Genomic DNA, 48,543 nt, shown 5'->3' with positions numbered 1-48,543 from the left:
GAATAAAGCCCCTCCCGCCGCAGAATGGCTGAAACCGTGCCTGTATCAGCAGCATGGTCCGTCTCATCCAGAATGCGTAGTTTGTATTTTGCAGTGAACGTGCGCCGCTTCGGGGTCGTCGTCAGCTCGGCCGTAGGGACACGCGGCGCAGCTACGACGCGAGCGGGTGGGATCGTAGGCGAAATCTCAGATCCGGTATCCTGTGGAGGCGGCATCTGTGAAGGCATTACCATGGGTTCGGTCTCCTTCGCCCTCAAGTCTAAACTTTAGCCAGTCAAATGTCTCACTCTTATTGGCACGGAGGGCTGCGCTGAGCCTTACGGATCTGCGGGGGGGGGGCGAGGTCAGGCCGCACCCTGATCGAACCGCACGATGCAGCGGAACTCAATGCCTCAACGCGGGCAGCGTCTGTGCATGAGCGCGTCGGCTTTATGCCAAGATGCCTTGGGACGCTGACCTTCTGACGAATACCCGGTTCTGTTGCCAGTCTGGCGGCGCAGTCAGTCGCGCACCTGTTCGAGGTTGGATGTCAGCATTGCCGTGCCCTTGCGCTGTTCATGTCAGATAGGTGCGCGTCTGCAGCGCGGTCAGGCTGCCGGGGCGGCCCAGCAAAAAGCCCTGGCCATGGCTGACGCCCAGGTCGCGCAGGCAGCGCGCCTCTTGCGCGTGTTCGATGCCTTCGGCGACGACGGTCGCGCCGATGGCCTGCGCGAAGTGCACCAGACCTGCCGCAAGCGCCTGACTGGCCGGGTCCAGATGGATGCTGCGCACCAGCGTGCGGTCGATCTTGATGATGTCTGGCTTGATCTGCAGGACCGTGCTGAGGCTGGCATAGCTGGCCGAGAGGTCGTCCACGGCGACACGCGCACCCAACTGACGCAGCCGCTTGATGCGGTCGCGCAGGGTGGACGGGTTCTGCACCCCGGCGTGGTCGGTCAGCTCGAACACCACGCGGTCGCTGAACGGCCCGTCGATCAGCGCTGGCAGATCGTCGGATGCGAGCATGTCGAGCGAGACGTTGATCGACAGCGTCAGCGCGCGGGGCAGGTCCGGCAAGACCTCCATCGCCTTGGCCACGACGCTGCGTTCCAGCGCCCGACCCAGTCCCACGCCGTGCGCATCGGCGAACCAGCGGTCCGGGCTGCGGTAGGGGGTGGGGCGGAACCGGCACAGCGCCTCTGCCCCGGTCACGGTGCCGGAGGCCAGTGCTGCGATGGGTTGCAGCAACAGCTGGAAATCGCGGTCGGCGATCACGTCGTCGATCCGTTGCCGTAGCGACCGCCCCATCGGATCGGCCGTGGGATCGCGCCCGGCGACCCGGCCCACCAGCCCCGCAAAGGACAGCACGACCGCATGGTCCTGACCCGCCAGCATCGGGCGGGCGGTATCCGACAGGCAGCAGAACAGCGCCGCAGCGCCGGACCCATGCAACCGCAGCGGGACCGCGATGGCGGCCCTGAATGCCACGGGGCAGGCCGCGGCCAGCGCCATCGCCTGCGGGTCGTGGGCCGTGTCGGGCATGACCTGTGGCACGATGTCGTCGCGCACCGCCTGCCAGTAGCTGCCCGGGGCCGGGCAGCGGTGGCCGGTAGGCGGCGCCGTGTCCGCAATGTGGGACGAGACGTGGTCGAGGACGACATCGGCACCGTCGAACCGAATCAGGACCGCCAGCGGCATGTCGAGCAATTGCCGCACGGCCGTCAGGGCACCGTCGATCAGCGTGACGTCAGGGTGCGCGAGGATCGCCGCGGGCGGGGGGGCATGGTGTATCATGCCGACCATGTGGCACGAGCTTCGTTAAGACGCGGTGAAGGGTCGCGGCGCGCGCACCGGATCCATCTGCGGTCCGCCGCCCAGCAGCCATTCGGCGCCCGCCAGCACCAGGCAGGCCGCGATCACGCCCAGCACCAGCCAGACCCGGCGCGCGGACGGCGGGTTGCGCGCCCAGCGGCTGGCGCGCAGCAGCCAGAGCGGGTTCATGCGGCGTTGACCGGCTTGTCGGTGAACCGGACCTGACCGATGAACGGCAGGTTGCGGTTCCGCTGGGCGAAATCGATGCCGTAGCCCACGACGAAGGCATCGGGAATCTCGAACCCGATCCAGTCGGCCTTGAAATCAACCTCGCGCCGCGCGGGCTTGTCCAGCAAGGCGATGGTCTTCAACCGGGCCGGATGGCGCGAGCGGAGATAGTCCGTCACCTGGCTCAGGGTGTGGCCGGTGTCGATGATGTCCTCGACGATCAGCACGTCGCGCCCCTCGATCGTGCCGCGCAGGTCCTTGAGGATGCGCACCTCGCGGCTGCTGACCATGCCGTCCCCATAGCTCGACGCCTCGATGAAATCGACCTCGACCGGCAGGTCGAGTTCGCGCACCAGGTCCGCGATGAACACGAAGGACCCGCGCAGCAGGCCCACCACCACCAGCTTGTCGGTACCATCAAAGGCCGCGTGGATCTCGCGGGCCAGCGCCTCGATCCGCGCGGCGATGGATTTGGCGCTGATCATCTGGTCGATCACATAGGGGCGTGACATGTTATCCTGCCTGGCAAGGGTTGATTTTCCTCCCCTTCCTACGACATGGAGGGCAGAGTTCACACCGCGAAAGTCATCCATGCCCGTCCACGACGAAACCCGCGTCCTGCCCTATAGTGCCGACCAGATGTACGCCCTCGTCGCCGATGTGGAGAGTTATCCCAAGTTCCTGCCGTGGACGGCCGCAGCGCGTCTGCGGTCCGAAAGCGATGCCGGCGATCACACGGTGCTGCTGGCGGACCTCGTGGTGTCGTTCAAGGTGTTCCGCGAGACCTTCGGCAGTCGCGTGACCCTGTGGCCCGGCAAAAAGCAGATCGACACGGAATACATCGACGGTCCGTTCAAGCACCTGAACAGCCGCTGGACGTTCGAGGATGCGGCCGAGGGATGCAAGGTCCACTTCCACGTGGATTTCGAATTCCGCAACAGGTTGCTGCAAGGTGCTGCGGGCATGTTCTTCAATCAGGCGATGCAGACCATCGTGAAGGCGTTCGAAAAGCGGGCGGCGACGCTTTACGGCACGGCACGCGCCTGACGCGTGACGGCGGCCATCAGCAGCGTCAGCGCGTGATCCACCGTCGCCGTGCGGACGGCGCTGCGACCCAGCGGGCCAAAGTCCACGGTCTCCGTGTGGGTGTCCGTCGCGGTGGCTATGCCGAAACACACGCGGCCTTCGGGCTTGTGCTCCGACCCGCCGGGGCCCGCGATGCCCGTGACCGACAAGGCGATCTGCGCGCCTGACCGGGCGAGCGCTCCGTTTGCCATTTCGGCGGCGACCTGTTCGGACACAGCGCCGTGCGCGTCGAGCGTGGCCTGCGACACCCCGATCATCCGCACCTTGGCCGCGTTGGAATAGGTGACGAAGCCCGCCTCGAAAATGGCGGAGCTGCCTGCGACCGCGGTGATCGCGCCTGCGATGAGCCCGCCGGTGCAGCTTTCGGCCAGTGCGATGCGGATACCACGGCTGCTGGCGGCATCGAGCAAGGCCTCTGCGGTCATCGCAGGATAACCGGCAGGTGCGCGATGGCGGCCAGCAGCACGACGCCCACCGCAGCCATCAGGCCCGCGATCACGTCGTCCAGCATCAAGCCGCCCGCATCGTGGCGGCGGTCGGCCCAGCCTACGGGACCCCATTTCGTCACGTCGAACAGCCGGAACAGCAGAAACGCCGCGACCCAGCCCGGCCACAGCGCGGTATAGGCGGCCCCGACATGCGCGGCCCCGATGGCGATGGGCCACAGGGCAATCCACTGGCCCACGACCTCGTCCACCACGATCTCGGACGGATCCTCTGTGCCACTGGCACGTGTCTCGGCCTTGACCGCCCACCATCCCAAGGCCAGCAGCGCGAGCGTCGCCGCGATCAGCAGGGCAGGGCCACCAAGGATCATCAGCCCCAACCCCAGTGGCAGGGCCGCCAGCGACCCCCACGTGCCGGGCGCAGGCCGCAGGTGGCCGACATAGAAGAACGTCGCGATGAGCCGTGTCATGATGCCACCAACGTTGCGGTCGCGAGGGCGGCGATGCCCTCTTCGCGCCCCGTGAAGCCGAGGCGTTCGGAGGTGGTCGCCTTGACGCTGATGCGGTCGGCCGCCACGCCCATGATGTCGGACAGGGCGGCGCGCATGGCCGCCTGGTGCGGGCCGACCTTGGGGTGTTCGCAGACCAGCGTGCAGTCGACGTTGGCGATCCGGAACCCCATCTGCGTCGCCAGATCCACCGCGTGGCGCAGGAAGATGCGGCTCTCCGCGCCCTTCCACTGCGGGTCCGACGGAGGGAAGTGGACGCCGATGTCGCCCTGCGCCAGCGCGCCATAGACCGCGTCGGTAATCGCATGCATGCCGACGTCCGCGTCTGAATGCCCGTTAAGACCGCGCGGATGCGGCACAGCGACACCGCACAGCATCACGTGGTCGCCGGGGCCAAAGCGGTGCACGTCGTATCCGTTGCCAAGCCTGACATCCATGGTGTGATCCTTTCCCTGCGCCGCCAGCAGGCGTTCCGCCCGCGTGAAATCGCCGGCGGTCGTGATCTTGAGGTTATCGTCATCGCCTGCGACGATGGCAACGTCCAGCCCTGCGGCACGGGCGACCGCCACGTCGTCGGTGGCGGGTGCCGGATGCGCCAGATGCGCCGCGCGGATGGCCGCCGTGAGGAACCCCTGCGGCGTCTGTGCGCGCCACAGCCCGGTGCGGTCCGCCACACCGGTGACGTGGTCGTCGCCGCGCCACAGGGCATCGTTGACGGGCAGTGCGGGTGCGGCCCCCGGTGCCGTGTCGAGGGCGGCGATCACCCGGTCGATCACGGCGACACTGACCAGCGGGCGGGCGGCGTCGTGGATCAGCACGCGGTCGGCCTCAACCTGCGCCAGCCCCGCAAGGACCGACGCCTGCCGCGTGTCGCCACCTGTCACCACCCGGATGCCGGGATCGGTCCAGCGGTGCAGATCGTCCGCGTGCAGCACCAGCACGATGGCGTCGATGGCCGGATGATCCGCGAAGGCCGCGATGCTGCGGGCCAGCACGGACTGGCCGGCCAGATCGCGCCACTGCTTCGGCTCTCCACCCCCCGCGCGCAGGCCGCGACCGGCGGCGACGATAAGTGCGGCGGTACGGGTCATAGGAGCGGTCCTTTACGCAGGGGTGGTGGTATCTGACTAGCGACCCGCCAATCGCTGCGCAATCCGCTGGCTGCTGCCTGTTAATTAGGCATCGGGCGCGGATTCCGGCCCGGCGCGGACACGCCGCGTTGTCAGGACGGCCACTTCGGGATACGCCAAGGGATGACGCACAGCCTTTAGGCAAAAGATGAATTTGACGGCAACCTCATGGGTCCTCCCGACGCCGCCTGTGGCGCTGGCCCCGCTGGCGGGCATCACGGACCTGCCGTTCCGGCAGTTGGTCGCGCGCTTTGGCGCAGGCTGGGTGGTGTCCGAAATGGTCGCCTCGCAGGACATGGTGCAGGCGAAGCCCTCGGTCCGCGACCGGGCCGAGCTAGGCTTCGACCAGCGGGCGACGGCGGTGCAAGTGGCGGGACGCGACGCGCACTGGATGGCCGAGGCGGCGCGCATGGTCGCAGACAACGGCGCAGCCGTCATCGACATCAACATGGGCTGCCCAGCCAAGAAGGTGACGGGCGGGCTGTCCGGGTCGGCGTTGCTGCGCACGCCGGACCATGCCCTGCGCCTGATCGAGGCTGTGGTGAACGCCGTCGATGTGCCTGTGACGCTCAAGACGCGGTTGGGCTGGGACGACACCTGCCTGAACGCCGCCGACGTGGCGCGCCGCGCCGAAGGTGCGGGCATCGCGCTGGTCACGATCCACGGGCGCACCCGCTGCCAGTTCTACAAGGGGTCCGCCGACTGGGCCGCGATCCGCGCCGTGCGCGATGCGGTGACGATCCCGGTGATCGCCAACGGCGACATCGTGGATGCTGCCACGGCCCGCAGCGCTCTGGCGCAATCGGGCGCCGCTGGCGTGATGATCGGGCGCGGCGCGCAGGGCCGTCCGTGGCTGCTGGCGCAGGTCTGCGCCGACCTCTACGGCACGCCCGCGCCGCAGGTGCCTGTGGGTCACGCCTTTTCCAGCATGGTTGCAACGCATTACGAGGCGATGCTCGCGTTTTACGGCAAGACGCTTGGCGCCCGCGTCGCGCGCAAGCATCTGGGCTGGTACATGGACACCGCTACCGCACCGACCACGCTGCGGCAGGCCGTGCTGACCGCCACCGATCCCGCCTATGTGCTGGCCCTGCTGCCGGACGCACTCGCAGGATTCGCACCCGATCTGAGGACCGCCGCATGATCGCCGACGAAGCCCTGTGGTCGTCCTTGCCGGTGCCTGCGCTGCTGCTGGATGCCGACGACGTGATCCTGCAATCCAATCCTGCTGCGGAAAGCTTCTTGAACCTGTCCGCTCGGTCGCTGGTGGGCGAGGTGGTCTGGGAGAAGGTGCTGATCGACGCGCCGCTCGAGGTTGCGTTCGAACGGGCGCGGGCCAAGCGTACGTCGCTTTTCATCAACGACGTCGATGTCGGGTCCGGCATGCGCGCGCCGCAACACTGCAACATCCAGTTCGCCCCCCTGCAGGGTCGCGACCGGGTGACGATCATGATGATCAGCCCGCAGCAGATCGTCAGCCGCCTGAACCAGAACGCCATGTCGGGCAAGGCCGCCCGGTCCGCCATCGGCATGGCCGAAATGCTGGCCCACGAGATCAAGAACCCGCTGGCAGGCATCACCGGGGCGGCGCAGCTTTTGTCCATGGGGCTGGAGCCGCAGGATCAGGAGCTGACGGACCTGATCGTGGTCGAATCGCGCCGCATCGTGAAGCTGCTGGAGCAGGTCGAACAATTCGGCAACCTGCGCCCGCCGCTACGCCGCTCGATCAACCTGCACGACACGCTCGACCGCGCGCGGCAATCCGCGAGCGTGGGCTTCGGTGCGCACATGATGTTTCTGACCGATTACGATCCTTCTCTGCCGCGCGCGATGGCCGACGCCGACCAGTTGCAGCAGGTGTTCCTCAACCTGCTCAAGAACGCGGCAGAGGCGGGCGGGCCGGGCGGCACGATCCGCCTGCGCACCTTCTATGACGCGAGCCTGCGGGTGTTGCAGGGCGATGGCACGCACGCCCGGCTGCCGCTGCAGATCGAGGTGATCGACGATGGCCCCGGTCTGCCGCCCGACATCGCCGCCGACGTGTTCGAGCCCTTCGTGTCCGGGCGCGAGAACGGGACGGGCCTCGGCCTCGCCCTTGTCAGCAAGCTGATGCACGACGGCGGCGGCTGGATCACCGTGGATTCAGTCCCCGGACGCACCGTATTCCGCCTGTCACTGCCGCAGGCCGACCCCAATGACGACGGAGAAGACTGATGGATGGAACGGTTCTGGTTGCCGATGACGACCGCACGATCCGCACGGTGCTGACGCAGGCCCTGACGCGGGCGGGCTGCAAGGTCCACGCGACGTCCAGCCTTGTCACGCTGATGCGCTGGGTGGACGAGGGCAAGGGCGATCTGGTGATCTCGGACGTCATCATGCCGGACGGCAACGGGCTGGAACAGCTGCCCCTGATCGCCAAGGCGCGGCCCGGTCTGCCGGTGATCGTGATTTCCGCGCAGAACACGATCATGACGGCCATCCAGGCGGCCGAGGCCGATGCCTATGACTATCTTCCAAAACCCTTCGACCTGCCGGATCTGATGAAACGCGCCGCCCGCGCGCTGGAGGTCAAGCGCCACGCCGGCGCCACACCCCGGACCCCGGCCGAGCGGTCAGAGGCCAGTTCGGACCTGCCGCTGGTGGGCCGGACGCCCGCGATGCAGACGCTGTACCGGCTTGTGGCACGGGTGATGAACACCGCGCTGCCGGTGCTGGTCACCGGCGAAAGCGGGACCGGCAAGTCCCTGATCGCGCGGGCGGTGCACGACTTTTCCGACCGCCGGTCGCTGCCTTTCGTCACGGCCTCTGCCGCGGATCTGGGCCATGTGGACGGGGCAGGCGCGATCCTGTCGCGGGCCAAGGGCGGGACCATCCTGTTCGACGAGGTGGGCGATCTGGACGCCACCGCACAGGCGCGCATCGTGCGGTTGCTGGATACGCTGGGCGACAACGCGCCCCGCATCATGGCGACCAGTCAGGGCAACCTCGGGGTTCTGATGGAACAGGACCAGTTCCGTGACGATCTGTTCTATCGCCTCTCTGGCGTCACCATCGCCGTGCCCGCCCTGCGCGAGCGTGTGGACGACATCCCGTTGCTGACCGAACATTTCCTGCAAGCGGCAGAGCGTGACGGCGGCGTCCTCCGGCGCATGTCGCCGGGTGCGATGGACATGGTGCGCGCCTACAGTTGGCCGGGCAACGTGCGGCAGCTGGAAAACACCGTGCGGCGGCTCGTGTTCACCGCCGGCAGCGACGAAATCACCCGTGCCGAGGTGGATGGCGTTCTTGGCAACCAGCCCGCGATGGAACCCCTGCGCGGCGGCGGCGAGGGCGACAAGCTGTCGGTGTCCGTGGCGCGTCACCTGCAACGCTACTTCGATCTGCACGGCGGTGCGCTGCCGCCGCCGGGCCTGTACAACCGCATCCTGCGCGAGGTGGAGGCGCCCCTGATCGAGATCGCGCTGGACGCCACCGGCGGCAATCAGGCGAAATGCGCCGATCTGCTGGGAATCAACCGCAACACCCTCAGAAAGAAGATCACCGACCTCGATATCCGCGTGACACGCCGCCGCAAGTTGATGTAAAAGGGCAACATAAACGTGGCCCCACGGATACGTTCCCGCGGCAGGACCACATAATAACGGCGGTAACGGCGGGGTCACACCCGCCCATGTGACAGGGCGAGGCGCGTGCAGCGTTCCCTACTGGGTATGGATTTCCAGCGGCTGGCCCGCTGGCGGCGGCGTCGTGCCGTCCAGAATGCGCTGACCGTCGGTCTGGTCGTGCTCGGCCCCGTGCTGACCATGATGACCTTCCTGATCCTCGGCGGGCCGTTGGACCGTGGCTCGTCCTCGCCCCTGTTGCGGCTGATCCTGTTGGCCGATCTTGTCTATGTGATGATCGTGGCGGGGCTGGTGATCCAGCGCGTCGCGGTCCTGATCGTGGCGCGGCGCAACCAGTCCGCCGGATCGCGTCTGCACTTGCGGCTGACCGGCGTTTTCGTGGCGCTGGCGTTGATCCCCACGGTGCTGGTCGCGATCTTTGCGGTGCTGTCGATCAACCTCGGCTTCGAAGGCTGGTTTTCCGAACGGGTGCAGAACGTGCTGGGCACGTCGCTGACCACCGCGCAGGCCTACGATGGCGAGGAGCGTTCGGAATTGCTGCGCGATGCCAATGCCTTGGCAGCCTATCTTGATACGGAAAGACAGGCCAACTTCTTCATGAACGATGGTGACGTGCGGCAGGCCATCGGCGCGGTGCAAAACCAGCTCGACCGCGGTTTGTCGGAGGTGTTCTTCATCGACGGCAGCGGCAACATCATGACGCGCGGCGCGCGGTCCTATGATTTCAATTACGAACGCCCGACCGCCGCAGATTTCACCGCCGCCACCGCCAATGGCGGCCACCTGATCGAGGATGGCGCCAACAACGAATTCCGCGCCCTGCTGCCGCTTCCCAGCTTTCAGGACCGCTACCTCTATGTCACCCGCGCGGTAGACGGCCAGATCCTGTCGCTGCTGGATGATACGCAGGAAACCGTGGCGCTGTACGAACAACTGGAGCGGGACCGGGGACAGCTGCTGTTCCAGTTTGGATTCCTCTATCTTGGGTTCGCGCTGATCCTGATCCTGGCCGCCACATGGCTGGGTTTGCAGTTCGCCGAACGGCTGTCGCGCCCCGTCGGGCGGCTGGTGACGGCGTCGCAACGGGTCGGTGCCGGCGATCTGGACGTGCGCGTGATCGAGGACGACGGCGACGACGAAATCAGCCAGCTGGGCCACTATTTCAACCAGATGACACGCCAACTGAAGGATCAGCGCACCGAATTGATGGACAGCAACCGGCTGTTCGATTCGGTGCTGAGCTCTGTGACTTCCGGCGTGGTCGGACTGGATGCCGATGGCCGCATCGCATTCCACAACCCGTCCGCGGCACGCCTGCTGGACGTGGAGGCTGGGCCCGGGGCGCAGTCGCTGGCGGTCGCTGTGCCGGAGTTCGGACCGCTGTTCGACCGCCTGCGGCGCGAAAACCGCGCGGTGGTGCAGGAACAGATCAACCTCGTGCGGGGCGGCACGCAGGAAAGCCTGCTGGTTCGCATGGCGTTGCGCAACGGGCCGCGCGGCACGCTGGATGGCTATGTCGTGGCCTTCGACGACGTGACGGATCTGGTCAGCGCACAGCGGATGGCGGCGTGGGGCGACGTGGCCCGGCGCATTGCGCACGAGATCAAGAACCCGCTGACACCGATCCAGCTGTCGGCGGAACGGATCAAGCGCAAGTTTTCCGCCGAGGTCAGCGACAGCGCCAAGCTGGACCAGATGACCGACGTGATCGTGCGCCAGACCAACGACCTGCGTCGGATCGTGGACGAGTTTTCCAAGTTCGCGCGGATGCCCGAACCGCAACTGGCGCGGGGCGATCTGGTCACGCTGCTGCGCGACGCCGTGACGTTGCAAGAGGCGGGTCAGCCCGGCGTCGCGATCACGCTCGATCTGCCGGACGGCGGGCCGGTTCTGGCCGACGTGGACGAGACGATGATCGGTCAGGCGTTGAACAATCTGATCAAGAACGCGGGCGAAGCGATTGAATCGCTTGTGGAACGTGACGGTGCGCCTGTCGCCGACCCGCAGATCCGCATCGGCCTGACCCGCACCGCGCTGCAGGCGCAGATCACCGTGGCCGACAACGGCATCGGCCTGCCGGAGGACCGCGCACGGCTGTTCGAGCCCTACGTGACGACCCGCGACAAGGGCACCGGCCTCGGCCTGCCCATCGTGCGCAAGATCATCGAAGAACATGGCGGCACCCTGTCACTGACGGATGCCACCCCTTTCGACGACACCGGCCGCCGTGGCGCCTGTGCCGTCATCCGGCTGCCACTGTCCCCGGTCGGGGCGGTGGCCAACAAGATACCAGCATGAGGTGTGCGACATGGGCGACATTCTGATTACCGACGACGAACGCGACATCCGCGAACTGATCGGCGACATCCTGCAGGACGAAGGGTTCGAGACGCGGCTCGCCGCGAATTCGGAACAATGCATGGCCGCGATCGCCAAGCAGAAGCCCGCGTTGATGATCCTCGACATCTGGCTGAAGGACAGCGGGATGGACGGGATCGACATCCTCAAGACCGTGAAGCGCGACCACCCGGACATTCCGGTCGTCATCATCTCGGGCCATGGCAACATCGAGATCGCGGTGGCCGCGATCAAGCAGGGCGCCTACGACTTCATCGAGAAGCCGTTCAACATCGATCAGTTGATGGTGGTGATCCGGCGCGCGATGGAAACCAGCCGCCTGCGCCGCGAGAACGTCGAGCTGAAGCGCGGCGATGCGATCCCTGCCGAGATGCTGGGCGACAGCGCCGCGTTCCGGTCGCTCAAGGCGCAGCTGGACAAGGTGACGAAGTCGAATGGCCGCGTGATGCTGTCCGGCCCCGCCGGGTCAGGCAAGGAAATCGCCGCCCGCTATATCCACGCCCACTCGGGACGCTCGAAAGCGCCCTTCGTCACCGTGAACTCGGCCAGCGTCGCGCCCGACCGGATGGAAGAGCTGCTGTTCGGCCGCGAAACCCCGGGTCGCGGCGTGGAAAAAGGGCTGCTGGAACAGGCGCATGGCGGCGTCGTCTATCTGGACGAGGTGGCCGACATGCCGCTGGGCACCCAGACCAAGATGCTGCGCGTGCTGGTCGACCAGTCGTTCCAGCGTGTCGGCGGTACGGAAAAGGTTCAGGTCGATCTGCGCTTCGTGTCGTCCACCAACCGCGATCTGGCCGCCGAGATCGCTGCCGGGCGGTTCCGTCAGGAGCTGTTCCACCGTCTGAACGTGGTGCCGATCCCCGTCCCCAGCCTCGAGGAGCGGCGCGAGGATATCCCCGTGCTGGCCGCGCATTTCATCGCCATGCTGAACCGCACGCAGGGCCTGCCGCTGCGCGATCTGGCCGAGGATGCCCGTGCCTTGCTGCAGACCATGCTGTGGCCCGGCAACGTACGCCAGCTCAAGAACGTGGTGGAACGCGTGTTGATCCTCGGCGACGCGCAGGGGCCGATCAGTGCCCGTGAACTGCCCTCATCCGAGGAGGCCCCCGCAGGCGACGGGCGCATCGTGCTGTCGGGGGGCCTTGCCACCCTGCCGCTGCGCGAGGCGCGCGAGCTGTTCGAGCGGGAATACCTGCTGACGCAGATCAACCGTTTTGGCGGCAACATCAGCCGCACCGCGTCCTTCGTCGGCATGGAACGCAGTGCGTTGCACCGCAAGCTGAAGTCGCTGGGCGTCGCCACGGCGAACAAGGCCGGTGCGCGGATCGCCTATCTGGAAGAGGAAAGCTGAGTGCTGCCCCCGTGGCGGCGGAATTGACGCCTCACCCTGCCTCTGTCACGAGGGGCCAACACGGACGGGAGCGGCGCCCATGAAGGTCATCATCTGCGGGGCAGGTCAGGTCGGCTGGCAGATCGCGCGCCATCTGTCGCGCGAGAACAACGACGTGACCGTGGTGGACAGCGATCCCGATCTGGTGCGCCGGGCGACCGATGTCCTTGACGTGCAGGGTATCTCCGGCTTCGCGAGCTACCCCGACATCCTCGAACGCGCGGGCGCGCGGGATGCGGACATGATCATCGCAGCCACCTATTCGGACGAAGTGAACATGGTGACCTGTCAGGTCGCCCATTCCGTCTTCGGCATCCGCCGCAAGATCGCCCGACTGCGCGCGCAGACCTACCTCGCGTCCGCCTACAGCGAACTGTTCGCCCGCGATCACTTGCCCATCGACGTGGTGATCAGTCCCGAACGCGAGGTGGCGAATGCGGCCCTGCAGCGGCTGGCCTCCCCCACGGCATTCGATACGGAAAGCTTCCTCGACGGGCGGGGCATGCTGATGGGCCTGAACATCGCGGCGGACTGTCCCGTGGTGAACACGCCGCTGCGGCAGTTGACGGACCTGTTCTCGACCCTGCGGGCGGTCGTGGTGGGCATTAGGCGGGCGGGGCGGCTGTTCGTCCCCACGGCCAAGGATCAGCTTTTCGCCGGTGACGACGCCTATGTCTTCACCCACACCGACGACGTGCCGCGTACGCTGGAAATCTTCGGCAAGGCACAAACCCGGCAGGAGCGCATCGTCATCATCGGCGGCGGCAACGTCGGGCGTGCCGTGGCGCTGGCGCTGGAACAGCGGACCGACCGCCTGCGCGTGCGCATGATCGAAAAATCGCGCGTCGTGGCCGAGGAGGCCGCCGACATGCTGGACCGGACCATCGTTCTGAACGGCGACGGTCTGGACAGCGCGCTGCTGGACGAGGCGGGGATCACCTCTGCCGACGCGGTGCTGGCCGTGACCGACGACGACAAGACGAACCTGCTGGCCGCCGTCCGCGCCAAGGAGATGGGCTGTCGCATGGCGATCTGTCTGGTCAACGATCCCACGCTGATCCCGCTGATGGGGCCGCTGGCCATCGATGCCTACATCAACCCGCGCTCCACCACCGTCAGCTCGATCCTGCGCCACGTCCGCCATGGCCGCGTGCGTGAGGTCTATTCCATCGGCGACGCCGAGGCGGAGTTGCTGGAGGCGCAGGTGCTGGGCACGTCGCCGCTGGCCGGGCAAAAGATCCGCGACGTGGCCTTTCCCGAAGGTGCGCTGGTCGGCGGCGTGCTGAAGCCCGGCGGCATGGTCAAGCCGACCGGTGAAACCCGGATCGAGGAAGGCGACATCGTCGTCATCTTCGCCATGGCTCAGGACGTGCCAGAGGTCGAGCGCCTGCTGCAGGTCTCGATCGACTTCTTCTGACATGACCCGGACCCTTGCCCCATGCTAGGCCGGACCCTGCGCACGCTGCCGTTGTTCGTCCTGCTGATGGGCGTGGGGGCCGTGGCGATGCTGCTGCCGGCCCTGCACGCCTGGGCGTCGCGGGATTTCGCATCAATGCGGGCCTTTTCCTATGCGGCGCTGCTGTTTGCGCTGCTGACCGGGTTGATCGCGCTGGCCACCACCGGGCGGCAGCCCCGTTCGGCGGCGCGAAGCCAGCTGCTGACGTTGCTGCTGGCCTATGCCCTGCTGCCGCTGATGTTCGCCGTGCCGTTCCAGGAGGCGGGGCGCAACATCACCTTCTTCGACGCCTGGTTCGAGATGGTCAGCAGCTTTACCACCACCGGTGCCGCGCTGTTCGAGGATGCGGGCCGCCTGCAACCGTCGCTGCATCTGTGGCGCGCGACCGTGGGCTGGCTCGGCGGTCTGCTGGCGTGGATCATGGCGATCGCGATCTTTGCGCCGATGAACCTCGGCGGGTTCGAGGTGCGCACGGCGGGCGGTGGGCCGCGCGCCTCGGCCAGCCACTTCAACCAGATCGGGCGCACGACGCTGGTGCAGGACCGGCTGTTTCGCCATGCCGGCACGCTGGTGCCGATCTATGCGGCCCTGACCTTCGTGCTGTGGCTCGGCCTCGTGATTGCGGGCGAGGTGCCCTACATCGCGCTGTGCCATGCGATGGCGGTGCTGTCGTCGTCAGGCATCTCGCCGATCGGCGGGCTCTACTTCGCGACCTCCGGCGTGTGGGGCGAGATGCTGATCTTTGCCTTCTTCGTTTTCGCGCTGTCGCGGCTGACCTTTTCGCGGGGCATGTTCGGCGACAGCGATGCGCGTCTGCGCCGCGACCCGGAAATGCGGCTGGCCTTTGGTCTGATCGCAGGCACGACGATCCTGTTGTTCGCGCGCCACTTCATCATCACGGTCGAGGAGGGAGCACCCAATGGGCTGACGGATCTGTTCGCCTCGGTCTGGGGCAGCCTGTTCACCGTCACGTCCTTTCTGACCACGACGGGGTTCGAATCGCGCTACTGGGAAGGGGCGACCGTCTGGTCCGGCCTCGAGACGCCGGGGCTGTTCCTCGTGGGCCTCGCGCTGATCGGTGGCGGGGTGGCGACGACGGCGGGCGGGGTCAAGCTGCTGCGCGTCTATGCGCTGGCGCGCCATTCCGAACGCGAGGTGGAGCGTCTGCTGCACCCGTCGTCGGTCGGCGGTGGCGGTCGCGAGGCACGGATGATCCGCCAGCAGGGCGCCTATGTGGCGTGGATCTTCTTCATGCTGTTCGCGCTGTCTGTGGCGGCGACCATGCTGTTGCTGTCCCTGACCGGCGTGCAGTTCGAGACGGCGATGGTGCTGACCGTGGCGTCGTTGTCCAATACCGGACCGCTGGCCATCGTCGCCGCGGAACAACCCATCGCCTACGCGGGGCTGCCGTATCTGGCGCAGACCGTGCTGGCGGGGGCGATGGTGCTGGGGCGGCTGGAAACGCTGGCGATCGTGGCCTTGTTCAATCCAGAGATCTGGCGCAGATAGCCCTTGCATCTTTTGGGCTGGCACATCACAGGCCGTCCCGACATAATCACATTCAGTCATTCGGCCGGTCAGCGGCCGCAAGAATAAAACAGGGTCAATTCCATGGCGTCCGACAAGGCCAATCTGCAAGATGCATTCCTGAACCACGTCCGCAAGACCAAGGTGCCCGTCACGATCTTTCTGGTGAACGGGGTCAAGTTGCAGGGCGTCATCACATGGTTCGACAGCTTCTGCGTCCTGCTGCGCCGCGACGGGCAATCGCAACTGGTCTACAAGTCGGCCATTTCGACGATCATGCCATCCCAACCCATCAGCCTGTACGAAGGCGAGGAATAATTTGTTCGAACGCGACCGGCCCGTCACGCGGGCCTTTGTCCTGCACCCCGACCTGAAATCCGACCGTCATCGCCGGGACGCCGACCCGGCCCTCGAAGAGGCGGTGTCGCTGGCCGCGGCGCTGCCCGACCTCAACGTGGTGGGGGCAGAGATCGTGCGCCTGCCCAAGCTGCATCCCGGCATGCTGTTCGGCAAGGGCAAGATCGCCGAGCTGAAGGTCCGCATCAAGGACGAGGCGGCGGAGCTGGTCCTGATCGACGGTCATGTGACGCCCGTGCAGCAGCGCAACCTAGAGAAGGAGTGGGGCGTCAAGCTGCTGGACCGGACCGGACTGATCCTCGAGATCTTCTCCGACCGCGCCCGCACCGCCGAGGGCGTGCTGCAGGTGGAAATGGCGGCACTGTCCTATCAGCGCACGCGTCTGGTGCGGGCCTGGACCCACCTGGAGCGGCAGCGCGGGGGCTTGGGTTTCGTCGGCGGCGCCGGCGAGACGCAGAACGAGGCGGACCGCCGTGCGATCGACCTGCAACTGCAGAGCCTGAAGGCGCAGCTGGCCAAGGTGGTCAAGACCCGCGCCCTGCACCGGGCCGCACGCGCCAAGGTGCCCTATCCGATCGTGGCCCTCGTGGGGTATACCAACGCGGGGAAATCCACGCTGTTCAACCGCCTGACCGGGGCGGACGTGTTCGCCAAGGACATGCTGTTCGCCACGCTGGACCCCACCATGCGGCAGATTGATCTGCCGCACGGCGACAAGATCATCATGTCCGACACCGTGGGCTTCATCTCGGACCTGCCGACGGAACTGGTCGCCGCATTCCGCGCCACGCTGGAGGAGGTGTTGGACGCCGACCTGATCGTTCACGTGCGCGACATCAGCCATCCGCAGAGCACTGAACAATCCGAAGACGTCATGGCGATCCTGACGGCGCTCGGCGTATCCGACACCGCCCCCCTGCTAGAGGTGTGGAACAAGGTGGACCGCCTGCCGGACGAGGCGCGGGCGGGTGTGATGACGCAATCCGCGCGCACCGACGACGTATTCGCCACCTCTGCCATCACTGGCGAGGGGCTGGACGCGCTGCTGGCCGCGATCACCGAAAAGACCCGCGACCCGCGCACGACCGAGACGCTGACGCTGGGCTTCGATGCGGGACGCGAACGGGCGTGGCTGTTCGATGCCGGCGTAGTGACATCCGAAGAGCAGACCGAGGACGGCACCCGGCTGGAGGTGTTCTGGACCGCGTTGCAAAAGGAACGCTTCAGCCGATTGCCTGAATGAACGGTGCATGCGGCGGTGCCAGCACGATGCCGGCGCGTTCGGGATCGTCCGTGCCGACAGGGTTCGCGTGCGCGTGCGGGGTCGACGCACCCGGCGCATCGTCCGGGCGCATCGTGTCGCAGGTCCATGTGACAAGTCTGGCACGGCCTTCCTGCTTGGCGCGGTACAGCGCCGCGTCGGCGCGGTGCATGACCTGATCCAGCGTCTCTCCCGCGATGCGGCTGGCGGCGCCGGCGGACAGCGTCAGATGCAGCGGTGCGGCCAGCGCATCGTGCCGCACGGCGATCGTGGCACAGATCCGGTTGCCGAACAGCCCGAGGGTCGCGGGATCGCGCCGTGCGTAGATCCCGAACTCCTCGCCACCGATCCGCGCCAGCACGTCATCCGACGTGGTCACGTCGCGCAGCCGGGCGGCCACCGCCCGCAGGCACATGTCGCCGACTGCGTGGCCATAGGTGTCGTTGACCTGCTTGAAGTGGTCGGCGTCGATGATGATGACGATACCGCCTGCGTCGTCAGTCATCAGATCCTGCGCCTGCGCGACGAAGGCGCGGCGATTCATCAACCCCGTCAGCATGTCGGTGCCGGCCAGTTCGACCAGTTTCTTGTGCAGGACATAGGATCGCCCGATGGCATAGAGCGCCAGCCACAGGAAGGGCGCACCCGAAAAGAAGGTCGTCAGGAACCGTAGTCCGTGCGCCATGTGGAACCGACCCGTCAGGCCCCATTCGACGCCAAGTGACACGAGGTGGATGGCGACGCTGAACAGCGCGAATTTCACCGCCGCATCAAGCCGCGATTTCGGGGCCGTCGCCCGGATCAGGCGTGTCGCCATGAGTTTGAGAGATCGTACCATGGATCAGGCCCCGCTGTGCGACGAAAACGCCGCCACGCTGGCCTGATGCCCATCCGTCAGGCCCGCACGATACGGCCTTGCGGCACATGGCACGTCACCATCGATCGCAGCATCCCGCGACCTTCCTGCCGATTGCATCGCCCGCGCCTCCGTTCAGGGTCATCCTGTCCGGGCGACCATGGCGCAGGACCCCTTATGATCCCCTTAATGCGCGGGGTCTGCGTTCACTGTGCCTCGGTCGGTTGCAGTCGGGTCGTGCCCAGCGCCGCCGCGCGCGCCAGATCCGGGTCGAGCGACATGGGAATGTACTCGCCGCGCCGCCACAACTCGCCAAGATTGTCGTAATAACGCGACAGGAAATGTCCGGACTGCCCGGTGGCTGTGACGAAGACCGAGCTGTCGGGGTCGGCGAAGTCGTAGACGCCGCGATAGCCCGCCGCATGCACGTTCAGGAACGGGTCGGGGCCGGTGCCGGTGGTACGTCCGCGCATCAGCGTGTGATCGCCGCCGCTGGTCGACTGGCGGATGTTCACGAACCACTGCAGCACCGGCACCGTGCCCAGCGTCGGGTGGTCGTGGGTCGCCTGATGCGCGTCACCCCAGCGCAGGGTTTCGAGGTTGGTGCCGTAAGTCTCTCCGATCCAGATCAGCGCGTCGTCCAGCGCCTGCCGAGAGATGTCGGTGCAGGTTTCCACCGGGGCGGACTGGATCACGTCGCACCACACGGCGGCCCCGTCCACGTCGCGGAACACCCGTTCTACGAACACCGGGTCGGCCCGGGTGAACTCGGCGGACAGGGGCCCCAGCTCGTCTCTGGTCAGGCGGTCCTGCAGGGCGCGCAGCCATGCGGCATAGATCAGCGGTTCCGGCAGATGCTCGTTCATCTCGCCGTTCCAGTTGGCCAGAAGGGTCAGCGCGATCTGGCGGCGGCGTTCCGGCGTACCGTCGGCGGCGGCGTCGCCGGTGAACCACAGATCGGCCCCCATCAGCGGCAGCAAGGCGCGGGCGGTGAAGCTGACGGTGTCGAGTTGCGCTTCGATGAAGCTGTCGCGGGTGTGCACCTGACGGCTTTGCATCAGCAGCCGCCAGCGGTTGATGCGCTGCGTGTCGCCCCACAGAAAGCTGACATGGTTGGGAAAGGGCCGGTCGACGGTCTTGTTGTTGGTGTTGCCGACGATCCCGCCTTCGGGGGCAAGGAATTCGGGGTTGTCCGCATAGGGTGTCATGGCGGACCAGCGGTTCTGCGGCAGATAGCCGTAGGACGGCAGGCGCCCCATGCTTTGGTGCGCGGCATCGCGCAGGGGGATGCTGCCGATGGTCTTCATCGCGATGTCGGTGCGGTCGGCCAGCGTCAGGTTCTGGGCGGGGGCGATGTAGCCTTCGGCGGCGGCGATGGCTTGTTCGATGGTCAGCGACCGCATCATGCCCATGGCCGCACTGGCCGATGTGTCGTCGCCCCGCAGGGCGGTCCACGACAGGCTGGCGACATGACCGGGCGGCGTGACGGTCCCGACGTCATAGACCTCTGGCGGCAAGACGGGACCATTGTCGGTCCAGCGCAAGGTCAGGGTCACGGCAGAAGCGTCCTTGACCGTGACGATGCTGTTGCGGCTGCGGAAATCGGCCCAGCCGTCGGGCGTGCGGTACTGATTGGGGTCGTCGGGGTTCACCTCCTCGATGAACAGGTCCTGATCGTCCACGTAGCCGGACGTGATGCCCCAGCCCAGATCCGCGCTGCGTCCCGACAGCACGATGGGCAGGCCGGGCACCGTCGCCCCGATCACGTCGCCGGACTGCAGTTGCAGCCGCGCCAGATACCACACGGTCGGCGCGGTCAGCCCCAGATGCGGGTCGCTGGCCAGCAGCGTCGATCCGGTGGCCGAGCGTGTGATGCCCGCCGCCCAGGCGTTGGACGCCCCCGCAAGGTCGAACGGCTTGACCGGAGACAGCGCGTCGGACGGCCCGCGCGTATTGGCCGCGTAGCGCGGCACGTCGCCGATCAGGGCGGCATATTCGGGCAGGGCCGCGATGCCGCTTGTGGGATCGTCGGGCAGGATGTCGGCCAGCCGCTCCGGCGACACGATGAGGGATGTGCGGGCGCGCAGCACCTCTGCACTGGCCTGACCGGACAGTTGGAGGGCCAGCAGCTTGAGGATGGCGATGCTGTCGGCGGGCTGCCAGGGCGCGATGGGGGCGTTAAACACCCACATCTCCGGCGCGCCGCGCCCGCGCGACCCTTCGTTGATCTCGGCCAGCCACGCGTTCACGCCGGCGGAATAGGCGGTCAGCATGGCGGTGGTGGGGGCGTCCTGTGCCGCCACCGACGACACGGCGAGGCCGTAGAGGTCGAGGCGGCGCAGCAGCGTGTCGATGGGCAGGGTGCGCGTCCCGAACAGTTCCGACAACCGTCCCTGCACGGTGCGGCGCAGCATCGTCATCTGCCAGAGCCGGTCCTGCGCATGGGCGTAGCCCAGCGCAAAGAACACGTCGTCGTCGCTCGCGCCGAAGATGTGCGGCACGGCGGCGTTGTCGCGCACGATGTCGACCGGAGCGTCCAGACCCGCGACCGCATAGGTCCCGTCGTAGTCGAGCAGGGAGCGGGATGCGAAATACCAAACCAGCACGGTGGCCGCGACGAAGAGGACAACGGCCCCGGTCGCGATCCGCAACAGCCACTTGAAGATGCGCGCCATGGTGTTCCGTCCCCGCCGATCGGGCCCCGTCGATCAGGCCCCGTGTCCGAACCCCGTTCTAGCGCGTCGGTGGCGCTGCTGCCACGGCGGAATCGCGGCGCGTCAGCCGAAGTTGACCCAGAGCGCGCCGAGGCCCACGACGACCTCTGCCGCGAGGAACTTCCACTTCAATGCGCTGGTGCCGTCGAGGATCAGCGATGTGGCGCGACCGATGGCAGCCCCTGTCCAGGCGCAGCCGATCATGCCGTAGGCGATGGGATCGCCGATCAGCAGCGCGCCGACGCCCAGACCCACGAAGAGCGCGCCGGAGGCGGCGCGGATCTCGCTCGGTCCCATGTTGCCGGAGCCTTGCTTCAGATCGAGCATGTCCATCGTGTAGCGCGGCGCGAACCAGCCGATGACGCCGAGGCCGATGCTGGCGAGGGCGAAGAGAATGTTGAGAATGTCCATGGGTGAGGGTGCCTTTGGTTGCTGTCCTGTGTTGATCTAGCCGGGGACGGCGGCAGGACCAGACCGTCATAGACGGCGCTGCAGTTGCGTGTCGCGGGGGCCAGCCCCCGCACCCCCGGGATATTTCCGACCAGAAGAAGGGGACGGCGGCCCCTCGATTTGCGGAAATGTGGGTCTCAGATCGCGGTCGCGGTTGGACGTTGGAGCGACGCTGCTCTGCAAAAAGGGGCGGCGCTTTTGGCGCCGCCCCTTTCTCAGGGGTCAGTGCGGACCGTCGGCGGTGGCGATCAGAACCCGGCCTTGATCAATTCGAACGTCTCGGCCTGCCGCTCGCGTGCCGCATTGCTCATCGGCAATTGCGCCAGCACCGGCACGTCGATGGGTTCGAGGCCCGCCGCGACCAGTTGTTCCTGTGTGATCTCGGAGGTCAGGGCCGCCTGGTTCGACGTGCCGAATCCGTTCTCGAGCAGCGGCATCGCCGAGGACGGGGCCAGCATCGCGTTGATGTAGTCGTAGGCCTTGTCCTCGCTGCCCTGACCGTCGGCGAGGTTGACGTAGCCGCACAGCCACAGCGACGAGCCTTCGGTCGTGTTGCGCTGGAAGCCGATGGGGCGGCCTTCCGCGACCATCGTCGGATAGGTCTCGTTCCAGGCCCAGCTGACCAGGATCTCGCCGGACGCCATCAGCTGCGCCAGTTCGGCAGGGTCGGTCCAGTAGGTGCGCAGGTTCGGATGGACTTCGCGCAGCCAGGTGGCGGCGGCCTCGAACTGTGCGTCGGTGGCTTCGGTCCAGTCGGCGACGCCGGTGGCGAGGTAGGCCAGCGCAAAGGCGTCATCCACGTTGTCGGGCAGCGACACGCGGCCCTGATACTTGGGGTCCTTGAAGACCTGCAGCGACGCCACGTCCTCGGCGGGGACCTCGTCGGGGTTGTAGGCGATGCCGGTCGAGCCGAAGTCGGTGGGGATGAAGAACACACCGTCGGTCGCGGCCACGTCGGTGCCGGTCAGGTTGCTGTCCAGATCGCCGTAGGCGGTGATGCGGGTGGTATCCCACTCCTCCAGGATGCCGCTTTCGGCCCATTTGGTGACCGAACCCGCGCAGATATGCGCGATGTCCGCCTGAAAGCCCGACCTGATCTTCTGGAAGGCCTCGTCTTCGTCGCCGAAGAAGCTGAAGGTCGGAGCGGCGCCATGCGCCTCGATATAGGCGGTGTGATAGTCCGGCACCTCGAAGCCGGGATAGTCGAGGATCAGCAATTCGCCGTCCTGTGCCATGGCGGTGGTCGCGAGAGCCGTGCCTGCCAGCAGGGCAAGCGCCGTGCCGGCGATCAGGGTCTTGGTGGTCATCGTCAGGTCCTCCTTCGTGTTCCGCAGGTGACGTTAGGGGGCGGAACAGGGACGGGCAAGCAGGAATGGCCGGGCGCGGCCCGTTGCTGCGCCGTTTGCCGATTTTGCAGGCAGGATATGTATTTGCGGACTTTTCAGCCGGCCCGGTTCCGTGTCAGCATGGTGGCCAGCGACAGGGCGGAGTGGTGGACATGCGATCAGGGTGTGGCAGGTGGGGCGCGACCGATCAGGGAGGCCTGCCGCGATGATCGACCGCGCCTATTGTCGCCGGATGGCACGTTACAACGCCTGGCAGAACCGCAGCCTGTGGGCCGTGATGGAGCCGCTGTCGCAGTCGGTCCTGACCGACGATGCGGGCCTGCCGCAGGGATCGGTGCTGGGCACGCTGAACCATCTGCTGTGGCTGGACCGGATGTGGCTGTCGCGCCTGTACAAGATGACGCCGCCCCCGGTGACGGAGCTTGAGGCCGTCGATCTGACCGCCACGCCCGCCGCGTGGTGGGCCGAGCGGTTCCGCACCGACGGCGCGCTGCGGATGTGGGCTGACACGCTGGCGACGGTCGATCTGCACGGGCAGATCGCCTTCTGGTCGATCAGCAGGCACAGCGACGTGATCGTGCCGCGTGATGCCTGCGTGATCCATCTGTTCACCCAGCAGACCGACCTGCGCGCACGGGTGCGGCAGGTGCTGGGGGCGGTGGGCCATGCGCTGCCGCCCACCGCACTGTTCCTGATGCCGGAGGAGTGAAAGCGTGCAAGAGGGAGTGGACGACATGTTCGACGCGCTGATCGTGGACAAGGACGCCGACGGACAGGTGCGGGCCGGGGTGCAGCGCATCGCCGTCGACCGGTTGCCCGCAGGCAACGTGACGGTGGCAATCGAGTGTTCGACCGTGAACTACAAGGACGGGCTGTGCCTTGGGTCCGGTGGCGGGCTGGTGCGGACATGGCCGCACGTGCCCGGCATCGATTTCGCCGGCACGGTCGAGGTATCGGACGATCCCCGCTATGCCCCCGGCGACCGCGTCGTGCTGACCGGCTGGCGCGTGGGCGAGGCGCGCTGGGGCGGGTATGCGCAGAAGGCGCGGGTGGATGCGGACTGGCTGGTGCCGCTGCCTGACGGGCTGACACCGCGGCAGGCGATGGCGGTGGGCACGGCGGGCCTGACGGCCATGCTGGCCGTCATGGCGCTGGAGGATCACGGCATCAAGGACGGTCCCGTGCTGGTCACCGGGGCGGCGGGCGGCGTGGGGTCCGTCGCCACCGCGCTGCTGGCCGCACTCGGGCATCCGGTCGCCGCCGTCACCGGGCGGCCCGAGGCGGCGGATTACCTGATGAGCCTTGGCGCGACCGAAGTCGTGGCGCGCGCCGATCTGGCCGAAACTTCACGCAAACCGCTGGAGGCGGAGCGGTGGGGCGGCTGCGTCGACGCGGTCGGCGGTGCCATGCTGGCCCGCGTGCTGGGGCAGATGCGCTATGGCGCCTCGGTCGCGGCGGTGGGGCTGGCGGGCGGGTCCGACCTGCCCGCGACGGTAATCCCGTTCCTGCTGCGCGGCGTGAACCTGCTGGGCATCGACAGCGTGATGCAGCCCTTCGTGGCGCGGCAAAAGGCGTGGGCGCGCATCGCACGCGACCTGCCGCTGGACAGGCTGGAGGCGATGATCGTGCCCGCCACCCTGTCCGATCTGCCGCGGCTGGGGGCCGACATTCTGGCGGGCCGGGTGCGGGGGCGCGTTGTGGTGGACGTGAACGCGTGACCTGCGGCGCGTGACAAAACGGCGGATTTCCGCTTGCATGCTGGGTCTGGTGGGCTAGGTGCCTCCGCTTATGCACCTGACCCGAGCGGGAAACCTTATCCGATGACCATCAAACCGCCCTTGCGCGATCTCGACATCACGACGGCCGACACGGGATTTTACGAAGGGTTCAACCCATACGTGACCCTTGGGGCCAAGATCGCGATCGGTCTGCTGATCGTCTGGGCCGCGGTCTGGTCGGAAACGGCCGGCAATGTGCTGACAGCCGTGCGGTCCACCATCGATGCCAACACCGGTCCGTGGTACATGGCCATCGTCACCTTCTTCATCGTCACCGCCTTTGCCTTGGCGCTGACGCCCGCCACCGGGCGGTTGAAGCTGGGCCAGCCCGGCGACGAGCCTGAGTTCCGCTGGTTTTCGTGGGTGTCGATGATGTTCGGCGCGGGGATCGGCATCGGGATGCTGACCTATGCCACGGCGGAACCGCTCAATCACTTCGGCAGCAATCCCGAGGTCATCCGAGGTCTGACCACCGCGAACGGGGCAGACAATGTCCGCGACGCGTTCAAATGGTCGTTCCTGCACTGGGGCCTGTCGGCCTGGGCCTGCTATGCCATCGTCGGGCTGTCGCTGGCGTTCTTCTCCTATGCGCGCGGGCTGCCGCTGACGATCCGGTCCGGCCTCACGCCGCTGTTCGGTCGCGCGCTGGAAGGGCCGCTCGGCCACGTCATCGACGTCGTGGCGGTCGTGGCCACGATCCTCGGCGTGGCGGTGACCATCGGCTACGGCGTGTCGCAGTTCGCATCGGGCGTCTTCTACATCACGGGCGCGGAGTGGCTGATGCAGGACGGCGTCCCGACGGTCAGCGCCATGCTGGCCGCACTTGGCGTTGTCATGACGCTGTCGGTGATCTCTGCCCTGTCGGGCGTCGGTCGCGGGATCAAGTGGCTGTCAAACGTCAACATGGGGCTGTCGTTCTTCATCCTCGCGTTCCTGCTGGTGTTCGGATCGACGCTGTTCGCGCTGCGCGGGTTGGCGGTGGGTCTGTGGGATTACCTGACGGCGCTGCCGTGGATGTCGGTGCGGCTGTTCCGCGGTGACGGCACGGGTGGCGTGGTCGATGCGCTGGCGGGTTGGCAGGGCGACTGGACGATCTTCTACTGGGCATGGTGGATCGCCTTCGCGCCTTTCGTGGGCCTGTTCCTTGCGCGGATCAGCAAGGGGCGCACGGTGCGCGAGTTCATCCTGGGGGCCATGATCGCGCCGACGGCGATGTGCTGCATCTGGTTCGCCATCGCCGGTGGCACGGCCATCGACCTGACGCTGAACGGCGGCGCGGGCGATGCGATCACCGGGGTAGAGATCTCCAGCCAGCTCTTTGCCATGATCGAGGTGATGCTGTCGCCCGGATGGGCCGTGGCGATGAGCACCGTGATCGTGGTCCTGCTGCTGACCTATCTGATCACCTCCGCCGACAGTGCGATCCTGATCGTCAACACCATCGCCGCCGCCGGCGACGACAGTCAGAAGGGTCGGGTCCACATCGTCATGTGGGGCGTCATACTGGCGCTGGCGATCGGGGCGCTGCTGGTGGCAGGGGGTCTCGATGCGATCAACACCGCCATGATCATCGGAGCGTTGCCGTTCAGCCTCGTCATGGTGCTGATGGCGGTCTCGCTGCTCAAGGCGCTGATCCGCGACGGGCGCAGGCGTGCCGAAGGGCAGGACACCACGACCATCCCGGCGGAATGACGAAATGCAGGGCGGCGTGCAAATGCCGCCCCACAGGCGTTGAAGCACCGCCATGCGCACTAGGTTGCCGCGTATGACAGATACATCCCCCCTTATCCTGTGGTTCCGCCGCGACCTGCGGCTGGGCGACCACCCCGCCTTGACCGAAGCCTGCGCCGCAGGTCGCCCGGTCATCCCCGTGTTCATCCATGATCAGGTCGTGGCCGGGCAGGGCGCCGCACCGCGCTTTCGCCTCGGTCTGTCAGTGGCGGCCTTGCGGGACAGCCTGAAAGGCAAGTCCTCGGGCCTGACCTTGCGCAAGGGCGACGCGCTGGAGGTCCTGCGGGCCTTGGTGAAGGAGACGGGGGCGACCGCCGTCTGGTGGTCGCGCCTTTACGATCCCGACGCCAAGGCACGCGACACCGCGGTGAAGGCCGCGCTGAAGGGCGACGGCATCGACGCCCGCAGTTTCGCCGGCCACCTGCTGTTCGAGCCGTGGGACGTCGAGACCAAGACGGGCGGCTTCTACAAGGTCTATACGCCGATGTGGAAGGCGGTGCGCGACACCGACATCCGCGCGACCCTGCCTGTACCGGGCAAAATCCCGGCCCCCGACACATGGCCCGCCAGCGACAATCTGGACGACTGGCGCATGGGTGCCGACATGCGGCGCGGCCACGACGTGGTCCTGTCGCACTGCACCATGGGCGAGGCTGCGGCGACCAGCCGCCTTGGCGCGTTCATCGCGCACCGGGTCGCGGACTATGCCACCGCCCGCGACCTGCCGGGCGTCGACGGCACGTCCGGCCTGTCGGAAAACCTGACCTACGGTGAAATCAGCCCCCATGCCTGCTGGCACGCGGGCCAGCGTGCCCTGCACGACGGCAAGGGGGAGGCCGAGGTATTCCTCAAGGAGCTCGTGTGGCGCGAGTTCGCCTACCACCTCGTCCACCACACGCCCCGCATCGTCAGCGGCAACTGGAAAGAGGATTGGGACGCCTTTCCCTGGAACACCGACGCGCGACGCAAGGAGGTGCAGGCCTGGCAGCAGGGGCGCACGGGCATCCGGTTCGTCGATGCGGCGATGCGCGAATTGCAGGTGACGGGGCGGATGCACAATCGGGGCCGGATGATCGTCGCGAGCTATCTGACGAAGCACCTGATGACCGACTGGAAGATCGGTCTGGACTGGTTCGCGGAACAGTTGATCGACTGGGACCCGGCCAGCAACGCGATGGGCTGGCAGTGGGCGGCGGGATCGGGGCCTGATGCGGCCCCCTACTTCCGCGTGTTCAACCCGGTCACGCAGCTCGAGAAGTTCGACAAGGGCGGTGCCTACGGCAAGGCGTGGCTGGCGGAAGAGTATGCCAAGCCCAGCGGGACGGCGCTGCAGTTCTACGACGCGATTCCACTGCAGTGGAACATGTCGCCGGACGACGCCTATCCCGATCCGATCGTCAGCGCCGAGGATGGCCGCAAGGCCGCCCTCGACGCCTATGAAAAACGCGGGTTCTAGGCGGTCGCGTGGGCTTGCCGGAACGAGATCAGCCGGTTCGACTGCGCGTCCCACAGGTCGAGTGATGCGCAGCGCAGGCTTTGGCGCAGGGTCATGCGGCTGACCTCGACCAGTTCCTTATGGTCGCGCAACACGTCGGGCAACCGATAGAACGGGATCCGGCTGTAGAGGTGATGCACGTGGTGGATGCCAATGTTGGCGGTCATCCACGCCAGCGGCTGCGGCAGGTCATAGTGCGAACTGCCGTGCAGCGCCGCTTCGTGCAACTGCCAGTCGGGGTCCTGTTCCCACATCGTCGTCTCGAACTGGTGCTGGACGTAGAACAGCCAGACGCCCGCCGATGCGGCGATCAGGATCGGCGGAAAGAACACGACCGCGACCGCCAGCCAGCCGCCGCCCCACCACGTCGCGGCCACGATGAGGCCGATGGCGAGGTTGGTCAGCATTGCCGACAACCAATAGCGCGCGCCTTGCGTCATCAGACCCAGCGGCAGGCGGTTCTGCAGCAGGAAAAGATAGCTCGGCCCCAGACCGAACATCACCAGCGGGTGGCGATACAGCCGGTACGCCAGTCGCCGCAGGGGCGACAGGGCGCGATACTCCTCGACCGTCAGCGTCGTCACGTCGCCGATGCCGCGATGGTCGAGGTTGCCGGCATGCGAATGGTGGATCGCATGGGTGCGCCGCCACACGTCGTAGGGCGTCAGCGTGACGATGCCCAAGAGCCGCCCCGTCCAGTCGCTGAGGTGGCGGTTCACGAAGAACGACCCGTGCCCGCAGTCGTGCTGGATCGCGAACAACCGCACGAGGAAGCCGCCGTTCACGATGCCGACGGCCAGCGCCAGCGACCAGTGGACCTGCAGGGCGAACCATGCGGCGACCCACAATGCGGCAAAGGCGGCCAGCGTGATGCTGAGTTCCCACGCGCTGCGGCGGGTGTCAGGATCGCGGTAAGCGGCGAGGATGCGTACCCAGTCACGGGCGGTTTCGGGCGGCGCGGGTGTCGTCCGGGTCATGTCTTGCGTCTGTCCATTGGGGGCATGGACACCGCGATAAACGAGATGTGGTGGATCACAAGACAATTCCGCGACACCGGACGCACGGCATTGCGACCGATGGCCGCGCACGCGCCGCTGGCCGGTGATGTTTGGTCACGGTAACGACAGGGGCAGCAACTAAATCGGCGCGCTTGCGTGACTTCACCGATTAAATGATTAAAACAAGACAAGCGCCCGCACACGAGGCGCAGGCGACAGACAGGACCTGGCATGATTTTGACGACGACTGACGGGCAAGACGGCCTGCCACGTTACTTTGCAACTGTCTTCAAGATGATGGGTGCGCTGAAACGCGGGCGGCTGGATGTGGTTCTGCCCGACGGTCGCCGCTTTCGGGCCGAGGGGGCGCAGCCCGGCCACGTGGCCGAAGTCGTAGTACACGATGCGGACGTGTTCGCCCGCATGGTGCGAGAAGGCGATCTGGGCCTGTGCGACGCCTATCTGGACGGCTGGTGGTCGACGCCCGATCTGATGGCCTTCATGGATCTGATCCACGATGACGCGGAAGACCTCTATGACGGGTTTCCCGGCCAGTTCCTCGTGCGGACGTTCGAGCGGATCCGGTTCTGGTTCCAGAGCAACTCCAAGAAACAGGCCCGCAAGAACATCGAATACCATTACGATCTGGGCAACGATTTCTACGGCCTGTGGCTGGACGACACGATGACCTATTCCTCGGCCAAGTTCGAGACGGGTCAGGAGGACATGGAAAAGGCGCAGATCGCCAAATATGCCTCCATGGTCGACCAGATGGGCGTGAAACCCGGCGATCATGTGCTCGAGATCGGGTGCGGCTGGGGTGGCTTCGCCGAATACGCCGCCGCCGAACGCGGGCTGCGCGTGACCGCGCTGACGATCAGCAAGGAGCAGTTCAAATACGCCGTCGACCGCATCGAGAAGGCCGGTCTGTCCGACCGCGTGACCTTCAAGTTGCAGGATTACCGGGACGAGACGGGGATCTATGACGGGATCGCCAGCATCGAGATGTTCGAGGCGGTGGGCGAGCAATACTGGCCCGTCTATTTCAAGACCGTCCGCGACCGCCTGAAACCCGGCGCAAATGCGACATTGCAGATCATCACCGTCGCCGACCGTCGATGGGAAGTCTACAAGCGCGGACCCGATTTCATCCAGAAATACATCTTTCCGGGCGGCATGCTGCCCAGCCCCGGCGCCTTGAAGGCCGAGATCGGGCGCAACGACCTGCGCGTTGTCCGCTCGGTCGAGTTCGGGCAAAGCTATGCCGTCACCCTGCGGCGCTGGCACGACACGTTTAACGCCAAGTGGGACAAGGTGTCGGCGCTCGGCTTCGACGATCGGTTCCGGCGGATGTGGAATTTCTACCTCACCTCTTGCGCCGCGACCTTTGCCAGTGAAAACTGCGACGTGACACAGATCACGATCACGCGCAGCGCCTGAAGTGGTGCGCGCACCGGGGGACCACCCATGCCAACTGCTGGACGGCTGACGGGCGCCATGGCCTATGCCCTGTTGGGCGGGGTGCTTGCATGGTTGTTGATACCGTTCTTCGATGCGGGGCGCGTTCCGGACTATTGGGCGGCCACGTGCGTCGGCACGGGCCTGCTCGTCGGCTGGATCCTTGTGGGAACCCGCGTTAATCAACGGACGGGCGTCGCCATCGGGACCGGATTGACGGCGGCGGCGGCGCTGGCGTTCTGGGTCCTGTTCATCATCGGCGCGCGCCGGATGATCGCCGACAGCATGCGTGGACGCTACGACGGCCCGACGGACGCGGTGATCGGCGTCTTTGCCAACATGATCGACGATGGGCAGCAGTTCGCGGACCCCGCGATCCTGCTGCTGCTGGTGCTGGGGTCGCTGGCTGCCGCGCTGCTGACCAACCTGATCGGCACGCGGTTCCGCTGATGGACCTTTTCCTTTGGGGGCCGTTGCTGGATGCCGACCTGTGCGGCTGCGTGACTGGCGTGCCGTGTGACGCGGTGCCTGCCGTGCTGCAGGGTATGCGGGTGCAGACGGCGGCGGATGGCGGCTGGCCGATGCTGCTCGACGATGCCACGGCCAGCGTGGAGGGGCGTCTGATCCGCAATCCGGGCGCGGGCGTGCGCCAGCAGCTGTCGGCGTGGCACGCGTTGGTCGCACCCCGACCGCTGCAGGTGGTGGTGGCGGTCGACGGCACGCCGTGCCCGGCAACGCTCTGGACGGGACGGGGTGCCGCCGGTGCCGGGGCCGACTGGTCGCTGGCGACGTGGCAGACGGGCCATGGCCCGGTCTGGCGTGCGGCGGCGGCAGAGCTGTTCGCCCATGGCCTGCCGGACATGGACGCGGCCCGCTGGCAGTTTCCCGTGATGTTGAAACGGGCGTGGGCGCAGGCCTGTGCAGCCCGCGATCCACGTCCGGCCACGCTGCGCCATGCCGCACAGGTGGGCGACGTGAGTGTGACTGACCGCGCTCCGCCGCTGGGCCGCTTCTTCCGCCTTCAGGGCTTCGATGTCACGCACCGGCGCTTCGACGGCCAGTCGCAGGGTCCGCTGCCGCGAGAGGTGATGGTCGGCGTCGATGCGGTCATGGTGCTGCCCTACGATCCGCAGCGCGACCAGGTACTGCTGGTGGAACAGATCCGCATGGGCGTGCTGCTGCGCGGCGATCCGAATCCGTGGATGCTGGAACCCGTGGCGGGGATGATCGACGCGTTCGAGACGCCGGAACAGGCCGCCCTGCGCGAAACGCGCGAGGAAGCGGGGCTGGACGTGATCTTGCGGCACGTCGCGTCCTTCTATCCCTCGCCGGGCAACGCGACCGACTATTTCCACACCTATGTCGGCCTGTGCGACCTGCCGGACGACATGGCGCGCATCGGCGGGCTGGCGGACGAGCACGAGGATCTGGCGCTGCATCTGCTGTCGCTGGATGACGCCATGGCGCTGGTCACCAGCGGCGAGATCGCGGTCGGGCCCTGCATCTCGCTCATCTGCTGGCTGGCGCTGCACCGCGCGGCCCTGCGCCTTGAGTTCGCGTCACCAGCGGCCTAGGTAGGGCAGCAGACGCAGACGCGAAAGGGCAACCCCATGCACATCAAATCCGATCTGGCCGATGCGGTCGGGAACACGCCCCTCATCCGCCTGCGCGCCGCGTCAGAGGCGACGGGCTGCGAGATCCTCGGCAAGGCCGAGTTCCTGAACCCCGGCCAGTCGGTCAAGGACCGCGCTGCGCTCTACATCATCCGCGACGCTGTGGCGAAGGGCCTGCTGAAGCCCGGCGGCACCATCGTCGAGGGGACGGCGGGCAATACCGGCATCGGTCTGGCGCTGGTCGGTGCCTCCATGGGGTTCAAGACCGTCATCGTGATCCCGGAAACGCAGTCCGAGGAGAAAAAGGACATGCTGCGGCTGGCCGGGGCAGAGCTGGTGCAGGTGCCTGCCGCCCCCTACCGCAACCCCAACAATTACGTCCGCTACTCCGGGCGGCTGGCCGAGGAGCTGGCCAAGACGTCACCGGGCGGCGTGGTGTGGGCCAACCAGTTCGACAACCTCGCCAACCGTCAGGCGCATGTGGAAACGACCGGCCCCGAAATCTGGGACCAGACCGAAGGTCGCGTCAATGGCTTCGTCTGCGCAGTGGGATCCGGCGGCACGCTGGCGGGCGTCGCGATGGCCCTGCAACCCAAGGGCGTCAAGATCGCGCTGGCCGATCCGGACGGGGCAGCACTTCACAATTTCTACACCACCGGAGAGATGAAGTCCGAGGGCGACAGCATCACCGAAGGCATCGGGCAAGGGCGGATCACCGCCAACCTCGAAGGTTTCACCCCCGACATGTCCTACAACATCTCGGACGCGGAAGCGCTGCCCATCGTGTTCGATCTGCTGCAGCACGAGGGGCTTTGCATGGGTGGGTCGTCCGGCGTGAACATCGCGGGCGCCATCCGGATGGCGCGCGATATGGGGCCGGGGCACACGATCGTGACAATCCTGTGCGACTACGGCAGCCGCTATCAGTCCAAGCTGTGGAACCCCGATTTCCTGCGGTCCAGGGGGCTGCCCGTGCCCGCATGGCTGACCAGCGGTCCGCAATCCATCCCCGGTGTGTTCGAGGACGCGTGACCATGGCGCTGCGGCAGGTCGTCCTGACCCTGGCAGTGGCCCTGTCCTGCGGGCTGTGGGCGCAGGGGGCGGTGGCGCAGATCTCGCTCGACGGGCTTCTGGGCACGACAGAGGAACCGGCCGCCGACCCTGCCGCGTCCGAAACGGTCGTCGAGGAGACGCCCGCCGATGAAGAGGCGGCTGAGGTGGCCGAGGATGCGGCCCTGCTTGCCGCGCAGGCCGCCCTCGCCGCGGCCATCCCCGATCTGGCCGACTGGGAAAGCCGCGTCGCCGCCGCCGAGGAGCTGTTGCGCGCCGGGACCGGATCGCAACTGAACCTGACCCGCACGCGCGAGGCGCTGTTCGGCTGGCGCGACCGGTTTCAGACGCTGGGGGCGATCAACGGTGGCCGCATGTCCACGGTGCAGGCCCAGATCGACGCCCTTGGCCAACCTGCCGAAGGGGCCGAAGAACAGCCCGCCATCGCCGCCCGCCGCGCCGCGCTGACAGCACAGCTCGACGATCTGCGCGCACCGGGGATCCTTGCGCGCGAGGCCTATGCCCGCGCCAATGGCCTGATCGCAGAGGTGGACAGCCAACTGCGCACCCGCGAGGCGGCCCGCCTGACCGCGCGCGGCGCATCGCCCCTGTCGCCCGCCGCATGGCCCGCGGCCCTGTCGGCGGCGCACGATGCCTTCGTCGGTCAGATCGCGTCGTCGGTGTCGCGGATGCAGGCGAGCGCCGCCAACGGCGGCCTGCTGCGCAACGGCCCCTTCGCGGTGGTGTATCTGGGCGTGGCGGCGGTGCTGCTGCTGCAGTCGCGGCGCTGGGTCGCGTTGCTGCAGGGGCGGGTCGAACGCGGCAGGGCGCGGATGCGGGCTGTCTGGTCATTCCTGTTGTCGCTGTGGCAAATCGTGTTGCCGACGGTCGGTCTGTCGGCCCTGATCCTGGGCCTGCGGCAGATCGGCGTGCTGGCGCGGTCCGGCGACACGATCTCTCAGGCGATCTTCGGCGCGGGTTTCATCATCATCACGGCGCGGTGGCTGAACGAACAGCTCTTTCCGCTGGGCGAACGCGGTGGTCCGCTGGACTATCCGAACGCGATCCGGGCCCGGATCAGGCGCAACGGCGTATCGCTCGGCATCGGTCTGGCGGCGGTCGTCGTCGTCACGGCGCTGATGCGCAATGTGGGTGCCGGCGACACGGCGACCGGCGTCATCATCCTGCCGGTGCAGGTCGTACTTGCGGTGATCCTGTTCCGTCTGGGCTGGCTGTTGCGCCATGCGCCGCTGTCCGCCAGCGCTGACGGCACGTCGGGGCGTGTGCGCACGCTGGTGGGCCTGTCGTGCATGATCGTCGCCGTGGCGACCCCGTTGCTGGCGGCGGCGGGGTTTGCGGCGGCATCCGACGCGCTGTTCGCCCCGGCGGTCATGACGCTGGCCATCCTCGGCGTGATCATCGTGCTGCAGCGGCTGGTCTATGACATCTATGCCCCTGACGACGGCACCGGCGACAGCGGTGCGCTGATGCCCGTGCTGATCGGGATCGGGCTGTTCCTGCTGGCGGTGCCGGTGCTGGCGCTGATCTGGGGCGCGCGCGTCACCGATCTGCTCGAGGTGTGGGCGCAGTTCCGGGCCGGGTTCCAGATCGGCGAGACGCAGATCTCGCCCACGGATTTCATGACCTTCGTGCTGCTGTTCGGCGGTGGCTACGTCCTGACGCAGTTCGTCAAGCGGCAGTTGCGCACCACCATCCTGCCGCGCACCAAGCTCGACCTTGGCGGCCAGAACGCCATCGCGGCGGGTGTGGGGTACATCGGGATCACGGTGGCGGCGCTGATCGCCATCACCACGGCGGGGATCAACCTGTCGAGCCTTGCCATCGTGGCCGGTGCCCTGTCGGTGGGCATCGGATTCGGCCTGCAGACGATCGTGCAGAACTTCGTCTCCGGCATCATCCTGCTGATCGAACGGCCCATCGCCGAAGGCGACATGATCGAGGTCAACGGTCAGGTCGGTTTCGTGCGCAACATCTCGGTCCGGTCCACCCGGATCGAGACGTTCGACCGCACCGATGTGATCGTGCCGAACGCCGACCTGATCGCAGGGCAGGTCACGAACTGGACGCGCGGCAATCTGGCGGGGCGGCTGATCCTGCCGGTGGGCGTGGCCTACGGGTCCGACGTGGACGCCGTGCGCCGCATCCTGCTGGAGGTGGCGAACGCCCATCCCATGGTGATCGCAGAGCCGGGGCCGCAGGCACTGTTCATGGCCTTCGGCGAAAGCAGCCTCAGCTTCGAGTTGCGGATGATCCTGCGCGACGTGAACTGGAAGGTCAGCGCCACGGACGAGATGAACCGCGAGATCAACCGCCGCTTTGCCGAGGCGGGCATCGCCATCGCGTTTCCGCAGCGCGACCTGTGGCTGCGCAACCCGGAGGTTCTGCGTGGACCCGTGCCTGCACCCGCGCAGAACACACCGGCACAGGACCCTGCCGTGCCGGATGCGGCCACCCCCCGCACGGCCGCAGAGGCGCGGTCGGTGATGACTTCCGCCGACATGGGCGATACCGGAGGCGGCGATGCCGACGGCGGTGCGCGTTGACGGCACGGGGGTGCGAACGTGACGCAGCCTCTGTTCCGTGTCGATGCCTACCTGCGGTCCGCGCCGGGCCGTGTCATCGACCATACCGCCGAAGGCGGCATCGTGCTGGATGTGTCGCTGTTCCACCCCACGGGGGGCGGGCAGCCGGGCGATGCCGGGCGGCTGGTCTGGGACGGCGGCGGCATCGACATCGCGACGACGGTGCGGGGGCAGGGGTCCGACATCGTCCTCGTGCCAGCAGAACCCGCGCCGCTGCCGGTGATCGGCACCCGCGTGACGCAATCGCTGGTCTGGGACAGGCGTCACCGCCTGATGCGCATGCATACGGCGCTGCATCTGCTGTCCGCCGTGCTGGCCCGTCCCGTCGCGGGCGGTCATGTGGGCACCGAAAAAAGCCGCCTCGACATCGAGATGGAGGATGCGATGCCCGACCGGATCGCCGTCGGGCGCGCCCTGAGCGCGCTGATCGCAGGTGATCTGCCCGTGACCGCCGAGGTCATCGGCGCCGACGATCTGGCCGCACGTCCCGCGCTGATCCGCACCGCCGTCGCCCGCCCGCCGCGCGATGCGGGCGACATCCGCCTGATCCGCATCGGCACGGCTGACGCCACCGTCGATTTGCAACCCTGTGGCGGTACCCATGTCGCCACCACGGCCGAGATCGGGCAGATCGAGATCGGCAAGATCGAGCGCAAGGGTCGCACCCACCGCCGCGTCTATCTGCATCTGGCAGGCGCGTGATGTTCGGTGCGCTCTGCATGGCCGTGGCGGCGATCTGCGTGGGGTTGTTCGCGGTGTTCCTGATCTCGCCCGCCAGCTACACGGCGCTGTACGGCGTGACCGGCGATCCCGGCCTGATCTTCGTCGGCAGGCGCGCGGCACCGCTGTTTCTGGGGCTTGCGGTCTTCTTTTGGGTGTTGCGCACCGCCGGTCCCGGACCGCTGCAGGACGCGACCGCGCTCGCCGCGGCGCTCATTTTCGGGGGCATCGCGCTGACGGGGCTCTGGGCATGGTGGGGCGGCACCGGCGGCACGGCGATCCTCGTGGCGGCAGGGCTGGAGGCTGTGATCGCCCTGGCCTTCATGCTGGCGCGGCAGGGCTAGGGCGCCGCGCGACCGGGTGGCAAAATCAGCATGCGAACCGCGCGGATCGCGCCGATCTGCCCTTGCACGCCCCCGGTGGCTTGGCTAAAGACCCTGCAACGGATCGGTGGCCGAGTGGTCGAAGGCGCACGCCTGGAAAGTGTGTAGGCGGGAGACCGTCTCCAGGGTTCGAATCCCTGTCGATCCGCCACTTACCCTTTGGAAACTGTTCTCCCGATCCGCCTGCGGTCGGATTTTCCCGTGTTTTCAAAGGTGTTTGCGGGTGGGGCTGAACACCACCGATCCCATCAATGGCGTAAAATCGTTCTCTCTTGGCCAATATTCTCTGAAGCTGATGACTGCGCCTTTTTGGTGTTCAGGTCATAAGATGCTGTTTTAGAGCGATTTTTCCAGAAAGCTCAAAATTGACTTCGACGCCAGTCTCGTTCGGCCAGATGGAACTGAAATCGAACACTCTCCCGGCCACCGAGAAAGATTCAGAGTTCTCATTCAGCGGAAACCGCTTCGAAGCTCGCGAGAGCAGATCGAAGATTTTCCATAATTTCTTCGACTAGTATTTCTGGTTCGGGAAGGTTTTCCAGATCGGTCATCGACGCATCGCGGAGCCAGAAGAGATCAAGGCTCGCCTTGTCGCGTGCAAGCAGGTCTTCCGTGTCAAAGGACCGCCACCGCCCGTCTGGCGTTTCCTCGCTCCAGGTTGGTACGCGTTCATGACGGTTCCCTGGGTTGTAGCAGGACACGAAGTCTTCGAGATGCGCGTAGGTCAGGGGCTTCTGCTTGAGCGTATGATGCACGTTGGTCCGGTAGTCATAGTACCAGACCTTTGAGGTTTGCGGATCAGGGCTTGCGGCGCGGTTGTCGAAGAAGATCACATTTGCCTTGACCCCTTGCGCATAGAAAATTCCGGTTGGTAGCCGCAGGATCGTGTGAAGGTCGGTCGTCTGAAGTAATTTGCGCCGGATCGTCTCACCCGCGCCGCCCTCGAAAAGCACGTTGTCCGGCACAACCACGGCCGCAAGGCCCGTCGTCTTCATTATCGTCCGTATATGCTGAACGAAATTCAGTTGCTTGTTCGACGTCGTCGCCCAGAAATCCTGCCGATTATAAGTCAGGTCGTCGGTTTCTTGTTCCCCTTCGGCGTTTGTGAAGCTCATGGAGCTTTTCTTGCCGAAGGGTGGATTGGCAAGAACATAGTCGAAGGTGTCGGAGGGCGGCGAGATCAGTGCGTCTGCAGGCGATACCAATGTGTCGCCAGACATTTCTCCAATACCATGCAGAAACATGTTCATAAGGCACAGGCGCCGCGTTCCAGCGACAATCTCATTTCCGAAAAAGGTCGCGTGCTTAAGAAAAGCCTTTTGGTCCTTGTCGAGCGCATGGTGTTCAGGGTCAGTCAGGAAATCATGCGCAGCAAGAAAGAACCCACCGGTGCCGCAGGCAGGGTCAGCGATGGTCTTGCCGGGTACAGGGCGAACGCATTCCACCATGGCACGGATCAAGGCACGCGGAGTGAAATATTGGCCCGCGCCCGATTTTGTATCCTCGGCGTTACGCTCCAGCAGTCCCTCGTAGATGTCGCCCTTGACGTCAACACCCAGTGTCACCCATTTCGTGCCGTCCACCATATCGATTAGGCGGAACAGCTTGGCCGGGTCGGTGATCTTGTTCTGTGCCTTGGTGAATATCTGCCCGAGCATGCCCTTTTGCTCCCCAAGCTTGCGCAGCAGAGTGACGTAGTGGGCTTCCAGTTCAGCGCCGCGCCGGGATGTCAGGCTCGTCCAGTCAAAACCTTCGGGAATGCCGACATCGCGGTTGTAGGGGGGCTTGGCATATTCATCGGCCATCTTGAGGAAGATGAGGTAGGTCAGCTGCTCCAGATAGTCGCCATAGCCGACGCCGTCGTCGCGCAGCGTGGTACAGAAACTCCAGACCTTGGAGACGATGGGGGCGGTATTCATTTTTTGGGTCCTACGCTGTTGCTAGAACAGCTTCGATTAGCGAGTTGTCTCGATGGCAGTTGAGAATTCTTTTGGCAAACGCCGAATAAGTTGCCTGTGGTTGAATTGCCCGATGAAGATCTAAAATTGCATCATCCAGTCGTGCCTTTGCGGCATAGTCGCCTTCAGCATAGCTCTCTTGTGCACGGGATGCCGCAACAATTTTTTCCTCCAGAACAACCGCGTGTCTTTTTCGCTCTTCAACAAAAGCCGAGTGGTTTAGATGATAAGCGCCGATCGAAGTTCTGCCACGTTCGTTCCGTTCAACGGCCTCTCCGACATATGCCGGAACGGCTCTGCCGTCTGAAGCAAAATCGATCTCCAAAGGATCGCCTGCCTTGCAAGGATCGACTAGTATCGGCCGTTCATGACATTCTTCGCCTTCGCAAGTTGCCCGTTGGCAGCCCTCGAACAAGGGAAATTGGTTTCCTTTGCCTCCAGTCTTCCCAGTCTCTTTGTCTTTCCGGAGACTGTTGCAAAACGTGCAGGCGAACCGAAAATTTGAGAAACTAAAGGCTGACCATGGATAGACTGATTTTGGCCTGAAGTGGTCTACTGCCCCATCGGAACGGATGTCTTTTGATTCACAGTAGAAACACTTTTCATAAGAGGTCGCTTTGAGATGCTCCTTACAGTCGCGCCAAACGCTTGAATGATCATCGATCTTGTCGGGCCCACCTTCTAACGCGGCAGCCGCACGCTCATCGAAACTCTCGGGTTTTCCTGCAAACGCAATGTCGATAAACCTCATTCTTCACCCCCTGCGGAGGACCGTTTCAGAGCACTTTCGACAAGAGCACGTGCATCTTGAATATCCAAACGCGTATTTTTCGGTTTTGTCTGATCACTATCGGAAATCGATGCACGCGCAGCGATGTATTCAGTGAATACCGGATCACGCATTTGATGCCGGAATCCAAGCCCCTCTAATTCTGAGTTAAGTTCGGTCAATCGGGCTTTTTCAATCTCAGTCATTTTTGAATTCGTGGACAGTATGCGTTGCTCCTCTAGTTTCTTCTGCGTGTGTGTGTCGAGTGCAGCATTGAGCCCAAACAATTCACTGGTGATGACACCAGCATAGCCCATTCCGATGGGGTCAACTTTCGGCTCCTCGGCTGTAATTTCCATGGTTTCAGGATCGCGGTGAAGGATCTGAACTTGCTCCTTTTTTAGTTCAGCTACCGCTATCGGGTTATGTGTCGCCAACAAGACGTGGCTTGATTGGTTATCGTCTTTATCATCTTTAAGAAAGTCGCGAATGTGCTGGATGTAGTCGACACTCCAGCGTGGGTTCAAATGGGTGTCGGGCTCGTCCAATAGGAATAGGCTTTCTTCGGCTGAAGTGAACTGAAGCAGGCCAAGTACGGTCAAAAGCTGCTGCTCCCCCTCGCTCAGTTCGCGGAACGTGACAGAGCCATCATTCTTCTTCAATTTGACCCTGATCCGCACCTCTTCAATCAAGTCAGAGACGTGCGTACTCTCCAGATCTCGAAAGAATTCGGCGGACGTTTTACCTTTTGCCAGCTCCCTCAGGGCGTCGATGTCTTTTGCAAACAGGTATAAGTATTCAAGGGTCCTGGAACGACGCACATCATACAACTCCCGCCGCTTGATGCGGATTGGAGCCAAGGAGATTTCGTATAGCTTTGCGAGGAAGTCGCGGACAATCCCCTTTGAATTCCAAAACCGGCTATCGCCACCTGATGAGTTCTTGCTGTGCCAATAGGGTTGTTTGAGAACGAAAAGAACCGATTCAATCCCACCTTCCTCAAGACCCAGCTGTTTTTGTAGAAATTCGTCTGTTTGCTTCTTGTTGTTGACGATGAACGATAGCAACACGAAATTACTGTGCACAGGTTCGGCGAAGAACATGCGCTTTAATCCAGGGTCGTTATTCTTGATAAGCTTGTCATCGTAACTCTTCAGGTAGGCGCGAAAGACGTCTTTCATCCGCTCGCTTTCACCGGAGTAATACCCGAATAGAAAGCGCGGGAGGTGAACTGACTCCTCGCCCAAAAGCTTTGACCGACTGATCGATGCGCCCGTCAACTCATCAAACGTGGCTCCAACCGGATAGGGTTCTGGCTGGTCTTTCTTGCTGATTGTCTTTGTCTGATAGGCTTCCTTACGGTTCGGGTCGGCGTCGATGACTATCCATGACCCATCAATTTCGTAAGAAATACGATATTTGAAGGATGGCACGTTCTTCTTGCCTTGCCTGTCAGCTCCCATCAGCAGGTCGCGGAAAATCTCGGTCAGGGCTTCGAGGACATTGGACTTGCCAGTTCCGTTCCGGCCGATGAGCACAGTGATCAGGTGGTCCTGAGAGAAATCAATCGTCAGGTCCCTGAGGTTTTTGTACTCGCCAATCCAGAGCCAATCGATGCGCATTAAGCCACCTCGGCTTTCACGATGCGCAGCCAGTCTTCGTCGCCGCGGCGCTCGACCTCGATGTCGCCGCCTTCGACGTATTCCTTGAGCTGGCGGTAGAATGTCTCGACGTCATCGGAGGATGCGCCGTCGGAAATGTTAAGTTCCTGCGCAGCTTTGGAGGCTGAGATCCAGGTCTTTTGCTGTTCCAGTACTTTGATCAGGTCGGTCAATGTCGGCCTCCTTGTTTTGGGTGGGAGGGTCGGAACTAACTTGCGGTCCCGTTTGGCGTCACGCTCTCGTTCGGCTTTCTCAACCTTTATGCGCTCCAGCAGCACGCTCGCGGGCTCATCATCTGGGTCTTGGGGGACGAGTTGGCCGGAGAAAGCTTTTTTCAGGATGGATTGGCGCAGGGCATCGGCGCGGGTGAGGGCTGCGTCGATCTCGGTCTCAAGCCGCGCGGCGGCGTCGAGCCGGGCATCGAGGATTTGGACGATTTTGGCTTGTTCGGTGGGGGAGCAGATAATCGCTGGCAACTTGGAAAACTTGCCTTTGTTCAGAATGGGTAAAGTTGTGGACGATGCATTGTCCTTGATCTGATCCTGAAAAAACGGGCTTATGGTTTGGTAGTAGATGAACCGTGGTTCGAAGTTGGGGTCGGGCTCAATATAGTTGATCTGTTGGTTGCAAGCTGCATCAACGCCAGCAAGCCCCGTTTTACCAATGGTGGCACCGATACAAGTTACGAGGATCGATCCTGCTGAAAACGGCCGCGACTTCTCCGCGCCTATTTCCGATAGGAATTCCCGAGCTTCCCGCACGTCTACTCCTGCTTCTAAGTCCGTGGGCTTAAAGAAGGGAATATCTCCACCGAAGTTTTCTTTCGATTTGGTTGGCGGAGTAGCGCCCGTCTCGACGCGGCCCAATGACCCCACCGACAGGACGAACCAGTCTGCGGGGATAGCAAACGGTGCAGGCACGGTATCTAACAAAGCCAATCGCTTCGGCTTCGCAGGCTTTTTGACCTTCTCACCATCGGCGCGCCATTTGGTCAGGGCGGTTTGCCAGGCATCAAGGGCGGCTTTGTAGCGGATGTCGCGTTCGGCTTGGATGCGGGCGAGGAGGGTTTCGGGGGTTTCCAGTTTGTCGGCGTTCTGCGCGCGCCAGTCGGCGGTGAGGCGGCCTTCGAAGGCGGATTTCAGCAGGGACTGGCGGTAGAGGCTGAGGGTGGCGCGCGCCGTTTGCAGGCTTTCGACCCCCTTTCCGATCTCGTCGAACTGCGCCTCGATCTTCTCCACGATGCGGCGTTGTTCGTTCAGGGGTGGGATTGGAATAGGAACAGTGGCGAGGTTGCCGCGCGAAATGCGCTTGCGGGTCGAGCCGGACTGGAGGGCGGAAATCATGCCGCGTACGGATGGTGAGTTGATTGCCCGCATAAGGTAGCGCGGCTCTATCGAGGCACTGCCCAGCCTGATGGCACAAACATCAACCACCGTGACGAAGCGTTCATCGCCTTCTAGAGGGAAGAGGCAGCATCGACCGAGCGGATCAGGCATTCGCGCGACTAGAAGATCACCTTTTCTAAGGAAGGTGCAGTTGAGTTCACCTGCTCTTTCACGTGTCAGAAAGCGTGATGATTTATTGACGAAACGACTATCGGCGATATCGGCTAGTTGAATTAAACGGACAGAACCGTTCGGGTCTTGGTCCTTGCTTTCGACCCAATCGCCGTCAGTGAAAATTCCGTCGTGCGCAATGAGTTCTTTGAGCGTGGCGTTGGCCCACGTTACAGGCAAATCCGTCATGCCGAGAGCGCCTCATTCATCTCGGTCATAACTTCATCCATTCCGTCTCCAAACAGCGCGTACATCTGCCCCATGCCGCCCTTGCCGTCAAAGGGGGCCATTTCCAGATCGTCGCGCTCGATCGTGAAGGAGGTGGCGAGGTGGTCGCGGATCATGCGCAGCCAGTCCATCTGGTCCTCCGTGAATTTCTCGCCCGCGCCCGAATGTCGGTTCAGCACCCAGTTCTGAAAGTTGCGGCGTACCCGTTCGGAATGGCGCGTCAGTGTCTGGTCAAGCCCGGTGACACGGCGGATCAGCGCCACAAGGGCCGTCAGATCGCTGGCCGGGCCTGCGCCCTTGTAGTCATCCAGATGCGCATAGGCGCGCCAGACGGTGAGCGGGGACAGGCGGGGGCGATCATCGGCCAGCTTTTTCAGTACGTCCTTGATCATGGCAAAGGTCACGTCAGACCGTCGGGCGGGCGTGTTGAAATAGATGGTCAGCGCTTCGATCTGATCGCGGTTCTCGGTCAGGTAGTCCTCGAACTCCAGCGCGATCTTCTTGGCGTTCTCTGCAACATCGCCCGCCCATTCGGCGCGCAGAAGCGTGTCGAGGTTGTCATGGTCGATGGTCTGTTCGTTGTCGCGGCGGATCGTGTCCATCAGGTTGATAAGAGGGCCGGTGAAAACATTGGCGGCCTGTTTGATCCGGTCCTCGCGTGCGGCCTGCATGGCGTTATCGTTTGGCTCGGCGTGGCCCGCGGCCTTGGCGTCAGCCTCCACCTTGTCGGGGTCGATTGCATCGAAGAGGTCGCGGATGATGGCGGTAAGTGATGTCCCGGCCTCGGTGGTGATCTTTTCCTGATCCTCGGCCCCCAACTTGTTGTCGAGGCGGGACAGTCGGGCGGCGAGCGAGCTAACGGTTTCCTCGGACCGGTCGCCCATCATCAGCCCCATGGCGAGGTCCTTGAAGGGGATCGAGGGCTTGGTGTCGAGCGGCTGGCTGGCGGTCTTGAGCGACTTGGTGACCCCCACGGCATCGACGATCACATAGTGCGTCTTGGCCTGGGCGGAGGGGGAGACCTTTTTCAGGTCGTCGGGTTTCATGACGCGGGTGCCGCGGCCCTTCATCTGTTCGAAGTAGTTCTTCGACTTCACGTCGCGCATGAACATCAGGCATTCGAGCGGTTTTACATCCGTGCCCGTGGCGATCATGTCCACGGTGACCGCGATGCGCGGATAATAATCGTTGCGAAAGGCGGAGAGCGAGGATTTCGGGTTCTTCGCGCGGTTGGTGATCTTGCGGCAGAAATCGTTGCCCTCGCCGAACTCCTGCCGGACGGTCTGGATGATGTCGTCGGCGTGGCTGTCGGTCTTGGCGAAGATCAGGGTTTTCGGCAGTTCCTTGCGGCCGGGGAAGATGGTTTGCCACTTGTCGTGGAAGGCGCGGATCACAGTGCGGATTTGGTCGGGGTTGACGATGGAGCGGTCAAGCTGGGTCGCGGCATAGGCCTGTTCGTCGTCTTGCGTTTCCCATCGCCTCGCACGAGTTTCGCGTTCGCGTTTTTCGACCAGTTGCTCGGCTTTGAGCGTTTCGCCACCTTGGGTTATTTCGGTCTCGATCAGGTAGATTTCATTGCCCACGTTAACCTTGTCGGCGACGGCTTTTTCGTGAGTGTATTCGCTGACGACATGCTTTTGGAAAAACCCGTAGGTGCGGTTGTCGGGCGTGGCGGTCAGGCCGATGAGGTAGGCGTCGAAATACTCGATGACCTGTCGCCAGAGATTGTAGATCGAGCGATGACATTCGTCGATGATGACGACGTCGAAGTATTCCGGCGGCAGTTTGGCGTTGTAGATGACCGGCAGCGGTTCCTTGCGACGCCATTTTTGCTCAGCAGGGTTTTCGTCTTCCGCGCCTTCGTTCAGTTCCTCTCCCTTCAGCGATGCGTACATGCGCTGGATCGTCGAGATGACGACCTGGCTATCGCCCGCGATGGAGGGCGAAGTAAGGCGCTGGACGTTATAGAGCTCGGTGAACTTGCGGTTGTCGTCGTTGGGGATGAAGGCCATGAACTCCTGTTCGGCCTGCTCTCCAAGGTTCTTGGTGTCGACGAGGAACAGAATGCGCCGAGCGCCTGCATGTTTCAGAAGGCGGTAGACCTGCGTGATGGCGGTGAAAGTTTTGCCCGACCCGGTGGCCATCTGGACGAGAGCACGGGGCTTGTCGGCCTTGAGCGAGGTTTCGAGGTTCGTGATCGCGGTGATCTGACAGTCGCGTAGGCCGTCCGGATTGAGGGCTGGAAGTGCTGCGATACCCGTGCGCAGACTCTGCGGCGTTTGCGCCCAAGCTTTCAGGGTTTCGGGGCGGTGAAACGTGAAGATTTCGCGCGATCTCGGGTTCGGATCACGCGCATTGGTGAAGCGGGTAATCTGGCCGGTACTTTCGTATAGGAGCGGCAGCGGTTCTGCGTTCGTGACCCATTTCAGCTTGGCGTTGGCATATCCCTCAGACTGTTCCTCGACAGAGGTCAGCCGGACGCCCCAACTGTCGGGCTTCGCCTCGACGACGCCGACGGCCTGCCTGTCAGCGAATAGGACGTAGTCGGCGGGTCCGATGTCGGTTTGATACTCTCGGACGGCCACACCCAATCCGGCGTTGAAATCCAGCGCGTCCTTGTCCTGAACATACCAACCGGACGCCCGTAGACGTTCATCGATCCGATCCCGCGCGGCTTGCTCAGGAGTTTGGTTGACATCAGGTGGCACGCAATAAGGCCTGAAATTGCTTTTCTTTTTCTAATCATGAAGGTCGGCTCTCAGAATTGCAATTCCTAGAAAAGCCCCGGCTCGACATGATTGATGTTCTGATGAACAGCTTCCATTGATCCCTCCAAACCACCGGAGAAGGCTCCAGCATCCTTGCCAAGGTCATTTCCTCCCCCTGCGTACCGTCCAGAACCATCTCAACGATTTCCGGAGCCAGCAGGCTCAAGCGCATCACCCGAGTCATGTAGGACGGCGCGATGCCATCGCGTTCGGCCAGCTCGGCGATGGTCGTGAATTCGCCGGATTCGAGCATACGCTTCCAGCGAAATGCCCGCGCCAACGCCTTGATCAGCGTGTTATCCATCTTGCTTCGGCTGGATGCTCCATTCGGCAGCTGCATCTCCTTGCGGCCGCCGCGTTTAACGAGGCGGAACGGGACGTGCACTGTCACCGTTTCCGGCGATGGCTTCGCGCGGGTCATGCCGCCGTTCCCAGATCAGCCAACATTTCCCGCGCGAGCCCGGTCAGCCCGTCCATGCGCAGGCGAACATTGAGGCCGTCAGTGCCGATATCTATCCTCTCGACCAGCAGCGCCGTGATGCGCGCCTGCTCGGCGGGGAACAGCTCGTCCCAGAGCGGATCAAGTTGAATCAGTGCGTCACGGGCGTCTGCCTCGGTGATGTCGCCGTCCTGTGCTCGGGCCGCTTTCCAGGTGCCTGCCACGATCTCGGGCTGGCGGAACACGGCGCGAATCTGGTCGATGACTGCTGCCTCGATTTCACCTGCAGGGACACGGCCGACCGGGCATGATCCAGCGCCGTGTTTCAGGATGGTCTGGCTGACATAATAGCGGTAGAGCTTGCCGCCCTTGCGGGTGTGGGTCGGCGAGAAGGCGGCACCGTCAGGGCCGTAGAGCAGCCCTTTCAGCAGGGCGGGGCTATCTGCGCGGGTGCGTGCGGCGCGCTTGCGGGGGCTTTCTGTCAGGATGGAATGTACCTTGTCCCAGACCGCGCGGTCGATGATGGCATCGTGCTCGCCGGGGTAGCTATCGCCCTTGTGGACGGCTTCGCCGATGTAAACTCGGTTGTTCAATGCGCGGTAGATGAACTTCTTGTCGATGCGGTTGCCGCGACTGGTAGTCACGCCTTGCGCATCCAATTCCCGCGCCAGTTCAGTACCAGAGCCTATCTCGATAAAGCGGTTGTAAATCCCGCGTATGATTTCTGCTTCGGACGGTACGATCACCAACTTGCGGTCCTTCACATCGTAGCCGAGGGGCAGGTTGCCGCCCATGAAGATGCCCTTCTTTCTGCTTGCTGCGAACTTGTCGCGGATTCGCTCGGCCGTCACCTCGCGCTCGAACTGGGCAAACGACAGCAGGATGTTGAGCGTCAGTCGCCCCATGGACGTGGTGGTGTTGAACGACTGCGTCACCGACACGAACGTCACCCCATTGCGGTCAAACACCTCGACCAGCTTCGAGAAATCCATCAGCGAGCGGGACAGGCGGTCGATCTTGTAAACCACGACCACGTCGACCAGCCCGTCTTCAACATCGGCTAGCAGCCGTTTCAGGCCGGGGCGTTCCAGCGTGCCGCCGGAAACACCACCGTCGTCATACTGGTCTCGGACCAGCACCCAGCCCTCGGACCGCTGGCTGGCGATGTAAGCTTCGCAGGCCTCACGCTGGGCGTGGAGGCTATTGAATTCCTGCTCGAGCCCTTCCTCTGAGGATTTGCGCGTGTAGATGGCGCAGCGCAGCTTGCGGACGACCTTCGATATGTCCGGCGACCGCGTCATGCCCGACCCCTGTGGTTCTTGAGGCCGAAGAACACCCAGCCGTTCCAGCGCGTGCCGGTGATGGCGCGCGCGATTGCGGACAGCGACTTGTAGGGCCGTCCTTGCCATTCAAAGCCATCTCGGGTGACCGTAACGATCTGTTCGACGCCCTGCCATTCACGAAGCAACCGCGTACCGGTGATGGGGCGGTCGCGGTCGGCGCGGATGCCGCGCTTCCTTTTGTCACCGCCATCCAGTTCCTCGCCCAGCCGCTCGAGCCGCCGAACCGTTTCGGGCTTCAGCCCACCGTAGACGAGTTCCTGAATGCGGTAAGCCAGTCGACTTTCGAGATAACGGCGGTTGAATGGCGGCGCCTCAGTGTCGAACAGGTCGCGCCACTGCGACTTCAGGTCGGGCGTCGATGTGGTCTTCAGCGCGGCCAGGCGCGCGGGAATGGGGTCGTGGGTCATGCGGTTCTCCGGTGATTTGCATTTGCAGTACCGCTCCAGTCGGACTGGATGTGTAGCGAACACTCTCCAATCTCTGCGGATAGCTCGCTTGACTGCCGGGCGTGCAGCCGGATCAGCCCGACGGCTAGAATGCGGCACATTTCTGCGCGGCGCTCCAGTGGCTTCAAATCGTCAGGCTTCAATGAATTGGCGCCACAGGCTATGTGTCGGTACATGCCGAATTCTCCTTTGCAGATTGGTCTGCAATGGGAAAGCCGGCTGAGCGTTAAGATTGGGACACCCATTTTCAGGTTTCGACATATGATAAACCTTAGGTGGCAGACTGGTCGCCTGCACATATGGAGTTCCTCATGGTCCGCGCGCCCACCAAGACCTGTCCCAATCTGTATCGCATCATCGAAGACGCTGAGTTGCACCTGCTGGCAGCATTCCTCAAAGCCAAAGCATTCGAGCGACTGGAATGGCTGAAGCAATATCATATCGATTTGACTGACCCCGATACACGAGACGCAGCCCGCATAATGTTTTCGGCGGAGAATAAAGACCGTCTGAAACCGCTCGAAACAGAGGCCGCGCGGATCATTAAGATTTCTGGCAAGAATGGACAATTTGCATTGGAGGGCTTGGCCAGAACAAAGCTCGACTCCGAGTGCACGACCAATCTGCTCGGCCAGCGGGACGACCTCGGGCGCAGTTTGGCAGCCTATATTCAGCAGCACATGCTCTTCGAGGCCGCTGGCTCTGTTGCACAAATCCGAGAGGGATTCATGTTGTGAATCCAGTGTGGTAGCTGGCCCGCATGAGCAAACCGACATCACTTACCTACAAGACGAGGAACTGGGCTGATTACAACGCGGCGCTGAAGCGCCGCGGATCACTGACGATCTGGTTCGATCCCGAGATGAACTGGGATGCCGAACCTTCCGGCAAGAGGGGCAGGTCGCGGACCTTCAGTGACGCCGCCATCCAGACGTGTCTGACCATGAAAGTGCTTTTCGGGATGGCGCTTCGGCAGACGACGGGCTTCGTCGAGAGCCTGCTGCGGCTCACGGGG

42 protein-coding genes, 1 tRNA gene and 1 pseudogene are annotated in these 48,543 nt (G+C 64.5%); 24 read left to right on the top strand and 20 right to left on the bottom strand.

The window, feature by feature from the left end; translation table 11 throughout:
• The 4 genes and pseudogenes from BMX16_RS18035 to hpt all read right to left on the bottom strand — a co-directional run.
• Window positions 1-233: pseudogene (locus BMX16_RS18035) on the bottom strand (IS3 family transposase); the annotation flags it as partial.
• A gap of 322 nt (window positions 234-555) precedes the next feature.
• Window positions 556-1,773 (bottom strand): EAL domain-containing protein, encoded by a 1,218-nt coding sequence (locus BMX16_RS14365; RefSeq protein ID WP_177174682.1) that lies wholly within the window; start codon window positions 1,771-1,773, stop codon window positions 556-558.
• Window positions 1,774-1,797: 24 nt separating this feature from the next.
• Window positions 1,798-1,980: a hypothetical protein gene (locus tag BMX16_RS14360; RefSeq protein WP_089905022.1), complete on the bottom strand. Its 183-nt coding sequence runs from the start codon at window positions 1,978-1,980 to the stop codon at window positions 1,798-1,800.
• A complete protein-coding gene (gene hpt / locus BMX16_RS14355; protein ID WP_089905021.1) occupies window positions 1,977-2,531 on the bottom strand; it encodes a hypoxanthine phosphoribosyltransferase in 555 nt (184 codons plus the stop codon). Before hpt ends, BMX16_RS14360 begins: the two co-directional genes overlap by 4 nt.
• A 79-nt stretch (window positions 2,532-2,610) precedes the next feature.
• On the opposite strand from hpt, the gene BMX16_RS14350 reads away from it, so the two are divergent.
• Window positions 2,611-3,066 (top strand): type II toxin-antitoxin system RatA family toxin, encoded by a 456-nt coding sequence (locus BMX16_RS14350; protein ID WP_089905019.1) that lies wholly within the window; start codon window positions 2,611-2,613, stop codon window positions 3,064-3,066.
• Here BMX16_RS14350 and BMX16_RS14345 read toward each other — a convergent pair.
• The 3 genes from BMX16_RS14345 to BMX16_RS14335 are packed head-to-tail and all read right to left on the bottom strand — an operon-like array spanning window position 3,045 to window position 5,151.
• On the bottom strand, window positions 3,045-3,530 hold the full coding sequence (locus BMX16_RS14345; protein ID WP_089905018.1) for a CinA family protein: 486 nt from the start codon (window positions 3,528-3,530) through the stop codon (window positions 3,045-3,047). The two genes, BMX16_RS14350 and BMX16_RS14345, sit on opposite strands and share 22 nt — an antisense overlap.
• Window positions 3,527-4,021, bottom strand: coding sequence for a phosphatidylglycerophosphatase A family protein (locus BMX16_RS14340; RefSeq protein ID WP_089905017.1), 495 nt, complete (start codon window positions 4,019-4,021; stop codon window positions 3,527-3,529). The genes BMX16_RS14345 and BMX16_RS14340 overlap by 4 nt, the downstream gene beginning before the upstream one ends.
• The gene (locus BMX16_RS14335; RefSeq protein ID WP_089905016.1) at window positions 4,018-5,151 is read right to left on the bottom strand and encodes a bifunctional 2-C-methyl-D-erythritol 4-phosphate cytidylyltransferase/2-C-methyl-D-erythritol 2,4-cyclodiphosphate synthase; all 1,134 of its coding nucleotides are present in this window, start codon (window positions 5,149-5,151) and stop codon (window positions 4,018-4,020) included. The genes BMX16_RS14340 and BMX16_RS14335 overlap by 4 nt, the downstream gene beginning before the upstream one ends.
• 187 nt (window positions 5,152-5,338) lie before the next feature.
• Between BMX16_RS14335 and dusB the strand changes: the two genes are divergently transcribed.
• The 9 genes from dusB to hflX all read left to right on the top strand — a co-directional run bounded on the left by dusB (window position 5,339) and on the right by hflX (window position 17,147).
• Window positions 5,339-6,334, top strand: coding sequence for a tRNA dihydrouridine synthase DusB (gene dusB, locus BMX16_RS14330; RefSeq protein WP_089905014.1), 996 nt, complete (start codon window positions 5,339-5,341; stop codon window positions 6,332-6,334).
• A complete protein-coding gene (locus tag BMX16_RS14325) occupies window positions 6,331-7,404 on the top strand; it encodes a two-component system sensor histidine kinase NtrB (protein ID WP_089905012.1) in 1,074 nt (357 codons plus the stop codon). Before dusB ends, BMX16_RS14325 begins: the two co-directional genes overlap by 4 nt.
• Window positions 7,404-8,777 (top strand): response regulator, encoded by a 1,374-nt coding sequence (locus BMX16_RS14320; RefSeq protein WP_089905011.1) that lies wholly within the window; start codon window positions 7,404-7,406, stop codon window positions 8,775-8,777. The genes BMX16_RS14325 and BMX16_RS14320 overlap by 1 nt, the downstream gene beginning before the upstream one ends.
• A gap of 126 nt (window positions 8,778-8,903) precedes the next feature.
• Entirely contained in the window at window positions 8,904-11,114 is a 2,211-nt protein-coding gene (locus tag BMX16_RS14315) for a sensor histidine kinase NtrY-like (protein WP_089905008.1), read from the top strand.
• 10 nt (window positions 11,115-11,124) lie between these two features.
• Window positions 11,125-12,525, top strand: a complete 1,401-nt coding sequence (gene ntrX, locus BMX16_RS14310) for a nitrogen assimilation response regulator NtrX (RefSeq protein WP_089905027.1) — start codon at window positions 11,125-11,127, stop codon at window positions 12,523-12,525.
• 22 nt (window positions 12,526-12,547) lie between these two features.
• Window positions 12,548-13,981, top strand: coding sequence for a Trk system potassium transporter TrkA (gene trkA / locus BMX16_RS14305; RefSeq protein ID WP_342707825.1), 1,434 nt, complete (start codon window positions 12,548-12,550; stop codon window positions 13,979-13,981).
• Window positions 13,982-14,002: 21 nt separating this feature from the next.
• Complete coding sequence (locus tag BMX16_RS14300; RefSeq protein ID WP_089905003.1) at window positions 14,003-15,529, top strand: TrkH family potassium uptake protein; 1,527 nt, start codon at window positions 14,003-14,005, stop codon at window positions 15,527-15,529.
• 102 nt (window positions 15,530-15,631) lie between these two features.
• A complete protein-coding gene (hfq, locus tag BMX16_RS14295; protein ID WP_072855560.1) occupies window positions 15,632-15,865 on the top strand; it encodes an RNA chaperone Hfq in 234 nt (77 codons plus the stop codon).
• A 1-nt stretch (window position 15,866) separates the two neighbouring features.
• On the top strand, window positions 15,867-17,147 hold the full coding sequence (hflX, locus tag BMX16_RS14290; RefSeq protein WP_089905001.1) for a GTPase HflX: 1,281 nt from the start codon (window positions 15,867-15,869) through the stop codon (window positions 17,145-17,147).
• Here the strand turns inward: hflX and BMX16_RS14285 are convergent.
• From BMX16_RS14285 to BMX16_RS14270, 4 genes are all read right to left on the bottom strand, one after another.
• Window positions 17,128-18,003 (bottom strand): GGDEF domain-containing protein, encoded by an 876-nt coding sequence (locus BMX16_RS14285; protein WP_089904998.1) that lies wholly within the window; start codon window positions 18,001-18,003, stop codon window positions 17,128-17,130. The two genes, hflX and BMX16_RS14285, sit on opposite strands and share 20 nt — an antisense overlap.
• A gap of 224 nt (window positions 18,004-18,227) precedes the next feature.
• Window positions 18,228-20,696, bottom strand: a complete 2,469-nt coding sequence (locus BMX16_RS14280; RefSeq protein WP_089904996.1) for a penicillin acylase family protein — start codon at window positions 20,694-20,696, stop codon at window positions 18,228-18,230.
• A gap of 102 nt (window positions 20,697-20,798) precedes the next feature.
• Window positions 20,799-21,146 (bottom strand): DUF4345 family protein, encoded by a 348-nt coding sequence (locus BMX16_RS14275; protein WP_089904994.1) that lies wholly within the window; start codon window positions 21,144-21,146, stop codon window positions 20,799-20,801.
• 287 nt (window positions 21,147-21,433) lie between these two features.
• On the bottom strand, window positions 21,434-22,492 hold the full coding sequence (locus BMX16_RS14270) for an ABC transporter substrate-binding protein (protein ID WP_089904992.1): 1,059 nt from the start codon (window positions 22,490-22,492) through the stop codon (window positions 21,434-21,436).
• 244 nt (window positions 22,493-22,736) lie between these two features.
• Here BMX16_RS14270 and BMX16_RS14265 point away from each other — a divergent pair, with 244 nt between their 5' ends.
• The 4 genes from BMX16_RS14265 (at window position 22,737) to BMX16_RS14250 (ending at window position 27,496) form a co-directional block, all read left to right on the top strand.
• A complete protein-coding gene (locus BMX16_RS14265; RefSeq protein WP_089904990.1) occupies window positions 22,737-23,240 on the top strand; it encodes a DinB family protein in 504 nt (167 codons plus the stop codon).
• A gap of 25 nt (window positions 23,241-23,265) precedes the next feature.
• Complete coding sequence (locus tag BMX16_RS14260) at window positions 23,266-24,249, top strand: MDR family oxidoreductase (protein ID WP_089905025.1); 984 nt, start codon at window positions 23,266-23,268, stop codon at window positions 24,247-24,249.
• 102 nt (window positions 24,250-24,351) lie between these two features.
• Entirely contained in the window at window positions 24,352-26,001 is a 1,650-nt protein-coding gene (locus tag BMX16_RS14255; RefSeq protein ID WP_089904988.1) for a BCCT family transporter, read from the top strand.
• A 73-nt stretch (window positions 26,002-26,074) separates the two neighbouring features.
• Window positions 26,075-27,496 (top strand): cryptochrome/photolyase family protein, encoded by a 1,422-nt coding sequence (locus BMX16_RS14250; protein ID WP_089904986.1) that lies wholly within the window; start codon window positions 26,075-26,077, stop codon window positions 27,494-27,496.
• Here the strand turns inward: BMX16_RS14250 and BMX16_RS14245 are convergent.
• Window positions 27,493-28,512: a fatty acid desaturase gene (locus BMX16_RS14245; protein WP_089904984.1), complete on the bottom strand. Its 1,020-nt coding sequence runs from the start codon at window positions 28,510-28,512 to the stop codon at window positions 27,493-27,495. The two genes, BMX16_RS14250 and BMX16_RS14245, sit on opposite strands and share 4 nt — an antisense overlap.
• Window positions 28,513-28,764: 252 nt before the next feature.
• Between BMX16_RS14245 and BMX16_RS14240 the strand changes: the two genes are divergently transcribed.
• The 8 genes from BMX16_RS14240 (at window position 28,765) to BMX16_RS14205 (ending at window position 36,511) form a co-directional block, all read left to right on the top strand.
• Window positions 28,765-29,973, top strand: coding sequence for an SAM-dependent methyltransferase (locus BMX16_RS14240; protein ID WP_089904983.1), 1,209 nt, complete (start codon window positions 28,765-28,767; stop codon window positions 29,971-29,973).
• Between the two features lie 27 nt (window positions 29,974-30,000).
• The gene (locus BMX16_RS14235; RefSeq protein ID WP_143058048.1) at window positions 30,001-30,441 is read left to right on the top strand and encodes a TrgA family protein; all 441 of its coding nucleotides are present in this window, start codon (window positions 30,001-30,003) and stop codon (window positions 30,439-30,441) included.
• Complete coding sequence (locus tag BMX16_RS14230; RefSeq protein WP_089904979.1) at window positions 30,441-31,565, top strand: NUDIX domain-containing protein; 1,125 nt, start codon at window positions 30,441-30,443, stop codon at window positions 31,563-31,565. The genes BMX16_RS14235 and BMX16_RS14230 overlap by 1 nt, the downstream gene beginning before the upstream one ends.
• 36 nt (window positions 31,566-31,601) lie before the next feature.
• Window positions 31,602-32,636 (top strand): cysteine synthase A, encoded by a 1,035-nt coding sequence (locus BMX16_RS14225; protein WP_089904977.1) that lies wholly within the window; start codon window positions 31,602-31,604, stop codon window positions 32,634-32,636.
• A 2-nt stretch (window positions 32,637-32,638) separates the two neighbouring features.
• A complete protein-coding gene (locus BMX16_RS14220) occupies window positions 32,639-35,218 on the top strand; it encodes a DUF3772 domain-containing protein (protein ID WP_177174681.1) in 2,580 nt (859 codons plus the stop codon).
• Window positions 35,219-35,236: 18 nt separating this feature from the next.
• Window positions 35,237-35,959 carry an alanyl-tRNA editing protein gene (locus BMX16_RS14215; RefSeq protein WP_089904973.1) on the top strand — a complete coding sequence of 241 codons (723 nt, stop codon included), beginning with the start codon at window positions 35,237-35,239 and terminating at the stop codon, window positions 35,957-35,959.
• On the top strand, window positions 35,959-36,321 hold the full coding sequence (locus BMX16_RS14210) for a hypothetical protein (RefSeq protein WP_089904971.1): 363 nt from the start codon (window positions 35,959-35,961) through the stop codon (window positions 36,319-36,321). Before BMX16_RS14215 ends, BMX16_RS14210 begins: the two co-directional genes overlap by 1 nt.
• 100 nt (window positions 36,322-36,421) lie before the next feature.
• Window positions 36,422-36,511: transfer RNA gene (locus BMX16_RS14205), tRNA-Ser, on the top strand.
• A gap of 295 nt (window positions 36,512-36,806) precedes the next feature.
• Here the strand turns inward: BMX16_RS14205 and BMX16_RS14200 are convergent.
• From BMX16_RS14200 to BMX16_RS14170, 8 genes are read right to left on the bottom strand one after another with little or no spacing between them, the layout of a single operon-like run.
• Complete coding sequence (locus BMX16_RS14200) at window positions 36,807-38,279, bottom strand: type I restriction-modification system subunit M (protein WP_089904969.1); 1,473 nt, start codon at window positions 38,277-38,279, stop codon at window positions 36,807-36,809.
• Window positions 38,280-38,289: 10 nt separating this feature from the next.
• Window positions 38,290-39,069 carry an HNH endonuclease family protein gene (locus BMX16_RS17365; protein ID WP_143058047.1) on the bottom strand — a complete coding sequence of 260 codons (780 nt, stop codon included), beginning with the start codon at window positions 39,067-39,069 and terminating at the stop codon, window positions 38,290-38,292.
• Entirely contained in the window at window positions 39,066-40,709 is a 1,644-nt protein-coding gene (locus tag BMX16_RS14195; protein ID WP_089904967.1) for an AAA family ATPase, read from the bottom strand. The genes BMX16_RS17365 and BMX16_RS14195 overlap by 4 nt, the downstream gene beginning before the upstream one ends.
• Window positions 40,709-42,493, bottom strand: coding sequence for a restriction endonuclease subunit S (locus tag BMX16_RS14190; protein WP_089904965.1), 1,785 nt, complete (start codon window positions 42,491-42,493; stop codon window positions 40,709-40,711). The genes BMX16_RS14195 and BMX16_RS14190 overlap by 1 nt, the downstream gene beginning before the upstream one ends.
• Entirely contained in the window at window positions 42,490-45,240 is a 2,751-nt protein-coding gene (locus BMX16_RS14185) for a type I restriction endonuclease subunit R (RefSeq protein WP_089904963.1), read from the bottom strand. The genes BMX16_RS14190 and BMX16_RS14185 overlap by 4 nt, the downstream gene beginning before the upstream one ends.
• A 34-nt stretch (window positions 45,241-45,274) precedes the next feature.
• The gene (locus BMX16_RS14180; RefSeq protein WP_089904961.1) at window positions 45,275-45,721 is read right to left on the bottom strand and encodes a hypothetical protein; all 447 of its coding nucleotides are present in this window, start codon (window positions 45,719-45,721) and stop codon (window positions 45,275-45,277) included.
• The gene (locus BMX16_RS14175) at window positions 45,718-47,040 is read right to left on the bottom strand and encodes a recombinase family protein (RefSeq protein WP_089904959.1); all 1,323 of its coding nucleotides are present in this window, start codon (window positions 47,038-47,040) and stop codon (window positions 45,718-45,720) included. Before BMX16_RS14175 ends, BMX16_RS14180 begins: the two co-directional genes overlap by 4 nt.
• Complete coding sequence (locus BMX16_RS14170; RefSeq protein WP_089904957.1) at window positions 47,037-47,489, bottom strand: DUF2924 domain-containing protein; 453 nt, start codon at window positions 47,487-47,489, stop codon at window positions 47,037-47,039. The genes BMX16_RS14175 and BMX16_RS14170 overlap by 4 nt, the downstream gene beginning before the upstream one ends.
• A 350-nt stretch (window positions 47,490-47,839) precedes the next feature.
• Between BMX16_RS14170 and BMX16_RS14160 the strand changes: the two genes are divergently transcribed.
• Window positions 47,840-48,265 carry a hypothetical protein gene (locus tag BMX16_RS14160; RefSeq protein WP_143058046.1) on the top strand — a complete coding sequence of 142 codons (426 nt, stop codon included), beginning with the start codon at window positions 47,840-47,842 and terminating at the stop codon, window positions 48,263-48,265.
• Between the two features lie 23 nt (window positions 48,266-48,288).
• On the top strand, window positions 48,289-48,543 hold a 255-nt coding region (locus tag BMX16_RS14155; RefSeq protein WP_177174680.1), incomplete at its 3' end, for a transposase.

It is taken from the genome of Loktanella fryxellensis (assembly GCF_900110065.1).
In the GTDB taxonomy this organism is placed as follows: Bacteria; Pseudomonadota; Alphaproteobacteria; order Rhodobacterales; family Rhodobacteraceae; genus Loktanella; species Loktanella fryxellensis.
Note: the sequence above shows the minus strand (reverse complement) of the source record. Positions and strands in the feature narration are given on the sequence as shown.

What these genes read in the sequence shown, in the direction of transcription:
- BMX16_RS14365 (WP_177174682.1), bottom strand. Translation starts at nt 1,773, where the DNA reads ATGATACACCATGCCCCCCCGCCCGCGGCGATCCTCGCGCACCCTGAC.
- BMX16_RS14360 (WP_089905022.1), bottom strand. Translation starts at nt 1,980, where the DNA reads ATGAACCCGCTCTGGCTGCTGCGCGCCAGCCGCTGGGCGCGCAACCCG.
- hpt (WP_089905021.1), bottom strand. Translation starts at nt 2,531, where the DNA reads ATGTCACGCCCCTATGTGATCGACCAGATGATCAGCGCCAAATCCATC.
- BMX16_RS14350 (WP_089905019.1), top strand. Translation starts at nt 2,611, where the DNA reads ATGCCCGTCCACGACGAAACCCGCGTCCTGCCCTATAGTGCCGACCAG.
- BMX16_RS14345 (WP_089905018.1), bottom strand. Translation starts at nt 3,530, where the DNA reads ATGACCGCAGAGGCCTTGCTCGATGCCGCCAGCAGCCGTGGTATCCGC.
- BMX16_RS14340 (WP_089905017.1), bottom strand. Translation starts at nt 4,021, where the DNA reads ATGACACGGCTCATCGCGACGTTCTTCTATGTCGGCCACCTGCGGCCT.
- BMX16_RS14335 (WP_089905016.1), bottom strand. Translation starts at nt 5,151, where the DNA reads ATGACCCGTACCGCCGCACTTATCGTCGCCGCCGGTCGCGGCCTGCGC.
- dusB (WP_089905014.1), top strand. Translation starts at nt 5,339, where the DNA reads ATGAATTTGACGGCAACCTCATGGGTCCTCCCGACGCCGCCTGTGGCG.
- BMX16_RS14325 (WP_089905012.1), top strand. Translation starts at nt 6,331, where the DNA reads ATGATCGCCGACGAAGCCCTGTGGTCGTCCTTGCCGGTGCCTGCGCTG.
- BMX16_RS14320 (WP_089905011.1), top strand. Translation starts at nt 7,404, where the DNA reads ATGGATGGAACGGTTCTGGTTGCCGATGACGACCGCACGATCCGCACG.
- BMX16_RS14315 (WP_089905008.1), top strand. Translation starts at nt 8,904, where the DNA reads ATGGATTTCCAGCGGCTGGCCCGCTGGCGGCGGCGTCGTGCCGTCCAG.
- ntrX (WP_089905027.1), top strand. Translation starts at nt 11,125, where the DNA reads ATGGGCGACATTCTGATTACCGACGACGAACGCGACATCCGCGAACTG.
- BMX16_RS14300 (WP_089905003.1), top strand. Translation starts at nt 14,003, where the DNA reads ATGCTAGGCCGGACCCTGCGCACGCTGCCGTTGTTCGTCCTGCTGATG.
- hfq (WP_072855560.1), top strand. Translation starts at nt 15,632, where the DNA reads ATGGCGTCCGACAAGGCCAATCTGCAAGATGCATTCCTGAACCACGTC.
- BMX16_RS14285 (WP_089904998.1), bottom strand. Translation starts at nt 18,003, where the DNA reads ATGGTACGATCTCTCAAACTCATGGCGACACGCCTGATCCGGGCGACG.
- BMX16_RS14280 (WP_089904996.1), bottom strand. Translation starts at nt 20,696, where the DNA reads ATGGCGCGCATCTTCAAGTGGCTGTTGCGGATCGCGACCGGGGCCGTT.
- BMX16_RS14275 (WP_089904994.1), bottom strand. Translation starts at nt 21,146, where the DNA reads ATGGACATTCTCAACATTCTCTTCGCCCTCGCCAGCATCGGCCTCGGC.
- BMX16_RS14270 (WP_089904992.1), bottom strand. Translation starts at nt 22,492, where the DNA reads ATGACCACCAAGACCCTGATCGCCGGCACGGCGCTTGCCCTGCTGGCA.
- BMX16_RS14265 (WP_089904990.1), top strand. Translation starts at nt 22,737, where the DNA reads ATGATCGACCGCGCCTATTGTCGCCGGATGGCACGTTACAACGCCTGG.
- BMX16_RS14260 (WP_089905025.1), top strand. Translation starts at nt 23,266, where the DNA reads ATGTTCGACGCGCTGATCGTGGACAAGGACGCCGACGGACAGGTGCGG.
- BMX16_RS14255 (WP_089904988.1), top strand. Translation starts at nt 24,352, where the DNA reads ATGACCATCAAACCGCCCTTGCGCGATCTCGACATCACGACGGCCGAC.
- BMX16_RS14250 (WP_089904986.1), top strand. Translation starts at nt 26,075, where the DNA reads ATGACAGATACATCCCCCCTTATCCTGTGGTTCCGCCGCGACCTGCGG.
- BMX16_RS14245 (WP_089904984.1), bottom strand. Translation starts at nt 28,512, where the DNA reads ATGACCCGGACGACACCCGCGCCGCCCGAAACCGCCCGTGACTGGGTA.
- BMX16_RS14240 (WP_089904983.1), top strand. Translation starts at nt 28,765, where the DNA reads ATGATTTTGACGACGACTGACGGGCAAGACGGCCTGCCACGTTACTTT.
- BMX16_RS14235 (WP_143058048.1), top strand. Translation starts at nt 30,001, where the DNA reads ATGCCAACTGCTGGACGGCTGACGGGCGCCATGGCCTATGCCCTGTTG.
- BMX16_RS14230 (WP_089904979.1), top strand. Translation starts at nt 30,441, where the DNA reads ATGGACCTTTTCCTTTGGGGGCCGTTGCTGGATGCCGACCTGTGCGGC.
- BMX16_RS14225 (WP_089904977.1), top strand. Translation starts at nt 31,602, where the DNA reads ATGCACATCAAATCCGATCTGGCCGATGCGGTCGGGAACACGCCCCTC.
- BMX16_RS14220 (WP_177174681.1), top strand. Translation starts at nt 32,639, where the DNA reads ATGGCGCTGCGGCAGGTCGTCCTGACCCTGGCAGTGGCCCTGTCCTGC.
- BMX16_RS14210 (WP_089904971.1), top strand. Translation starts at nt 35,959, where the DNA reads ATGTTCGGTGCGCTCTGCATGGCCGTGGCGGCGATCTGCGTGGGGTTG.
- BMX16_RS14200 (WP_089904969.1), bottom strand. Translation starts at nt 38,279, where the DNA reads ATGAATACCGCCCCCATCGTCTCCAAGGTCTGGAGTTTCTGTACCACG.
- BMX16_RS17365 (WP_143058047.1), bottom strand. Translation starts at nt 39,069, where the DNA reads ATGAGGTTTATCGACATTGCGTTTGCAGGAAAACCCGAGAGTTTCGAT.
- BMX16_RS14195 (WP_089904967.1), bottom strand. Translation starts at nt 40,709, where the DNA reads ATGCGCATCGATTGGCTCTGGATTGGCGAGTACAAAAACCTCAGGGAC.
- BMX16_RS14190 (WP_089904965.1), bottom strand. Translation starts at nt 42,493, where the DNA reads ATGACGGATTTGCCTGTAACGTGGGCCAACGCCACGCTCAAAGAACTC.
- BMX16_RS14180 (WP_089904961.1), bottom strand. Translation starts at nt 45,721, where the DNA reads ATGACCCGCGCGAAGCCATCGCCGGAAACGGTGACAGTGCACGTCCCG.
- BMX16_RS14175 (WP_089904959.1), bottom strand. Translation starts at nt 47,040, where the DNA reads ATGACGCGGTCGCCGGACATATCGAAGGTCGTCCGCAAGCTGCGCTGC.
- BMX16_RS14170 (WP_089904957.1), bottom strand. Translation starts at nt 47,489, where the DNA reads ATGACCCACGACCCCATTCCCGCGCGCCTGGCCGCGCTGAAGACCACA.
- BMX16_RS14160 (WP_143058046.1), top strand. Translation starts at nt 47,840, where the DNA reads ATGGTCCGCGCGCCCACCAAGACCTGTCCCAATCTGTATCGCATCATC.